The 57,671-nt window shown below is 34.9% G+C and carries 51 protein-coding genes and 1 tRNA gene (1 of these 52 only partly in view); 28 read left to right on the top strand and 24 right to left on the bottom strand.

What is annotated here, in order from left to right; genetic code table 11:
• Nucleotides 1-232: the 5' end (the start) of an excinuclease ABC subunit UvrA gene (gene uvrA, locus JQC67_RS14600; RefSeq protein WP_203253657.1), read on the bottom strand. 2,549 nt of this gene lie to the left of the window's left edge; only the first 232 of its 2,781 coding nucleotides appear in the window; the start codon lies at nucleotides 230-232; the stop codon falls past the left edge of the window.
• A gap of 256 nt (nucleotides 233-488) precedes the next feature.
• Between uvrA and JQC67_RS14595 the strand changes: the two genes are divergently transcribed.
• The 3 genes from JQC67_RS14595 to JQC67_RS14585 all read left to right on the top strand — a co-directional run bounded on the left by JQC67_RS14595 (nucleotide 489) and on the right by JQC67_RS14585 (nucleotide 2,290).
• On the top strand, nucleotides 489-1,073 hold the full coding sequence (locus tag JQC67_RS14595; RefSeq protein ID WP_203253656.1) for an RNA polymerase sigma factor: 585 nt from the start codon (nucleotides 489-491) through the stop codon (nucleotides 1,071-1,073).
• Nucleotides 1,074-1,147: 74 nt separating this feature from the next.
• Entirely contained in the window at nucleotides 1,148-1,291 is a 144-nt protein-coding gene (locus JQC67_RS14590) for a hypothetical protein (RefSeq protein ID WP_203253655.1), read from the top strand.
• 417 nt (nucleotides 1,292-1,708) lie between these two features.
• Complete coding sequence (locus JQC67_RS14585) at nucleotides 1,709-2,290, top strand: RNA polymerase sigma factor (protein ID WP_203253654.1); 582 nt, start codon at nucleotides 1,709-1,711, stop codon at nucleotides 2,288-2,290.
• Between the two features lie 269 nt (nucleotides 2,291-2,559).
• Here JQC67_RS14585 and JQC67_RS14580 read toward each other — a convergent pair whose 3' ends face one another.
• Nucleotides 2,560-3,219, bottom strand: coding sequence for an endonuclease III domain-containing protein (locus tag JQC67_RS14580; protein ID WP_203253653.1), 660 nt, complete (start codon nucleotides 3,217-3,219; stop codon nucleotides 2,560-2,562).
• Nucleotides 3,220-3,271: 52 nt separating this feature from the next.
• On the opposite strand from JQC67_RS14580, the gene bcp reads away from it, so the two are divergent.
• Complete coding sequence (gene bcp, locus JQC67_RS14575) at nucleotides 3,272-3,730, top strand: thioredoxin-dependent thiol peroxidase (protein WP_203253652.1); 459 nt, start codon at nucleotides 3,272-3,274, stop codon at nucleotides 3,728-3,730.
• A 10-nt stretch (nucleotides 3,731-3,740) separates the two neighbouring features.
• Here the strand turns inward: bcp and JQC67_RS14570 are convergent, their stop codons facing one another.
• Complete coding sequence (locus JQC67_RS14570) at nucleotides 3,741-5,198, bottom strand: TonB-dependent receptor (RefSeq protein WP_203253651.1); 1,458 nt, start codon at nucleotides 5,196-5,198, stop codon at nucleotides 3,741-3,743.
• A 76-nt stretch (nucleotides 5,199-5,274) separates the two neighbouring features.
• On the opposite strand from JQC67_RS14570, the gene JQC67_RS14565 reads away from it, so the two are divergent.
• Nucleotides 5,275-6,051 carry an MBL fold metallo-hydrolase gene (locus JQC67_RS14565; RefSeq protein ID WP_203253650.1) on the top strand — a complete coding sequence of 259 codons (777 nt, stop codon included), beginning with the start codon at nucleotides 5,275-5,277 and terminating at the stop codon, nucleotides 6,049-6,051.
• Between the two features lie 71 nt (nucleotides 6,052-6,122).
• Nucleotides 6,123-6,617, top strand: coding sequence for a hydrolase (locus JQC67_RS14560; RefSeq protein WP_203253649.1), 495 nt, complete (start codon nucleotides 6,123-6,125; stop codon nucleotides 6,615-6,617).
• On the opposite strand, the gene JQC67_RS14555 is transcribed toward JQC67_RS14560, so the two are convergent.
• The 7 genes from JQC67_RS14555 to JQC67_RS14525 all read right to left on the bottom strand — a co-directional run bounded on the left by JQC67_RS14555 (nucleotide 6,614) and on the right by JQC67_RS14525 (nucleotide 13,693).
• The gene (locus JQC67_RS14555; protein ID WP_203253648.1) at nucleotides 6,614-7,273 is read right to left on the bottom strand and encodes an alpha/beta hydrolase; all 660 of its coding nucleotides are present in this window, start codon (nucleotides 7,271-7,273) and stop codon (nucleotides 6,614-6,616) included. The two genes, JQC67_RS14560 and JQC67_RS14555, sit on opposite strands and share 4 nt — an antisense overlap.
• A 15-nt stretch (nucleotides 7,274-7,288) precedes the next feature.
• Entirely contained in the window at nucleotides 7,289-7,612 is a 324-nt protein-coding gene (locus tag JQC67_RS14550; protein ID WP_203253647.1) for a hypothetical protein, read from the bottom strand.
• Between the two features lie 27 nt (nucleotides 7,613-7,639).
• Entirely contained in the window at nucleotides 7,640-8,896 is a 1,257-nt protein-coding gene (locus JQC67_RS14545) for a dihydroorotase (RefSeq protein WP_203253646.1), read from the bottom strand.
• Nucleotides 8,893-10,815, bottom strand: coding sequence for a BatA domain-containing protein (locus JQC67_RS14540; RefSeq protein ID WP_203253645.1), 1,923 nt, complete (start codon nucleotides 10,813-10,815; stop codon nucleotides 8,893-8,895). Before JQC67_RS14540 ends, JQC67_RS14545 begins: the two co-directional genes overlap by 4 nt.
• Before the next feature lie 91 nt (nucleotides 10,816-10,906).
• Nucleotides 10,907-11,914, bottom strand: a complete 1,008-nt coding sequence (locus tag JQC67_RS14535) for a glycosyltransferase (RefSeq protein WP_203253644.1) — start codon at nucleotides 11,912-11,914, stop codon at nucleotides 10,907-10,909.
• A 36-nt stretch (nucleotides 11,915-11,950) separates the two neighbouring features.
• A complete protein-coding gene (locus JQC67_RS14530) occupies nucleotides 11,951-12,796 on the bottom strand; it encodes a universal stress protein (RefSeq protein WP_203253643.1) in 846 nt (281 codons plus the stop codon).
• A 207-nt stretch (nucleotides 12,797-13,003) separates the two neighbouring features.
• Entirely contained in the window at nucleotides 13,004-13,693 is a 690-nt protein-coding gene (locus JQC67_RS14525) for a Crp/Fnr family transcriptional regulator (RefSeq protein WP_203253642.1), read from the bottom strand.
• A 117-nt stretch (nucleotides 13,694-13,810) separates the two neighbouring features.
• Here JQC67_RS14525 and JQC67_RS14520 point away from each other — a divergent pair, with 117 nt between their 5' ends.
• The 10 genes from JQC67_RS14520 to JQC67_RS14475 all read left to right on the top strand — a co-directional run bounded on the left by JQC67_RS14520 (nucleotide 13,811) and on the right by JQC67_RS14475 (nucleotide 24,658).
• Complete coding sequence (locus JQC67_RS14520; RefSeq protein ID WP_203253641.1) at nucleotides 13,811-16,207, top strand: heavy metal translocating P-type ATPase; 2,397 nt, start codon at nucleotides 13,811-13,813, stop codon at nucleotides 16,205-16,207.
• Between the two features lie 90 nt (nucleotides 16,208-16,297).
• A complete protein-coding gene (gene ccoS, locus JQC67_RS14515; RefSeq protein WP_203254494.1) occupies nucleotides 16,298-16,489 on the top strand; it encodes a cbb3-type cytochrome oxidase assembly protein CcoS in 192 nt (63 codons plus the stop codon).
• A gap of 15 nt (nucleotides 16,490-16,504) precedes the next feature.
• Nucleotides 16,505-18,700, top strand: coding sequence for a cytochrome-c oxidase, cbb3-type subunit I (ccoN, locus tag JQC67_RS14510; RefSeq protein WP_203253640.1), 2,196 nt, complete (start codon nucleotides 16,505-16,507; stop codon nucleotides 18,698-18,700).
• Nucleotides 18,701-18,707: 7 nt separating this feature from the next.
• Nucleotides 18,708-18,875 carry a CcoQ/FixQ family Cbb3-type cytochrome c oxidase assembly chaperone gene (locus JQC67_RS14505; RefSeq protein WP_203253639.1) on the top strand — a complete coding sequence of 56 codons (168 nt, stop codon included), beginning with the start codon at nucleotides 18,708-18,710 and terminating at the stop codon, nucleotides 18,873-18,875.
• Between the two features lie 39 nt (nucleotides 18,876-18,914).
• Nucleotides 18,915-19,799, top strand: coding sequence for a cbb3-type cytochrome c oxidase N-terminal domain-containing protein (locus tag JQC67_RS14500; RefSeq protein WP_203253638.1), 885 nt, complete (start codon nucleotides 18,915-18,917; stop codon nucleotides 19,797-19,799).
• A gap of 89 nt (nucleotides 19,800-19,888) precedes the next feature.
• Entirely contained in the window at nucleotides 19,889-21,307 is a 1,419-nt protein-coding gene (gene ccoG, locus JQC67_RS14495) for a cytochrome c oxidase accessory protein CcoG (protein ID WP_203253637.1), read from the top strand.
• 5 nt (nucleotides 21,308-21,312) lie between these two features.
• Nucleotides 21,313-21,759, top strand: coding sequence for a FixH family protein (locus JQC67_RS14490; protein ID WP_203253636.1), 447 nt, complete (start codon nucleotides 21,313-21,315; stop codon nucleotides 21,757-21,759).
• Between the two features lies 1 nt (nucleotide 21,760).
• Nucleotides 21,761-22,486 (top strand): sulfite exporter TauE/SafE family protein, encoded by a 726-nt coding sequence (locus JQC67_RS14485; RefSeq protein ID WP_203253635.1) that lies wholly within the window; start codon nucleotides 21,761-21,763, stop codon nucleotides 22,484-22,486.
• The gene (locus tag JQC67_RS14480; protein WP_203253634.1) at nucleotides 22,483-22,980 is read left to right on the top strand and encodes a GTP-binding protein; all 498 of its coding nucleotides are present in this window, start codon (nucleotides 22,483-22,485) and stop codon (nucleotides 22,978-22,980) included. Before JQC67_RS14485 ends, JQC67_RS14480 begins: the two co-directional genes overlap by 4 nt.
• An 88-nt stretch (nucleotides 22,981-23,068) precedes the next feature.
• Nucleotides 23,069-24,658 (top strand): FMN-binding glutamate synthase family protein, encoded by a 1,590-nt coding sequence (locus tag JQC67_RS14475; RefSeq protein WP_203253633.1) that lies wholly within the window; start codon nucleotides 23,069-23,071, stop codon nucleotides 24,656-24,658.
• A gap of 26 nt (nucleotides 24,659-24,684) precedes the next feature.
• Here the strand turns inward: JQC67_RS14475 and JQC67_RS14470 are convergent, their stop codons facing one another.
• On the bottom strand, nucleotides 24,685-25,506 hold the full coding sequence (locus JQC67_RS14470; RefSeq protein WP_203253632.1) for a universal stress protein: 822 nt from the start codon (nucleotides 25,504-25,506) through the stop codon (nucleotides 24,685-24,687).
• Between the two features lie 110 nt (nucleotides 25,507-25,616).
• On the bottom strand, nucleotides 25,617-27,365 hold the full coding sequence (locus JQC67_RS14465) for a PQQ-dependent sugar dehydrogenase (RefSeq protein WP_203253631.1): 1,749 nt from the start codon (nucleotides 27,363-27,365) through the stop codon (nucleotides 25,617-25,619).
• A 413-nt stretch (nucleotides 27,366-27,778) separates the two neighbouring features.
• Between JQC67_RS14465 and JQC67_RS14460 the strand changes: the two genes are divergently transcribed.
• The 4 genes from JQC67_RS14460 to JQC67_RS14445 all read left to right on the top strand — a co-directional run bounded on the left by JQC67_RS14460 (nucleotide 27,779) and on the right by JQC67_RS14445 (nucleotide 31,195).
• Complete coding sequence (locus JQC67_RS14460) at nucleotides 27,779-28,642, top strand: UDP-2,3-diacylglucosamine diphosphatase (protein ID WP_203253630.1); 864 nt, start codon at nucleotides 27,779-27,781, stop codon at nucleotides 28,640-28,642.
• Between the two features lie 12 nt (nucleotides 28,643-28,654).
• Nucleotides 28,655-29,659 carry a glycosyltransferase family protein gene (locus JQC67_RS14455; protein WP_203253629.1) on the top strand — a complete coding sequence of 335 codons (1,005 nt, stop codon included), beginning with the start codon at nucleotides 28,655-28,657 and terminating at the stop codon, nucleotides 29,657-29,659.
• 4 nt (nucleotides 29,660-29,663) lie between these two features.
• Nucleotides 29,664-31,031, top strand: a complete 1,368-nt coding sequence (locus tag JQC67_RS14450; protein ID WP_203253628.1) for a GH1 family beta-glucosidase — start codon at nucleotides 29,664-29,666, stop codon at nucleotides 31,029-31,031.
• A 93-nt stretch (nucleotides 31,032-31,124) separates the two neighbouring features.
• Nucleotides 31,125-31,195: transfer RNA gene (locus tag JQC67_RS14445), tRNA-Cys, on the top strand.
• Nucleotides 31,196-31,240: 45 nt separating this feature from the next.
• Here the strand turns inward: JQC67_RS14445 and JQC67_RS14440 are convergent.
• Entirely contained in the window at nucleotides 31,241-32,713 is a 1,473-nt protein-coding gene (locus JQC67_RS14440) for a sulfatase (RefSeq protein WP_203253627.1), read from the bottom strand.
• A 294-nt stretch (nucleotides 32,714-33,007) separates the two neighbouring features.
• Here JQC67_RS14440 and JQC67_RS14435 point away from each other — a divergent pair, with 294 nt between their 5' ends.
• Nucleotides 33,008-35,338, top strand: coding sequence for a c-type cytochrome (locus JQC67_RS14435; protein ID WP_203253626.1), 2,331 nt, complete (start codon nucleotides 33,008-33,010; stop codon nucleotides 35,336-35,338).
• 39 nt (nucleotides 35,339-35,377) lie between these two features.
• Complete coding sequence (locus JQC67_RS14430) at nucleotides 35,378-36,769, top strand: mandelate racemase/muconate lactonizing enzyme family protein (protein ID WP_203253625.1); 1,392 nt, start codon at nucleotides 35,378-35,380, stop codon at nucleotides 36,767-36,769.
• 31 nt (nucleotides 36,770-36,800) lie between these two features.
• On the opposite strand, the gene JQC67_RS14425 is transcribed toward JQC67_RS14430, so the two are convergent.
• From JQC67_RS14425 to JQC67_RS14375, 11 genes are all read right to left on the bottom strand, one after another.
• Nucleotides 36,801-37,760: a fumarylacetoacetate hydrolase family protein gene (locus JQC67_RS14425; RefSeq protein WP_203253624.1), complete on the bottom strand. Its 960-nt coding sequence runs from the start codon at nucleotides 37,758-37,760 to the stop codon at nucleotides 36,801-36,803.
• Between the two features lie 10 nt (nucleotides 37,761-37,770).
• Nucleotides 37,771-38,910 carry an FAD-dependent monooxygenase gene (locus JQC67_RS14420; protein ID WP_203253623.1) on the bottom strand — a complete coding sequence of 380 codons (1,140 nt, stop codon included), beginning with the start codon at nucleotides 38,908-38,910 and terminating at the stop codon, nucleotides 37,771-37,773.
• A 34-nt stretch (nucleotides 38,911-38,944) separates the two neighbouring features.
• The gene (locus JQC67_RS14415; protein WP_203253622.1) at nucleotides 38,945-40,060 is read right to left on the bottom strand and encodes an alpha/beta hydrolase family protein; all 1,116 of its coding nucleotides are present in this window, start codon (nucleotides 40,058-40,060) and stop codon (nucleotides 38,945-38,947) included.
• A gap of 48 nt (nucleotides 40,061-40,108) precedes the next feature.
• Nucleotides 40,109-41,101, bottom strand: coding sequence for a VOC family protein (locus tag JQC67_RS14410; protein WP_203253621.1), 993 nt, complete (start codon nucleotides 41,099-41,101; stop codon nucleotides 40,109-40,111).
• A 284-nt stretch (nucleotides 41,102-41,385) separates the two neighbouring features.
• Nucleotides 41,386-42,018, bottom strand: coding sequence for an O-methyltransferase (locus JQC67_RS14405; protein WP_203253620.1), 633 nt, complete (start codon nucleotides 42,016-42,018; stop codon nucleotides 41,386-41,388).
• Between the two features lie 6 nt (nucleotides 42,019-42,024).
• On the bottom strand, nucleotides 42,025-42,321 hold the full coding sequence (locus tag JQC67_RS14400) for a DUF3861 domain-containing protein (RefSeq protein WP_203253619.1): 297 nt from the start codon (nucleotides 42,319-42,321) through the stop codon (nucleotides 42,025-42,027).
• Between the two features lie 98 nt (nucleotides 42,322-42,419).
• Nucleotides 42,420-43,631 carry an MFS transporter gene (locus tag JQC67_RS14395; RefSeq protein ID WP_203253618.1) on the bottom strand — a complete coding sequence of 404 codons (1,212 nt, stop codon included), beginning with the start codon at nucleotides 43,629-43,631 and terminating at the stop codon, nucleotides 42,420-42,422.
• Nucleotides 43,632-43,643: 12 nt separating this feature from the next.
• Nucleotides 43,644-45,269, bottom strand: a complete 1,626-nt coding sequence (locus JQC67_RS14390) for an arylsulfatase (protein WP_203253617.1) — start codon at nucleotides 45,267-45,269, stop codon at nucleotides 43,644-43,646.
• Between the two features lie 146 nt (nucleotides 45,270-45,415).
• Complete coding sequence (locus tag JQC67_RS14385) at nucleotides 45,416-48,289, bottom strand: TonB-dependent receptor (protein ID WP_203253616.1); 2,874 nt, start codon at nucleotides 48,287-48,289, stop codon at nucleotides 45,416-45,418.
• Between the two features lie 302 nt (nucleotides 48,290-48,591).
• Nucleotides 48,592-49,503, bottom strand: coding sequence for a helix-turn-helix domain-containing protein (locus JQC67_RS14380; RefSeq protein ID WP_203253615.1), 912 nt, complete (start codon nucleotides 49,501-49,503; stop codon nucleotides 48,592-48,594).
• Nucleotides 49,504-49,525: 22 nt separating this feature from the next.
• On the bottom strand, nucleotides 49,526-50,287 hold the full coding sequence (locus JQC67_RS14375) for a cyclase family protein (RefSeq protein WP_203253614.1): 762 nt from the start codon (nucleotides 50,285-50,287) through the stop codon (nucleotides 49,526-49,528).
• 182 nt (nucleotides 50,288-50,469) lie between these two features.
• Between JQC67_RS14375 and JQC67_RS14370 the strand changes: the two genes are divergently transcribed.
• The 6 genes from JQC67_RS14370 to JQC67_RS14345 all read left to right on the top strand — a co-directional run bounded on the left by JQC67_RS14370 (nucleotide 50,470) and on the right by JQC67_RS14345 (nucleotide 57,276).
• Nucleotides 50,470-51,540 (top strand): aromatic ring-hydroxylating dioxygenase subunit alpha, encoded by a 1,071-nt coding sequence (locus JQC67_RS14370; protein WP_203253613.1) that lies wholly within the window; start codon nucleotides 50,470-50,472, stop codon nucleotides 51,538-51,540.
• Entirely contained in the window at nucleotides 51,530-52,513 is a 984-nt protein-coding gene (locus JQC67_RS14365) for a PDR/VanB family oxidoreductase (RefSeq protein ID WP_203253612.1), read from the top strand. Before JQC67_RS14370 ends, JQC67_RS14365 begins: the two co-directional genes overlap by 11 nt.
• A 105-nt stretch (nucleotides 52,514-52,618) precedes the next feature.
• The gene (locus tag JQC67_RS14360; RefSeq protein WP_238934803.1) at nucleotides 52,619-53,836 is read left to right on the top strand and encodes an MFS transporter; all 1,218 of its coding nucleotides are present in this window, start codon (nucleotides 52,619-52,621) and stop codon (nucleotides 53,834-53,836) included.
• A gap of 41 nt (nucleotides 53,837-53,877) precedes the next feature.
• A complete protein-coding gene (locus JQC67_RS14355; protein WP_203253610.1) occupies nucleotides 53,878-54,471 on the top strand; it encodes a protein-methionine-sulfoxide reductase heme-binding subunit MsrQ in 594 nt (197 codons plus the stop codon).
• A gap of 375 nt (nucleotides 54,472-54,846) precedes the next feature.
• Nucleotides 54,847-55,941, top strand: coding sequence for a serine hydrolase domain-containing protein (locus tag JQC67_RS14350; protein ID WP_203253609.1), 1,095 nt, complete (start codon nucleotides 54,847-54,849; stop codon nucleotides 55,939-55,941).
• 48 nt (nucleotides 55,942-55,989) lie between these two features.
• Entirely contained in the window at nucleotides 55,990-57,276 is a 1,287-nt protein-coding gene (locus JQC67_RS14345; RefSeq protein WP_203253608.1) for a DUF3089 domain-containing protein, read from the top strand.
• Nucleotides 57,277-57,671 lie beyond the last annotated feature (395 nt).

Genomic DNA, 57,671 nt, shown 5'->3' with positions numbered 1-57,671 from the left:
CTAATTTACCAAGAAATTGTCTAGCATATGAAGAAAGGCTTTCTACATAGCGTCTTTGACCTTCTGCATAGAGGGTGTCAAAGGCCAAACTTGACTTACCTGAGCCAGAAAGGCCTGTAATTACCACCAATTTGTTTCTTGGTATGACAACATCAATATTTTTTAAATTATGCAGTTTTGCACCTTTAATAATGATGTTCTTTTTCGGGTCTACGTCTTTAATTTCGGCCATTGGAATGAATGTGAAAGCAAAGATACAATATGTGTATATCAATAGCGAACCTAGCTCTTTAGGAATCTAAATGTGATTTCATTTTTGTTAAATTTGTTTGTAGTACATTATTTTTTCTATCTTTGAACTTCACTTACATAATTTGTGCCTATAAAGAACAATTACTTTTTTAAAACGTAGAGATCAACCTAAACAACCATTGAACCATTCAATGGTAACAGATTATTCTAGTTTTAACCAAGAAAAAGTAATTGTTATGGATACACACCTTTTTAATGACTCAGAACTTATTAGACTTTATGCTGATGGCAATGAACGTGCACTTAACACGCTTATTAATCGTCACAACCAAAGACTAAGTAGCTTTATATATTCTAAAGTAGGTGACCGAGAGGTTACTGAAGACATTTTTCAAGATACCTTTATTAAAGTAATACGTACCTTAAAAAGAGGTGCCTATAATGAAGAAGGTAAATTTTTGCCTTGGGTAATGCGCATTGCACACAATCTTATTATAGATTACTATAGAAAAAGTAGCAGAATGCCTTACTTTGAAGGCACTAGCAGTTTTGATGTTTTTTCAATCATAAGTGACGAACGCCTCAATATTGAGGGGCAATTGATAAAAGAACAGATTGATGTTGATTTAACTACTTTAATTGATGAGCTGCCAACAGATCAACAAGAGGTTCTGAATATGCGCATATTTAAAGATATGAGTTTTAAAGAAATCTCAGAGAATACGGGGGTTAGTATTAACACAGCCTTAGGTAGAATGCGTTATGCATTAATCAACCTTAGAAAGATAATTGAAGAACATAATATTGTTTTGACGAATTAATCTACTTCAGGTCGAATAGAATTATTATATTGGCTCTTGCTTCGTTATCCTTATATAACAAAGACAATAGTGATATGAAAGATATTTACTCTAATAAAAAGAAAAGAACGAAACTAGTAGAGGCTAAACCTGAAACAATTCAATTTTTAATGAATTATTCAAAGTCTTTGAAAATTACAGAAGTTGACGGTCATAAGTTTGAAAGTAATTTGAACTAGTAGCACCAATCATAAATACATCAATATCCTCAAGCTTTACATTAAGTTTGGGGATTTTTTATTTTTTACCGTTTTCTACACAATAAACTGTTACTTACGATACTGTTATGGGTTATTATTATTTCTATTTGCTCGCAACCACTTATTTAGCTAGTTATTCAGCAGAAAAATCTTACAGTTTTTAGATTGAAAAGTGTTCTCAAATACTCGTGAAAATTGCAAAACTGGCGTTTCACATCATAAAATAGTCGTTTTACAACAATGTTTTTTTCAGACTACCCCTTTTCTCTAGTTTTAGGTCATAATTAAAAAACGAAACGATTTACAATAATAAAAATTGTTTCAATTAATTAACTAATTACTTAAGAAAAAAGCTTTCTCAGTCGAAAGTTAAACCTAACCAAAAAAACAATCTGTATGAACTTGCAAATTGAAGATTCAGTACTAGTAAGAGATTATATTTCAGGAGACGAAAAATCACTTGAAATCTTAATTAACAGACACAATCAACGTATCTCAAGCTTTATTTACTCAAAGGTTTTAGATAGAGATATTACCGAAGACATTTTTCAAGATACCTTTATTAAGGTTATTAAGACTTTAAAGAAAGGTACATATAGTGAAGAAGGTAAATTTTTACCTTGGGTTATGCGAATAGCGCACAACTTGATTATTGATCACTTCAGAAAAAACAAAAGAATGCCAATGTTTGAAGGCAGTGATGATTTCAACATTTTCTCAGTTATAGGAGATGATAAATTGAATGCTGAAAAGCAAATCATTAAAGATCAAATAAATACAGATCTTAGATATTTAGTTGATGAATTGCCAGATGATCAAAGAGAAGTACTTTTGATGCGTATCTATAAGGATATGAGTTTCAAAGAAATCTCTGAAAATACAGGTGTTAGCATTAATACAGCTCTTGGTAGAATGCGTTATGCACTAATAAACCTTCGCAAAATAATTGATAAGCACAATATAGTTTTAACGAACTAGAAATTTACAAAAGTACATATCGAGCAATATTTCCATATTGGTGGCGTTATTATAGCGTAACTAGATTTTAATGATATGGAAAAAATATACTCAGAATACCCAAAGAGGCGAGGGCTAACGAAAGCTTCTCCAGAAACTATTCAGTTTCTAATGAGCTTTTCTAATTCTTTGCATATTGTGAAACACGCTGAATTCACTTTTGAAGGAAGCTTAAATTAGGAAACTGTTCAAAAGTTTAGCTTTTGAACAATTTCTTTAAAAAGACCTTTTTAGGTCTTTTTTGTTTTATAATAGTTTTCTAATACAGATTTTCTGCCAATCGTTTTTGTGATAATATCTTTATCTAAATTCCAGCCTCTTGCAGGTGAATATTCTCTACCATACCATATTATTTGCAAGTGTAAGTCATTCCATAACTCTTTATCAAACAGTCTTTTAGCATCTTTTTCGGTTTGTACTACGTTTTTGCCATTGGTAAATCCCCAACGGTACATTAATCTGTGAATATGTGTATCTACGGGGAAAGCAGGAATACCAAATGCTTGTGACACAACCACACTAGCGGTTTTATGGCCAACAGCAGGAAATTCTTCTAAAAGTTCAATTTCTTTTGGTACAACTCCGTTATATTTTTCTATCAAAATTTTTGATAAACCATGTATACCTTTTGACTTCATTGGTGACAACCCAACGGGTTTTATAATTTCTCGAATTTCTTCTACTGATAATTTGACCATGTCATAAGGATTATCAGCCTTTTCAAATAGTAATGGAGTAATTTTATTTACGCGCACATCTGTACTTTGTGCAGACATTAAAACGGCAATTAATAAGGTGTATGGGTCTTTATGGTCTAAAGGCACTGGAATTTCAGGATATAACTCTTGCAGCGTTTTAATGGTAAAATTTACTTTTTCGGCTTTGGTCATTTTTGATTAGTTTCGTGTCGATTTAGAAAACGAATGTAATTAAAATTAGGCTATGAATACATTGAAAGTAGGGGATAAGGTTGCAGAATTTTCCAGTTTTGATCAGGCTGGTAATGTGGTTAAATTATCAGATTTTAAAGGAAAGAAGTTAGTTGTATTTTTCTATCCGAAAGCAAATACACCTACTTGTACTGTTGAAGCCTGTAATTTAAGAGATAATTATAAGCTGCTTCAAGAATCAGGATATGAGTTACTAGGGGTGAGCGCAGATACTCAAAAAAGACAATCTAATTTTAAAGAAAAATTTAAATTCCCATATCCATTATTGGCTGATGAAGACCATACTTTACTTAATGTATTTGGTGTTTGGGGTGAAAAAAAATTCATGGGGCGTACCTATGATGGCATCCACAGAAAAACCTTTGTAATTGATGAAAATGGAATAATTACTAAAGTAATAGATAAAGTAAAGGCCAAAGACCACGCCACTCAAATATTAGAAGATAATTAAAATAAGGTGCTTAAGCTTCTTTATTTTTTGATTCTAATTTCTTAGTAAAAAGCTTTTTCTCTTTAATTACTTCTGGTATACCTTCTGGTAACATTTCTTCCCATCCTTCTTCATTGTTGATGATTTTTTTAAGAACATCTCTTGAGAAAATATGCATGATTTCTGGATCGTAATCAATGATATCCATAACCTTACCGTTGTACTTGAAGAACTTGTATAGTTCTTTCATTCTCGGGTGTACTTTAACATTATTACTGGTCATTATTTGGCCAGTCTCAACATTTTTCATTGGGTATAAGTAAACTTGCAGGTCTTTAAAGAATAGTTTTCCGAAGGCTTCTAAAATACCACCACTTAAGTCACGATAATATTTTTCATCAAAAATATCAACTAAATTGTTGACACCCATGGTGAGACCGATATGCTTTTTAGTGTATCTATTGAAGTATTCAACGAGTTTATAATATTCTTGAAATTTAGAGATCATTACAGTATGACCCAATGAACATAGTAGTTCAGCTCGGTCAAAAAAGTCACGCTCATCAATTTCACCTGATGCTTTTAAGTTAGATAAGGTTATTTCAAAAATTACAATACTATTATCAATATCTACTGTTTGATCACGCACAAATATGTCATATGATTTATCAAACATATCCATATTAACCTTGGTCACTGGCCTAAAACTTCCACGTAAAGCAAGAATATTCTTTTTGTATAGTACTGAAGCTGGTAGAAGGTTGTTGCCATCGGGGCCAAACATAACTGCATCGGTCATGTCATTTCTAATCAATTGTAGACTAATTAATCTATTGTCTACATCTTTGAAATTCGGTCCTGAGAAATTAACCATATCAACTTCAACAGTATCCTTATCAATATGGTCGTATAAATACTTTATTAATTTTACTGGCTTATGATTCTTGTAAAACGCACCATAAATAAGATTTACACCAAGAATACCTAATGTTTCTTGTTGCAAGCGCGCTTCATTCTGTTTAAAACGCACGTGTATGATTATTTCATCTAATTCTTTTTGCTCTGGATCTAATTGAAATCGAATACCAACCCAACCATGACCTTTATATCTTTTCGAAAAATCGATAGTAGCCACTGTATTTGCATATGAAAAAAACAATCGTTCAGGATGTTTGTCCCTAGTAATTCGTTCTTCCATTAAATTCATTTCATGATCCAACATGCGTTTTAAACGCGGTTGTGATACATACCGACCATCTTTCTCAACACCATAAATAGCGTCGCTAAAGTCTTTGTCATAGGCGCTCATTGCTTTTGCAATTGTACCTGAGGCACCACCTGACCTAAAAAAATGCCTAGCCGTTTCTTGGCCTGCGCCTATTTCAGCAAATGTTCCGTAAATATCAGGGTTGAGATTTATACGAAGCGTTTTCGCTTTGATTGAAGGAATATTTTCAAATGCAGTATCTCTTTTGAAAACTGATGCCATTAGTTAGGGTTTGTGTTAAACAAAGTTAAGAACTTCAAGAAATCTTTTAGGTAAATATGTTATAAATTTGATAATAATGAACAATAGCCTACAAATTACTTTTCTGGGTACCGGAACCTCTCAAGGAATACCCGTGATTGGTAGTAACCATCCGGTATGTTTAAGTAACGATCCAAAAGATAAACGATTGCGTTCTTCTGTCTTAGTTTCTTGGGAAGGATTTAATTATGTAATTGATTGTGGGCCTGATTTTAGACAGCAAATGCTTATAAATAAAGTGGATAAGCTAGATGGACTACTTTTTACACATGAGCACTCAGACCATACTGCGGGCTTAGATGATATTAGACCATTTTTTTTTAGACAAGGTGATATTCCAATTTATGCAAATGAAGAGGTGATTAAATCTTTAAAAAGAAGGTTTGATTATATTTTTGCTGATGAAAATCGTTATCCTGGTGCTCCGGCTGTTAAAGTGAATTGTATTAATGCTGAAAGTATTTTAAGCTTAGGTGGAAAGAAAATTATTGTAATTGAAGCCTGGCACAATCGCCTTAGAGTAAATGGATTTCGCATTAATGGATTTACATATCTTACAGATTTAAAGCGTGTTGAAGATAATGAGCTTGAAAAAATTAAAGGTTCTAAAGTTTTGGTTATAAACGCATTACGAATAGAACCACACCATTCACATTTTAATTTAGAAGAAGCCTTAGCTTTTGTAGAAAAGGTAAAACCAGAGGTCGCTTATTTTACACATATTAGTCATATGTTAGGTTTTCATGAAGCAGTAGAAAATGAACTTCCTGAGAACGTTCATCTGGCTTATGATGGTCTTGTAATAAAAATTTAATAGTAAAAATATAAGGTTCATTCTGGCGTTTATAAGATATACAGAACACAGAAAAGAGGTTAATTATAGTTATGAAAAAAAGTCTATTTCTTTATTTATTTGTTTTTGCAGCATTGATTTGTTTGTATTTGGTAGTTAGTAATAAAAACATGCAAAAGGTTGGTGAAGCAAAAATTGTTCGCATGCAAGATGAAACGGTAACCCTGAAAGATTCTATTCAAAATTTACATCTTAAAGTTTTAGATATGCAGTATTTCTCATTAGAAAATAATGATGATGCTTTGGCGTATTATGATCATTTAAATATTGAAGACCCTTCTCGATATATTGCCGATAAATTATTGGAGACAAATGAGAAAAAAGGGGATAACCCGTTGATACCTTATGAGGGTATGGAAAGTGATTTTAAAATAAATAAAATCAAAATATTAAATCACAAATGGATTGTCTGTGACTTTTCAGATGGAAAATTTTGGGGCGAACTTGTTATCAAATATGAGTTAAAAGATGATTTAGGGGTTGACTTTACCCTAGTAGACCACTTATTGTATACCCGCAGCAATTAGATTTTATCGACTAACCACTTTTTAAACGAGTAGAAATTTTGTGGGGCTACGCCATGACCAACAGGAAACTCTTCATAAACATGTTCAATTTTTAAGTTCTTTAAAAAGTCGGGAATACGTTGTGCCCAATCAGGTGGAATCACTTGATCTACTTGCCCGTGAGAAGCGTAAATGTTTAATTGAGAATGGTCTTTTTCAGCATAACCATCGGCAAGAATATCAACATTAATATAGCCACTTAAACCAACTACATTTTTTACTTTTTCTGGATATGACAAAGCAACGGCATAACTTAAAATTGTGCCTTGACTGAAACCTAATAAGGTAACATTGTTAGAATTTAAGCCATACGCAGTGCAAGCTTCATCAATAAAAGAGGCTATTTTTTCTCGTGACTCAATAGCTTGATCATCATCACTCCATTTTCCATTTAAATTATCAAAATGTATAGCATACCAAGCATAACCATAAGGTTCAATTGGGTAGGGGGCACGTGCAGAAATAATAAAAATATCTTCTGGTAATTCAGCAGAAAATGAAAATAAATCTTCTTCATTGCTACCATAACCGTGAAGCATAATTAATAAAGGCGTAGCTGCATTTATTTCTTTTGAAGGCCTAATGAGGTGTTCAAGTGATAATTCTTTGGATTGCATTCGGGGATGTTTGAATTAGCTAATAAATGTAAACCATTTTTGAAAATATGGCCCTAGTACAGGCAAAGATTGTTTCTTATTATTTAGAGCACCTAAAAAGCCATAGAACCATAAAACCAAATAGAAAACATATAACCCGTACCAAGCATATTCATTAAACCATTGGCTTAAAAAAAGTGCAAAACCTAAAAACATTAGATGAAGTCCGAAGGCCTGTCTTGTGTGAAAACGAGCAAAATCGTTTTTTGCATCTGAATTCATTGAGATAGCTATTAAAGCCCCAACCATGGTGAAATATGCAACAACTGCTGTTGTTTTTCCTTCAATTTCTTCTGCCATTTTTCTTTTTTTATTGAACAGATACTTCTAAAGTAATTGTATTGATTTACCTGTAATAATACCTAAAACTTTTCCTTTTAATTCTTCTCCTAGAAACATACTATTTTTAGAAGTTGAATAAATGTGATTTTTATCAAATCGAATAGAATCAGTGGGCTCAAAAATAGTTATTCGAGCTTCGGCTCCTTCTTTAATTTCAGCTTCAGGTAAACCAAATCTACTTCTTCCTTTTGTTAAAAGTGCTATTGCGGTATCAGTATCAAATAGTTGATTTAAAATTCCAAAGGCACTCTCTAAACCTATAGCGCCATAAGCTGCATTGTCAAACTCCAATTCTTTGTGCTCAATATTTATGGGTCTATGGTCTGTTGTAACAAAATCAATAATGCCTGACTTTAAACCATTGATTAAAGCTTTTGTATCTGCTTTTTCTCGTAAAGGCGGCTGTACTTTGTATTTACTGTCAAAAGTATCTAGAAGTTGATCTGTGTGCCAAAGGTTATGAATCGCTACACTACATGTTACATCTAGATTTTTCTTTTTTGCTGCTGCAATTAGCTTCACTGAATTGGCTGTTGAGATTGTTGGGATATGCAATTTTCCGCCGGTGTATTCTAAAACGAATAGATCTCTAACAATTTGAAGTTCTTCAGCAAGTGATGGAATACCTTTTAAACCTAATTTGGTAGAAACGTGCCCTTCGTTTACTATTCCTTTTCCGGCTATAGCTTTATCTAAAGGATATGAAAAAACCAATCCACCGAAATTCTGAGCATATTGTAAAGCTATTTTTAAAAGGTTCGGATTATCAATCGGATTTTTATAATCATAGAACCCTACTGCACCTGCATTCTTCATATCAAAGAGTTCTGCAAGATCTATACTTTCTGATTTTACTGTTAAAGCCCCTAAAGGATGTAAAGCGGTACTACTTTTACTCGCTGCATTCTTTAAAAAAATAATGTCGGAGCTACTGTCGGGTACAGGGTGCGAATCCGGATTTAATACCACATCGGTGAATCCACTTTTGGCAGCAGTTAAAAGTCCGTTTTCAATGGTTTCCCGTTCTTCGTAACCAGGTTCACCAAAACTAACACCAGTATCAAACCAGCCAGCCGAAACATGTAAGTTTTTGTTTTCTATAATTTTAGTTTGGCCTTCAGTCTCAATATTGGTGGCAATTTTTTCAATTTTGCCATTTTTAATCCAAATATCCTTTTTCTTCAAATGCAGGTCTTTGTTGCCTGCTGCAATGATTTTGGCTGATTTTAAAAGTATATTCATCGAAAGAATTTTTGAATAAAAATTTCAAATGTTAAAAATATCAAAGCGAAAATAACAAACCATTTCCAAAGCTCAGTGATGCTACTATCTTTTTGTAAGGTGTCAAATAAACTGTTTATTGAGTTTGATCTGCTAGCTTCATTTAGAGTTGAAAGGTCAGAATACGTTAAGTCACTTTCATTACGGGCATAATTAAAACTTAAATTTTGATATACTTTTTGTTTATCTGAAATAGTATATATCCCATCTTCTTGGGGGTTTTCAATAAACTGAAGACTCACTTTTTTGCTAAAGGATTGTTGCTGCGGAATAAATTCAAATTCAGCTTTTTTCATCTTCAATATGTCATCTTTAGAAAGTTGAGCAGCAATATCAACTTGTGTTGTACTACCTATTACGGCATATAATTGAGGTGATTCTAGACTTTTTAAACCAACATTATAAAGTGTTGGGACGATTAATGGAGAATTCTTGAAATTGGAGTTTTCGCTAGAAAGGGATGCAGTAAATAGGTACAGACCTTTTGTGCCAATAAAAAATGGATTTTTATCTTGAAATGATAATAAGGATGGTAATGTCGTTTTAATGCCAACAAATTTCTTGACTATAGGATATTGAAAATTAGTTACCTGCTTTTCAAAAACATTTTGATATAAAGGATTAGTAAAATCAATTCCCGTAATTTTTCGTTCACTAGTTATTTGCTCTAAAAATTTAATATTTGTTAGCCCTGAAAATGTCTCATTATAAGAATTATTATCAATTTGGTTGCCTGGTATAAAAACAAGGCTACCTCCATTCGACTTAAATGATTTTAAATTTGCTTGTAAGGCACTATTTATTTGTTCTAATTCATTTAATATTATTAAATCTTTCGATTCAATGGCACTATAATTTAATGACTTTAATTCTGTTGAAGTGAGTTGAAATTCATCTTCAGTATAAATTCGTTTTAAGAATTCTGAATCGGTATCACCAATTACTAAAACCTTAATTTTTTCTTTTTTATTGATATTGAAATAGAGCTGATTGTCATAGTGTAAACCGTTGTCAGATACTTCAATTCGACCGTTGATTATTTCGTTACTCGGAATTGTAAATTGAACTACTCCTTTATTGTTTTCATCAATTACAACCGCAGTTTTGGCAATTAGTTTTTCATCGTTAAATAATGAGACCGGAGTGCTCATATTAATTGATGTACCTGAAATTAGTACGTTTAATTCAAGATTCTCAGTATTCTCTTGATGAATAAAAACGGAGTCAATCGCTATATTTTTCGATTCTTCAGGTCGTATTTGAACAAAATAATGTTCCGTTTTTTCTAACGAATCGTTTTGAATTGGCCCTAACCGCTTTTGAAAATCAGAAATCAAAATAAACTCTTTGCGCGAATCGTTTTCTTGACTAAACAGCGATTCACCTTTGAGTTTTATTTCATTTAGTGACAATTGTTCTGAAGTGTAATCTAAACTTAATAGTTCATTCTGAATATCTTTAATTGTACTATTTCTATACTCTTTGGTATTTGTAAATAGATTAAAACGTTCAGTTTCTGGTATGGCTTGAATTAATTCTTGAATAGCATTCTGCAATAAAGTTGTAGTGCCAGATTTGGCCTGCATACTAAAAGAATCATCAATATAGATGGTAGTTTCTTTCTTTTTAAGCGCGTTCTTTTCTGCAAAAAATGGTTGTGCAAAAGCAATTACTAATGCTGCTAACAGCAACATTCTAGTAAATAATAAAAGCCATTTTTTTATAGTACTGCTGCGTCGTGAATTAGAAACTACCTTTTGTAGCAATGCCACATTGGTAAAAGGTGTTTTTTTAAATCTACGGAGCTGAAAAAGATGAATAAAAATAGGTATGAGTAGTTGAAGTAGGGCCCAAAGTAATTCTGGATGTCTAAACTGCATGTCCTATTTTGAATTTACAAAGATAGCTAAATTGGTTGATTGCTACTGGTTCTTTAATAAGAAGTTATTCCTTTTTTTTTGATACCTGGTTCTAGCAAAAGAAATAATATTCAGACATATGTTTTTGCCCTAACCTTGAAAAATAACTTCGAATTCTTTCTTGTTCGTCGTCATTGGCAACAGTAATTATACTCTGTGGATGCACTAATTCACTCAACTTTGAAAAGTGTAGCATTGTTTTACCGTATATATCTTTTCCTATTTTCTTCGGATTGTCACAAAGCCAAAAGAAATCAATATTGCTTTCAATCAATTTTTTGGCAATTGTTTTGCCTTTATTACCAGCGCCCCAAATAATTAAAGGTCGATTTTTATCATATTCTAGTTTTATGAAATAATGAAGCTTTATGTCTAGAAAATAGTTTTGAGCATAATGCTCGCTCGTACGAGATGTTCGATAATCATAATCACGCCAATGATGAATTACTTGCTCACAGGGTATGCATTTAAATTTGTTTTCATAAAACCGAAATGCAAGGTCATAATCCTCTGGATAAACATTCGGATTAAAACCGTCACATAAATCAAAATCCTCTCTAAATACCATCCAACATGGGGAGGGAATAACACATTCTTTATAGATTTCAGAGTAGTTCTCACCTTTTGCGGTCAATCGGTTTAGCCATTTTTGATAGCGGTCATAACCATTACTAATGCCTTGGTCAGAAAAATATTTTACTTGACCTATGGCGAGATGTCCATTTCCTCTTTTTAAAAGTGAAGTTGCCATTACTTGTATTTTATCAGGAGTCATGATATCATCAGAATCCATTCGAGTAATCAATTGGCCATTACTCTCTTTATATGCTTTTTGTAAAGCGTCAATTATACCTTGCCCTTCGTTCTCAAATACTTTAATTCTTGAGTCTTCTGATGCATTTTTTTCAAGAATTAATTTGCTGTTATCAGTAGAGTGGTCATTTACCGCAATAAGTTGCCAATTACTATAAAATTGGTTCTTAACAGATTGTAGACATTCCTGAAGAAAATCTTCTGTATTTTTAAATGGCATTAAAATGCTAACCAGTGGTTCTTGCATTTGGCCAAATTACTGAATTTTGATTTTGAATTCTATCTATTCGCTTGGAAGTATTAAAAGCGGAATTTTACAATGATATGCCATATTAGTGACAACCGGTTCTCGCATCAATTGTTGTAGATAACTATGATTGTTATAAACTAATGCTAACATATTTATGTCAAGCTCTTCTAAAAAATTAGTAATAACATTAGTCTTACTAGAATACTGAGGTGCAAAATGAACAAGGTGTTTGATGGGTGCCATGTATTCTATTAAAGTATGTTTATTAGACTCTTTAAATTTATCTTTTTTCATGGTCTCATTTACATGAAAAATATGGATTTCAGAATTAAAATTTTTCGCCAAAGATATTAGTGGATCTAGAACGTCTGCACTAAAGTTGTGTTTAAAGTCAGTGGGAAATGCAATTTTAGTTGGCTTAATAAATGAGCATATTTGAGGTACGGCTATTATGGGCCTGTTTTTAACTGATTTTATCATTCGTACCGTGTTTGTGCCTAAGAAAACCTCTTTATAACCAGAGGCTCCTTTTGTACCTGATATTATTACGTCTATGTCTTTAACTTGCAAGGTCTCAATTACTTTTTGCGTTAAAAAGTCAAATGAAGAAATTGTCTCGAAGTAATGAATCGGATTTAAACTAAAGGTCTGAATTTGTGCTATCACTTTTTCTAATTCTTGCTTTGAAGTTTTACCCTCATTTTCAACAAGAACGGAATGAGTCATGGTTTCAGCAAAAAACCGACTATGCCCAATGGATGGTGTATACGCGTTTAATAAGTAAAATGTACACTCTTCATTTTGAAATAACTTTGTAGCGTATTTAACTGCATTTAGCGCATTTCTAGAAAAATCTGTAGGTATTAGTACATTCTTCATTTCGTCTTTTATCTAATCTTTTTTGTAAAATTAGTTTCTGACTCTATTTAAAAATATGATATAAGTCAGTTTACAAATTAGATTGTACTCAAATAGTTCTATATAAAATTAGTTCTATATAGAATGTTTTTTTCCTAAGAAATCGGATATAAAAAAACCTGAAACTTATAATTTCAAGCAACGTAAAAATTTTACTTTGTTTACTATTTAGAAGCCTTCTATTAAATTTAATAAACCTTTTTCATTTATAATTCCAATTTTTTTGCCAGATGATTTAATTAGACCTTTCTTCTTAAATTCTGAGATTATTCGAATGCAAGATTCAGTGGCAGTCCCCACTACATTAGCATATTCTTCTCGTGATAAGCTTAATGCTAAAAAACCATTATCGTCCTCACCATAATTATTTTTCAAATACATAAATGCTTCTGCAATACGTTGTTTTACGGTTTTCTGTGACATGTTCACAATTACATTATCGGCTTCTTTTAAATCATGTGCCATGTGGCGTAGCACTTCTAATGCGAAATTAGGATTAGAATCTAATGTGCTAACTATGGCATTTTTTGGAATATAACACACTTTCATATCGCTTACAGCTATTGCACTTAGATTAGTAGATTCTTCAGCTATAACAGAACGTTGTCCAATTACTTCTCCTTTACTTGCTAATTTTACTATTTGATTTTTACCGTTAGGACTGAGTTTTGAAAGTTTTGTAACACCATCACGAACACAAAAAACGCCATCTAACTTTTCACCTTCTTCAAAAAGAACTTCCCCTTTTTTTAATGTCTTCGTTATTTTTGTGTCAGATACTATTTTCAGTTCTTCTTTGCTCATAGCTCTTAAAGAATTGAATTGCCTAATAATACAATTCTCGCATCTCGTTTCCATCTGGTAGATTTTATTATCCAAATCAAAAGTAATATCCTAGAATTAAGCAAAAACTGATATATGTCATATTATATGGTTTAACTTTCATTGAAATTTGCTTCTTGTACGCGAATTAAGATGATTAAAAGTGAGTGCTTCCATTGTGGTGAAGAATGTGCAAGTAACAGCATAGAATTTGATGCAAAAGAATTCTGTTGTAACGGTTGTAAAACTGTTTATGAAATTTTTTCGAGTAATGATCTTTCGCACTATTATGAAATTCAAAAGGCTGCTGGGGCAACTCCAAAAGTAATTGCAGATAAATATAATTTCTTAGACAATGTAGATATCATCGATAAATTAGTCGAATTTAATGATGGTGAAACACAAATAGTTAATCTATATATACCACATATACATTGTAGTTCTTGTATTTGGGTACTTGAAAATTTAAGTAAACTGAATTCGTTTGTAAAGTTATCGCAAGTAGATTTTCCTAAAAAAACAGTGCGAGTTACTTATCAAAGTTCAGAAATCTCACTTAAAGGTCTAGTCGAATTGCTTACTAAAATTGGGTATGAACCCTATATTTCTTTAGACGACTATGATAATAAGAAAAAAACAATTGACCGAAGTTTAATTTATAAACTAGGAGTTGCTGGTTTTGCTTTTGGTAACGTGATGTTTTTATCTTTTCCGGATTATTTTGATTTGAGTTCTAGCGAAACAACTGGTGGTGAATTTTGGTTGAACCAGTATCAAAATGTTTTCCGCTGGTTGATGTTTGTATTTTCGTTACCAGTGGTTTTTTATGCTGCTAATGATTATTTTATTTCGGCTTATAAAGGGTTACGTAGTAAAATACTAAATATTGATGTACCCATCGCCCTCGGTGTATTAGTGCTTTTTCTACGTAGTACATTTGAGATTATTTTTGGTTGGGGAAATGGTTTTTTTGATTCATTAACTGGGTTGATTTTTTTTCTTTTATTAGGTAAATTTTTCCAACAGAAAACATATTCATTTTTATCTTTTGAACGCGATTATAAGTCATATTTTCCTATTGCCGTAACAAGAATTACGGCAGAAGGGCAGGAAGAGAACATTCAAGTTAATAATATAAAAAAGGGTGATCGATTGTTGATTCGAAATGAAGAACTTATTCCTGTTGATGCCATTTTATTAAAAGGGAAAGCTCAAATTGACTATAGTTTTGTGACAGGAGAATCCGAGCTGGTTCATAAAAGTTCTGGTGATAAAATTTATGCTGGAGGTAAACAACTGCGAGGTGTAATAGAAATAGAGACTTTAAAATCGGTATCTCAAAGTTATTTAACACAATTGTGGAGTAATTCTATTTTTCAAACGGATAAAACAAGTAGGCATCAAACAATTACCGATACAATAAGTAAAAAGTTTACAGTAACTGTATTATCTATTGCATTTTTGGCAACAGGATATTGGTTATATGTTGAGCCTAGTAAAGCACTAAACGTTTTTACAGCCGTATTAATTATCGCATGTCCATGTGCTATTGCCTTAGCAGCACCATTTACTCTGGGAAATTTATTGCGCATTTTTGGACGTAAAAAATGTTACTTAAAAAATACACAGACTATTGAGCAACTAGCTCAGATAGATACAGCAATTTTCGATAAAACGGGTACCATTACAACTTCAAAGAAAAGTACGGCTACGTATGAAGGTATGCCATTAAATATAGACGAAGTATCCCTTCTGCGAAATACGTTACGTGCCTCAAATCATCCATTGAGTAGGTCATTATATAGTTTATTAGCCGAACATGATATTGTTAGTTTAGATGAATATGATGAACATATAGGCCAGGGAGTTGAGGGTAGTAAAGGTGATGCTTTTATCAAGGCAGGTTCAGCAGAATATGTTGGCAAAAATAGCGCTAGTGATTCTTTAAATACTGCTGTTCATATCAGTAGTAATGATACTTATAAAGGTAAGTATGTGTTTCATAACGAATATAGAAAAGGTGTAACTGAAATTTTTCAAGAATTGTCAGAATCTTATAAAATAGCTATTCTTTCAGGTGATAATGAAGCTGAAAAAAGGCGATTAGAGCGATTATTGCCCAGATTAACTCCATTGTATTTTAATCAAAAACCTGTAGATAAATTAGAGTTTATAAAAGCACTTCAAGATAAAGGTAAAAAAGTGCTAATGGTTGGAGACGGGTTAAATGACGCTGGTGCATTAGCTCAAGCTGAAGTTGGTTTAACAATTTCAGAAAATGTGAATGTTTTTTTACCTGCATGTGATGGTATTCTTGATGCTTCAAAATTTCAGCAATTACCAAAATTTATACAGGCTGCAAAAAAAGCGATGACAATAGTTAGACTGAGTTTTATATTATCCTTAATGTATAATGTTGTTGGTCTTTATTTTGCGGTGACCGGTCAACTTCAACCCATAATCGCTGCTATTTTAATGCCGTTAAGCTCAATTAGCGTAGTTGCATTTACGACGATTATGACAAATTTATTAGGAAAACAATTGGAGTAATATTTTCCCTTAAAAAAAAGAGTAAACATGACATATGTCATATTTGTTAAACAGGGCACCATGTATTTTTACACTTTAATTCAGGTAGGTATGAGTGCTATTTATATTCTTTTAGCCATAAGTATTGTGGTTGCTCTGGTTTTTTTTGCCGCCTTTATTTATGCGGTTCGTAAAGGGCAATACGACGATTCTTATACACCTTCAGTTCGAATGCTTTTTGAAGATGAAGTCGTAAAAATACCTTCCCAAAAAATTAAGACCAAAATTAAAAAATCCAACTAAACACTAAGATTGATTATGGAAGTACAGCAGTTTTATTATGATAACAAAATCGTAAAAAATTTCCTCTATGCCACTATTTTTTGGGGTATTGTAGGTATGTCAGTAGGGCTTTTACTTGCTTTTATGTTTCTATTCCCCAATGTTACTGATGGAATCTCATGGTTGAGCTTTGGAAGACTTAGACCGTTACATACAAATGCGGTTATTTTTGCATTTGTTGGTAATGCAATTTTCGCAGGAGTCTATTATTCTACGCAACGATTATTAAAGGCTAGAATGTTCAACGATATTTTAAGTCAAATTAACTTCTGGGGCTGGCAACTTATTATTGTTGCAGCTGCTATTACACTACCACTAGGGTATACTTCATCAAAAGAATATGCAGAACTCGAATGGCCCATTGATATTGCTATAGCTGTTATTTGGGTTGTCTTTGGTTGGAACCTTATAGGCACAATTATTAAGCGAAGACAACGACATATGTATGTGGCAATTTGGTTTTATCTCGCAACATTTGTGACAATTGCTGTATTACATATTTTCAATAGTCTTGCGCTACCGGTTTCAGCATTAAAAAGCTATTCGGTTTATGCTGGGGTACAAGATGCATTGGTGCAATGGTGGTACGGACATAATGCCGTGGCATTTTTTTTAACAACACCTTTTCTAGGATTGATGTATTATTTTGTTCCTAAAGCAGCTAACAGACCTGTTTATTCTTATCGCCTTTCAATTGTACATTTCTGGTCTTTAATTTTTATTTATATCTGGGCCGGACCACACCACTTATTATATTCGTCACTTCCTGATTGGGCTCAAAATTTAGGTGTTGCATTTTCTGTTATGTTAATCGCACCTTCTTGGGGAGGTATGATAAATGGATTATTAACATTGCGCGGTGCATGGGATAAAGTACGTACAGATCCTACATTAAAGTTTATGGTTGTTGCAATTACGGGTTATGGTATGGCAACTTTTGAGGGGCCATTACTTTCACTTAAAAATGTTAATGCTATTGCGCATTTTAGTGATTGGATTATTGCTCATGTTCATGTGGGAGCTCTTGCTTGGAATGGATTTTTAACCTTTGGAATGATTTATTGGTTAATACCAAGAATGACAAAAACTAAATTATACTCTATTGGTTTAGCAAATACACATTTTTGGATAGGAACTTTGGGCATTATATTATATACATTACCAATGTATGTAGCTGGATTTACTCAAGCTTTAATGTGGAAAGATTTTAACCCAGACGGCACTTTGGTTTATGGTAACTTTTTAGAAACTGTTAACGAAATTATACCCATGTATTGGATGCGTGCCATTGGTGGTAGCATGTATATTTTAGGAGCATTTGTAATGTTATATAATGTGGTTCAAACAATACGTTCTGGCCAAGCAGTAGAAGACGAATTGGCAGAAGCGCCAGCTTTATCTAAAGTCTCAAAAAGTAGAACATCTGGTGAAACTTTTCATACATGGTTAGAACGCAAGCCAGTGCAGTTAACAATTTTGGCTACAGTTGCTATTTTAATTGGAGGTATTGTACAAATAGTTCCAACTATAATGGTAAAATCTAATATTCCGACAATTACAAGTGTTAAACCATATACACCATTGGAGTTAGAAGGAAGAGACCTTTACATAAGAGAAGGGTGTGTTGGTTGTCACTCTCAAATGGTTCGCCCTTTTAGAAGTGAAGTGGAACGTTATGGTGAATATGCCAAAGCGGGTGAATTCGTATATGATCATCCATTTCTTTGGGGTAGTAAAAGAACAGGACCAGATTTATTGAGAGTAGGAGGAAAATATTCTGATAACTGGCACTTTAACCACATGTATGATCCGCAAAGCACTTCGTCTGGATCAATAATGCCTGCATATCAATGGTTGATAAGAAACGAGCATGATCGTAGCAATATTCAAACTAAAATGAGAACAATGCAAACTTTAGGAGTACCCTATTCTGATGAAGATGTGGCCAATGCTAATAACTCTATGGTTGAACAAGCAACAAAGATTGAAAAAAATCTATATACCGATCCTGATTTTGCAAAAAGCTACGAAGCAGATAAGATGTATGCTCAGGAGAATAATGAAGAGTTTATTCAGATGAGAGATCGTGAGATAGTGGCCTTAATAGCATATTTACAGCGATTAGGTACGGATATTAAAATTAAAGATGGATCTGAAACAGCGGCTAAATAATTAAGTTATGTTAAAATTTGTAAAAGGACATTTAGAAAGTATAGATGGTGTAGCTACCTACCCAATGATTTCGTTATTAATTTTTTTCATCTTTTTTGCTATTCTTTTTTGGTGGGTAATTACTGCATCAAAAGCACATATCAAAGAGGTTAGTGAATTGCCTTTAGAAGATTAATAAATTATAAAACTATTAACCGACCGTAAATAAGTACACATGAAAAATAGTTCAGTTTGGTGGATTCGTGTCCCCGTTATTTTCTTTATTATCATAGGAATAACAGAATATTTTATTGATTCTGGAGATAAACCAGCATTTATTGAATACCCAATATTACTCTGGTTTTTTCTTTTAGTATTGCTCATATTGGTTGCAATTGAAATTATCATTCAGGCCATAGAGTCCGTAATGTTTAGAACTTTAGATGAAGCTGCCCAGAAAAGATACCTTGAAGCGAAATCAACGAATTGGGAATGGACCTGGGGAAAGAAAACTTATAATAAACTTCTTGGCTCAAAACCAATTGAAAAAGAGGGTGATATTATTCTCGATCATAATTACGATGGTATTCGAGAATTAGATAATACACTTCCACCATGGTGGGTATATATGTTTTATGCGACCATTATTTTTGCCGTAGTTTATTTAGTTCGCTTTCATATAGTAAACGATTATACACAAACTGAAGAATTTGAACGAGAAGTTGCCGAAGCTCGAGCTGAAGTTGAAGCCTATAAGCTTACTGCAAAAGATTTAGTTGATGCAAATACGGTTGAATTGTTAACTGATGCCAGTGATATTTCGGCAGGTGAAACAATTTATACTGCGAATTGTGTAGCCTGTCATATGCCCGATGGTGGTGGTGGTATTGGCCCAAATCTTACAGATGAAAATTGGATTTTAGGCGGTGGTATTAAAAACGTTTTTAATACCGTTTCTGAAGGTGGTCGTGACGGAAAAGGTATGGTTGCATGGAAACAAATTTTGAAGCCTATAGAAAGGGCTCAAGTATCTAGTTATATTCTTACCAAAATCTATGGTACAACGCCTGCCAACCCAAAGGCACCAGAGGGTGATATTTGGGAGGAAACTGCAGAATAATAAAACCTAACTGTGCTTCATATTTTAATGAGGTGAATTAAATGGTTGTAATTTGATAAGAGTTATTTGAATAGTGTAATTAAATATTAATGGCACAAGATCAAGAAAATTTTAGAGATTCAATTGGAACCATCAGTGAAGACGGTAAACGTGCATGGGTATTTCCAAAAAAACCAAGTGGTAAATTTTATCAATACCGTAAACTAGTTAGCTATATTTTACTAACGTTTTTGGTAGTAGCACCATTTATTAAAATTAATGGTAATCAATTTTTGATGTTCAATGTATTAGAACGTCGATTTAATATTTTTGGTTTTCCTTTTTGGCCACAAGATTTTCATCTGTTTGTTATTTCAATGATTATTGGCGTAGTATTTATTGCGCTTTTTACAGTTGCTTTTGGTCGTATTTTTTGTGGATGGATGTGTCCGCAAACTATATTTCTCGAAATGGTTTTTCGTAGAATAGAATTCTGGATTGATGGAGATCGTGGAGCTCAAATGAAATTAAATCGTCAACCATGGAATGCTGAAAAGATAAGAAAAAGGGTTTTGAAATGGGCAATCTTTTTCATTATCTCATTTTTAATTGCTAATGTTTTTTTAGCTTATTTGATTGGTAGTGATCGGTTATTGGAATACATTATTGATGGACCATTACAACATGTTAGCACATTAATTTCACTATTGATTTTCACCTTAGTTTTCTATTTTATATTCGCTTGGTTTCGTGAACAGGTTTGTATTATTGCTTGTCCGTATGGTAGAATGCAAGGGGTTTTACTTGACGATAAATCTATTATTGTTGCTTATGACCATAAACGTGGAGAAGGTGAGAATGGTAGAAAGAAATTTAGAAAAAATGAAGATAGAGATGCATTAGGTCATGGCGATTGTATTGATTGTTTTCAATGTGTAAATGTTTGTCCAACTAATATAGATATCAGAAATGGTACGCAATTAGAATGTGTAAACTGTACTGCATGTATTGATGAGTGCGATACCATAATGGAAAAAGTTAATCTTCCTAAAGGATTAATACGTTATGCTAGCGAAGATGAAATTGTTAAAAAAGAAAAATTCAAATTTACACCACGTTTAAAAGGCTACACTGCTGTGTTGGTTATATTAACAGGAATCTTAATAGGGATGTTGTTTTTGCGTAATGATCTTGAAGCAAATATTTTACGATTGCCTGGGCAATTGTATGAGCATAAAGAAGGCAATATTATTAGTAATGTATATACTTTTAAATTGGTAAACAAAACAACTAAAGATGTTGATGATGTAAGTTTTAAGTTGCTTTCGCACAAAGGTAGAATTGAACTTGTAAGGCATGAAAATTTTATAGTGCCAGCTCAAGAAATGTCAGAAGGCACACTTTTTATTGAAATAAATAGCGCCGCCTTAGATGGTGATAAAACGAATTTAAAAATTGGCGTTTTTAGCGGTGATGAAAAAATTGAAACCACAACGGCTAGGTTTTTGGGGCCTAGAAGCTATAGATAAATAAGATGAAAATAAATTGGGGTACTAGTATTGTAATAGCATTTGTAGCATTTATTTCATTTATTCTGTTCTTTGTTTTTAGAATGAGTACTGAAGTAAAAGCTGAACATGATTTAGTGACTGAAGATTACTATAAAGATGAATTGGGATATCAAAAAGATATTGATGCGGAACAAAATGCAAAAAATTTGAGTGATTCAATGAAAATTGTCGTTTCAAAAGAGGGGCTGAAAATTAGCTTCCCTCAAAATCAAACTGCAACTAAGATATCAGGAAATGTGTTTCTATACAGACCATCCAATAAACAATTAGATTTTGACTTACCTATAAGTCTATCTGATTCAAATTTGCTCATACCTGACGAACGTTTGTTGGATGGTCGATGGAACATTAAAGTGTTTTGGGAGTATGAGGGTAAGTCGTTTTTACATAAAAAAAATATAACGTACTAAAATGTTATTATCGGCAATTTTAATGGGTTTAGTCGGTAGTCTACATTGTGTAGGTATGTGTGGCCCCATTGCTTTTATGTTGCCCGTAAATAGAGAGAACGAGTTTAAAAAATTTCTACAAATATTCTTATATCATTTTGGCCGACTACTTGCTTACGGTATAATCGGATTGTTATTTGGCTTATTAGGTAAAGGACTATATGTTTTTGGAATGCAACAAAAGTTGTCAATTGCGATTGGTGTTTTAATGATTGCAATTGTTTTTATTCCTACCAAAACTCTAAATAAATTTAGTTTATCAAGACCATTTTATATGGCAATTTCAAAAGTTAAGAATCGTCTCGGGCACGAACTAAAAAAGAAATCTCCAGACACTTTTTTAACCATTGGTTTCCTAAATGGATTTCTTCCGTGTGGACTGGTCTATATGGCACTATTTGGATCTGTAGCAATGGGTAATGCAGTTGAAGGTAGTTTATATATGATGTTATTTGGTTTAGGTACTATTCCGTTAATGACAACTGCGATTTATTTTAGTAGTTTTTTAAAAGGAGCATCAAGATTAAAGGTGCAAAAACTTATTCCGGTTTTCGTAGTGCTTATTGGAGCATTATTTATTATTCGCGGTCTAGGTTTAGGTATTCCGTATGTATCACCCAAACCTGTTGTTGAAATTGTTTCTGAAAGTATGGCATGTCCTAGTGAAATAACCTTATCAGAAGAATGAAACCACTTTCCAATGATATTGTACTTAGACCAAGATTTCAAATTGAAGTTCCAGAAACAAAAGAATCTGTTTTAAATTCTTTTGAAAAAGATGAAAGTTCGTCGTTTATCATTAAAAGATTAGATGAACATGTCTTTATTAAATTCACACCAAAACAGAATAATTTTTGGTCTCCGCAATTGCATTTAGAAATTGATACCTTGAATGATAAAAACTGTAAAATTTATGGTGTTTTCGGTCCAAATCCAGCACTGTGGACATTCTTTATGTTTCTTCATTTTGGCATTGCTATTTTATTTATTATCATGAGCGTTTGGGCTTACTCAAATGCAGCACTACAAAAATCATATACACTTCAATTGTTTTTTATGGGATTAATGGTTGTTATTTGGTTCGCACTTTATTTATTTGGTAGAGCTGGTAAACATAAAGGAAAACCACAAATGCATGAATTATATAATTTTGTACTTCGTAAGTTATCAAATACGATATAAGCATGATTGGTGATACACTTTATCATCAACAGAATAATAACTCAAATCTTTTTAATTTTCATTAATTTCGATATCAAATTCATTTTGTATGAAAGTTCGTGAGAAGTTTATAATAATTGCTACAATAACAGTACTAACAATTATTGTTTTATCATTCTTCTGGCAACCTATTTTATGGTTGTTTATTATAGTCTTACCATTAGTAATAATGGGTCTTTTTGATATTTTTCAAAAGAGTCATACTATTCGTAGAAACTTCCCTGTACTAGGACGATTTCGATATTTGTTAGAATCGATTCGACCTGAAATTATGCAGTATTTCGTAGAAACAGATACTGAAGGTAGACCTTTGAATCGCATCCTTCGTTCATTGATTTATAGAAGAGCAAAAGGGGCTAATGATACTGAACCTTTTGGCACACAAAAAGATTTGTACCATTCTGGTTACGAGTGGATGGAACACTCTATGTATGCAAAACAAAATCCGAAGGAGATAGGTGATTTTCCACGTTTGATAATTGGGGGTAAAGATTGTAAACAACCGTATTCTTCAAGCCTCTTAAATATCTCAGCAATGAGTTTTGGTTCATTGAGTAATAATGCAATTATGTCACTTAATAAAGGTGCTAAAATGGGGAATTTTGCGCATAATACCGGCGAAGGTGGTATTAGTGATCACCATTTAAAATACGGTGGCGATTTAATCTGGCAGATTGGTACCGGTTATTTTGGTTGTAGAAATGAAGACGGTACTTTTAATGAAGCATCATTTCAGCAAAATGCACTACGACCGGAAGTGAAAATGATAGAAATAAAACTTTCACAAGGCGCCAAACCAGGTCATGGTGGTATATTGCCAGCCATTAAGAATACTGAAGAAATAGCTAAAATAAGACATATTAAGCCTGGTATTGCAGTGCATTCACCACCGTCACATTCTGCCTTTGCAGATCCTATTCAGTTCATGTATTTTATTAAAAAATTACGAGATCTTTCTGAAGGTAAGCCCATAGGTTTTAAACTTTGTTTAGGACGAAAACAAGAGTTTATGGATTTCTGTGAAGCCATGATTTTTACAGGTATTACCCCTGATTTTATAACAGTTGATGGGGGAGAAGGAGGCACTGGTGCGGCGCCAATTGAATTTTCAAATACGATGGGTATGCCACTTAGAGAGGGACTTATTTTTGTGATTGATACCCTGGTCGGCTTTGGCTTGAGAAATGATATTAAAGTTATTGTAGCGGGTAAAATAATTACTGGTTTTCATATGGCGAGAGCAATTGCGTTAGGCGCTGACGGTTGTAATAGTGCTAGAGCAATGATGCTAGCAATAGGTTGTATTCAGGCTTTACAATGCAATACCAATACGTGCCCAGTTGGGGTTGCTACTCAAAATAAATCACTCGTGAGAGGCTTGGTAGTAGATGATAAAGCCCCAAGAGCCAAAAATTTTCATGAAGCTACTATTCATAGTTTTTTAGAGTTAGTTGCAGCAGCTGGTCTTAATGGGCCAAGCGAACTTCGTCGTGAACATATTAGCAAACGTATTGGTATGTATGTGGTTAAAACGTATGATGAAATTTATCCCTATATGGAAGAAGGTTCATTATTGCATATTGAAAGAATTCCTGAAAGTTATCAGAAATTCTTTCATCTAACGCGTATCATGAAGTAGTTATATTAATAAACTGATTACTTCGACTATATTTTAAAAGTAACTACTGGTATTGGTGAGTGATTAGCTACATCTTCACCAATACTACCCATAAAGAAATGCGATAAACCAGTTCTTCCGTGAGTCGGAATTGCAATGATATCCGCAGCAATTGAACTACTATAGTTTAAAATTCCTTTTTCAACTGTGTAGTCATTATAAATCTTCACTTCATGTGATGAGTTTGCTGTCGCTAAAAAAGTGTTGATGCGCTTGTATATTTCTTCAGTGCTATTAAAATTATCACCAGGTGTATTCACATAAACCAATTTCATTTCAGCTGATAATAAGCTTGCAAATTTTTGTGCTTTCTTAAAAGCTGGAAGTTTTTCAACGTTAAAATTACTAGCAAATACCAAGCGATCTACTTTAAAATTGTCGAAAGTGTTTTTTATAACTAGAACGGGTATGTCGGCATTTCTAACAACACGTTCTGTATTTGAGCCAACAAAAACTTCTTCTATACCTTCAGAGCCGTTTGAACCCATAACTATTAAATCAGCGTCTGTTTCTTTAGCTACCTCATTAATTTCACTAAATACCTTATAATGCTTAATAATTGGGGTAATCGAAATACCCTTTAAATACTCCTTACTCAAGAATTCTGAAAATCGCTTTTCTGCAAGTTTTATTAAAAAAACAGTTTGCTCAGGATGCGCATTTTGAGAAGATGAAATCATATTATGATTCAGCTCTAACATGTGTAAAGCCAAAATTTCAGCATTATGATTTTTAGCTAAATCTGCAGCAACTTTAAGTGCATTTTCTGATTGTATAGAAAAATCAAGAGGTACGATTATTTTTTTCATAATTATGCTATAAAAGGTTAAACGAATTTAAATACTTAAAATAAAAATTACTATGATTTTTATCATAGTATATAACTTATTCGTTCAATTTTTATTGCAAAAATCAGCTGCTAATTGCTTTCATTACAGCCGATTACCTTGTAGACTTTTCCATCGCTTTTTGTGAAAATGTATAACTCACCTTGGCTATCTTGTCCCATACGCACCTCGACGCGTGTGTTTTTAGTGATTTCTTTTAATGTGGTAGTTTTTCCATTTAACTCAACGCCCATTCTAAGAACCTTTGATTGCTGCCCATCAACTATATCTGAAGCTTCAGAATAGAAAAATGTACCCTGCGGAATATCGCCGAAAATATATTTGCCTTTTAAAAGTGGTATGTTATCACCATTATAAAAATATCCTCCACATACGGCGTTTCCTTCGTCATGATCATATTGTATCACAGGATTTGTATATTTCGAGTCATCTTCTGGTAAGGGGTAAACCAATTCGGTATTGGCATCTACATCATAAAGAAAAGAACCTTCTCTATTTGGCCATCCATAGTCAGCACCTTTTTTTATCAAATTAACTTCTTCTACACTGTGTTGCCCAATATTTGAAACCAACATTTGACTTGGGTTCTTCTCATTCCACGCAAAACGATGTGGATTTCTAAAACCTCTAGCCCATATTTCATCTAATTTTTCTGAATCACCTACAAAAGGGTTGTCTTCTGGAATACCATAATTACCATTTCTACCATTGGTACCTAATGGGTCAATTCTTAGTATGCTACTCCAAATATGAGAAAAGCTATCTGTTAGTTCTGGATGGCCTGCCAAGGCTGCGGTGCCATCGCCAATGCCTAAATATAATAATCCGTAATCAGGCTCACCTTTTTTCGCGAAAGGATTAAATACTATTTCTTGCAAACCATGGGCTCTATTGTACATATCCATACGTACAACTTCACGTTTAGTTCCGTTATATTTTTTTGCACTAGGGTTTTCTGTTTTCCATTCTGTAATTACCCATTGTAGTTTAGCTTCAATGCCTTCAGGTATTGCAAAATCAGCGGTGGCTGTTTCCCCTGGCACAGTATGGGTGGTATATAATAATCCGTTTTTCTCAAATTCTGGATGAAATGCAAAACTACCCAGCCCGTTACCCCAACCCGGACTGTGAAAGAAATCAGGTTCTTTTGAAAGGTCTAAATAAACTTGTACGGTATCATCTACTATTTCATAAAGCTCACCTCGCAGATCTGAAATAAATAAGCGCTCGCCTGTATCAGTTTTTAATGGTAAAAAAGTATTAATTCTAGCTAAAGGAGCTTTATCTGCACTAGCAGGAATTGTTAACCATTCTTCCAGTACTAAATTTAAATTTGACGAAGCAAGCTTTTCAGGGATAGGATTAATTAATCCACCAGGGCGCGCGTTTTTATTCTTTTTTTCTGCCTCTGAAAATCGATGTATAAAGCCCAATAAGTTTTCTAATTCATCACCTTGTATTTCAGGGAACGGAGGCATATATAATTTAAATGTTTCAAACTTCGCCACTGCACGCTCATCTCCACTTTCAATAACTTTTTGCGGATTATGAATAAAAGCTTTCAACCAATCTTTGTCTACTTCTGACGTAATACCGCTTAAGTTTGGCCCAATTTCATTCATCTCAAAATTGTGACAGCTAGCACATTTTTCATTGAAAATTTCCATTCCCTGTTGCCATTCCATTTCACCATATGCATATTTGTCTTTTTGGTCTTTTGCGGTCTCTTTGTTTTCTTTCGGACTGTCTTTACAACCCGTTAAAAAGATAAAAACTATTACAAGTAATGTGTTGATGAAGGGAAATTTTCTTGAATTCATTTAGTTTTTTTAAGCTACCAAGTGGTACATCTAATTTTTATAATGTATTTGAAGGGCTATAAATTTCAGCAAATTAATTGAATAAGACTAGTAGTAGTTGAACTTATTTAAGGTTGACCTCGTTTTTAATTTAATACAAAGAATGAGATTATGCGGAAATTTCTATTTAAGACGAACAGCATATTTTATCAAATAGGTTTACGAAACTATTTTATAACCTAAGGTTAAATTTTCCTTTACAACTGTATCCGTTTTTAATTACAAACTTTGATAAAACTGATTTCTAGAAAAATGAAAAAAGTCATAGTATCTATTTCAGAATTTATTGAAAACGCTTTCATATCACAATTAGCAAGTTATTTCTCTCCATTTAAATATAGAAAAATTAGAAAGTTCAAACATTCTGAATTTGTATGAAGAAAAGAGCGGTTGATATTGTTGTTATTTCAGATGTGCATTTAGGCACCTATGGTTGCCATGCAAAAGAACTACTAAAATATATGAAATCGATTAAGCCAAAACAAGTAATATTAAATGGCGACATAATTGATATTTGGCAGTTTAGTAAAAGATATTGGCCAAAATCACATATGAAAGTTATTAAGCTTTTAATGGAATGGATTTCAAAAGGAGTTCGTGTACATTATATTACAGGTAATCACGATGAAATGCTGAGAAAATTTGCTGATTTTAAAATGGGCTCGTTTAGTATTTCTAATAAGTTATTGCTAAATATTCATGGTCAAAAAGCATGGTTTTTTCATGGTGATGTTTTTGATGTAACCATGCAACATTCTAAATGGATTGCTAAGCTCGGAGCCATTGGTTATGATTCACTTATACTTTTAAATAGAGCAATTAATTACGGGTATAAAAAGCTAGGTAAAGGCCCAGTTTCAATGTCCAAAAAAATTAAAAATGGTGTAAAATCGGCAATAAAGTTTATTAATGATTTTGAGCAAGTTGCAGCGGACATTGCAATAGATAATGCGTTTGACTTTGTTATTTGTGGCCATATTCATCAACCGGAAATCAAACAAATAAAGACAACAAGAGGTAGTGTTACATATTTAAATTCTGGTGATTGGGTTGAGAATTTAACTGCCCTAGAATACCATAATAAGAAATGGACACTTTATCAATATGAAGATGATATTGCTACAAAAGCTTTTGATATTGAAATAAATGATCCTGTTGAAGTTTTAGAACAGAATCAACTATTTCAAAGTTTGATGGATGAATTCAATAAAATGTCAGTTTCAAAAGCACCCAAATAATAAACCATATTTATGAAAGTTCTTTATGCAATTCAAGGTACAGGTAATGGGCATTTAAGTAGAGCTCGTGATATAATTCCTATTTTACAATCCAAGCAAATAGAACTAGATCTTTTGGTGAGTGGCACACAAGCAGATGTAGGGTTACCACATCCAATAAAGTACAACTTAAAAGGCTGGAGTTTTATCTTCGGAAAAAAAGGAGGTGTTGATATGTGGCGTACCTATTTGAAAACAAATTCCGTGCGCTTGCAAAAAGAAATTAAAGAAGTACCAGTAGAAAATTATGATTTAGTTATTAATGATTTTGAGCCAGTTTCTGCATGGGCATGTAAGCTGAAAAACATTAAATGTATTAGCTTAAGTCATCAAGCAGCTGTTCTAGCACGTAACGCACCCAAACCAAAAAAAAGTGATCTAATTGGTAGAACCATTCTAAAAAATTATGCTCCTACTAGTGTGCAATATGGTTTACATTTTAAAAAATATGACGACAAAATGTATACTCCAATAATCCGCCAAGAGATTCGAAATATTACATTAAATACTGGTAACCATTACACTGTTTATTTGCCATCATACAGTGATGCTAAAATTCTAAATATGCTTTTAAATATTGAAAATGTAAACTGGCAGGTCTTTTCAAAACATACAGCTTCTAAATATATATGGCATAATATCTCAGTTCACCCAATTGACAATGAAGCCTTTATTCATAGCATGGCAAACAGTACGGGAGTATTATGTGGTGCCGGATTTGAAAGCCCTGCAGAGGCTCTACACATGCGAAAAAAACTCATGGTTATTCCTATGAAAGGTCAATATGAACAACAGTGTAATGCTGCGGCTTTAAAAGAAATGGGTGTGCCCGTGATTAAAAGTTTAAAGTTAAAACACTTAGATAAATTACAAAGTTGGGTTGATAGTGATACCAGAATTGAGGTTGATTACCCTGATGAAACCGAACAAATAATTAATCGGGTTTTAGAAGAATCTTTGGTGGGCATTATCATTTAGAACCATGTCAGAAAATTTCAATCTAAACAAGCAAGATTTCGGTGAAAATTTTGTTTGGGGAGTTTCAACTGCTGCATATCAAATTGAAGGTGCTCATAATATAGATGGAAAAGGCGAATCTATTTGGGATCGATTCGCTTCTAAAAAAGGGGCGATTTATAACGGTCAACATGGTCAAATAGCCTGCGATTTTTATAAAGATTTTGAAAAGGATATTCTTCTGATGAAAGAGATGAATATTTCAAACTTTAGATTTTCAATTTCTTGGACACGGATATTACCAGACGGTATTGGTCAATCTAACAAAAAAGGAATTGCATTTTATAACAAGGTAATTGATTTTTGTATTTCTTGTGGAATTACCCCGTGGGTAACCTTGTATCACTGGGATTTACCGCAAAATTTAGAAGATAAAGGGGGATGGACGAATAGAGAAATATTAGAATGGTTTAAAGAATTTGTAACACTTTGCGCCTCTAGTTTTGGCGATCGAGTAAAACATTGGATGGTGCTTAATGAGCCTATGGTTTTTACTGGGGCGGGTTATTTTTTAGGAGTTCATGCGCCGGGTAGAAAAGGTCTTAAAAATTTCTTACCAGCAATTCATCACGCTACAATGTGTCAAGCGATAGGTGGTAATATTCTACGCGAGTCAGTGGCTAATGCCGTAATTGGAACAACATTTTCTTGTTCTCAAATAACTCCGTTTTCACAAAAAAGAAAGGATATAATTGCAGCCAAAAAAGCAGATGCTTTGCTAAATAGACTTTTTATAGAACCTGTGTTAGGTTTAGGGTACCCAATTGAAAATATTAAAGTATTAAAGCGAATAGAGAAGTATATTCACACAGATGATTTAAAAAACATAGAATTCGATTTTGATTTTATTGGGATACAAAATTATACGCGTGAAGTAGTCAAACATAGTTATACTGTACCCTATTTACAGGCGAAAATTGTAAAGGCAACAAAAAGAAAAGTTGCAACTACATTAATGGAATGGGAAGTATATCCACCAAGTATCAATGCCATGATTAAAAAGTATAATAATTATAAGGGCATTAAAAAATTAGTAATAACAGAGAATGGTGCTGCATTTAAAGATATTGTTTCGAACGAAAAAGTAAATGATCCAAAACGACTTTCATATTTGCAGAATTATCTTAAAGAAGTGCAACGGGCCAAAAAGGATGGACTCGAAGTTTCAGGTTATTTTGTCTGGACCTTCACTGATAATTTTGAATGGGCTGAAGGCTTTTACCCTAGATTTGGTTTGGTCTATGTTGATTTTGAAACACAAAAAAGAACTATTAAATCTTCAGGTAAGTGGTTTCAAAATTTTTTAGGGGTGAATAATAACAACTCAGATTAAATCTATTTTTACTTAATTGAAATGATACCTTTTAAATATCAAAATTTTCATCGTTGCTCTCTCACAATTAATATATTTGTATTCAATACTAATGGCATTGTGGCTGAATGGCTAGGCAAGACTCCGCAAGAGTCTTTATAATGGTTCGAATCCATTCGATGCCTCTTTTTATTTATATAGGAATTTAGGGTTCAAAGACCGATTAAAATTTACTTTATATTATAATCGATTCCTAAATCATTTTCTCTAACAGCCGCTAATTTCGCTTTTAAATTTTGCTGCATTTCTTTTAATACGATTTCATATTTCGGATTATGTGCTAAATTATTATACTGTTTGGGGTCTAAATCCATGTCAAATAACTCCATACCTGCATCGGCATCCTCATCATATTGAATGTAGGCCCATTTGTCTGTTCGTACTAAAAATGACTTACCACCTTGGCTTACACTGAAGGCCATATCTCGCACAGCATTTATAGGATTATCTAAAGTAGTTTTTAGACTTTTACCTTGTAGCTGTTTGTTGGTTTTTAATCCAGCAAGTTCGGTCAGCGTAGGGTAGAGGTCTAACAATTCTGTAAATGAATGGCACACTGCAGGAGATTTACCAGGCACTTTAATTATCATGGGTACTCGAACTGATTCTTCATGCAAACTAACTTTCATCCAAAAACGGTGTTCGCCTAAATGAAAACCATGATCTGAAGTGAAAACTACAATGGTATTTTCATCAAGACCTTCATCCTTTAGAGTTTTTAAAATTTTACCCACTTGAGCATCCATATAAGAAACGGATGCATAATATGCAGCCACGGCCTTTTTTTCTTGTTCTTCTGACATTTCACCGTTTACACTAGTTACATAATTGATACCGCGTGCGGGAATATCATCCCAGTCATTTTCAACTTTTGGTGGCAAAACCATTTGGTGGTGTGGGTATGGTTCAAAATACTTTTTCGGAGCCACAAAAGGTACATGTGGCCGCACCAAACCAACAGCTAAAAAGAAAGGTTCATTTTTGTGCTCACGAATTAGCTCTGATGCTTTTTGCGCTGTCTTACCATCAGAATGTGCTAAATCATCACCATCTGCTTTTACAACGGTCATTACATTTCCGCCTTTACGTGGCAAATTTCCGTAGGGGTTATTTTGAACCAATTCCGCTTCGCCAGCTGCTTGCCATTCGGCCCCTTGGCTATTGAATCGTTCTGTCCATGACGCTTCATCATCAGTACCGTTTGAACCTTTTTCAATATCAATGGGTACACCCATGTGATATATCTTACTTACTCGTGCAGTATAGTATCCATTGTCTTTGAAAAATTCTGGCATTGATTTTCGAGTGGGACCAACATTTTCTCTTCCACTTACATAACCATAGGTTTGCGTAGCATTCGGATAATAACCAAACAAGAGTGAAGCCCGTGACGGACCGCAAACCGGATATTGTGAATAGGTTCTGGTATATCGTGTGCCCTGAGCAGCCAGTGCATCAATGTTGGGCGTATGAATAGCTTGATTTTCGTAGGATGAAATTGCCGTAGCGGTTAAATCATCAGCAATTATAAAGAGCACATTTGGTTTTTTACTACTATTTTTTTTGGTTGATTTAGATTGACCAATACTAAACTGTGCCGTCATTGTACAGAGAAAGAAGAAAAAAAGAATTTTACGAATCATACTTTTTAATAATTTCGATTAAGATACCAATCCTGATAATAATTTCATGTCTGCCACGACTAGTTTTGCTATAATTTTCTGTTTTTTGAGATTATTCAATATGTATTTTTTCAAATAGCCTACAAAACGAACATTAAATTAAATCTTTGGATTTTAATTTAATAGTTTTTATACGGTTTCGGTATCTTTAGAATTCGAACCTCAATTTGAAGAACCATATGGTTTGCTAATTCATGATAATGAAATATTCAATCCTATTATTTGGAGACAATTCTTAAGTATATATTGCTATTAATGAATTTAAGAATCAGATTCTTTGTCGTAAGTATTTTGGCTTTCTCTATTATTTCGGCATGTACAAATACCGAAAAGCCAAATATTAAAAGGCCTTTAGATGTCTGGGCGTTTCGTTCAGTATTGGATAAAAAACCTAGAATGCTGACCGTTGCATTAGACTCACAAATGCATGTTGCTTATGACCTTGCACAGTGTACACTTTATAAAGTGTGGAAAGGTGGTGTTCGAATGGAAGGTGCACCATACACTTCAAAAAAGAATATACAACCTACTTCATGGGGCACGGCTTATATTTCTGCTGACCATCAACAAAACTGGATAGTACAACGCGATGGACAAAAAGAAACTTCAAAAGTAATAAGCAAAGGATATGCTTTTTATGACAATCAGTTATATCTAGAAAACGCACTCATTCTGACAACTGGCGATACTATTTTAATAAAAGAGCGTCCTGAATTTATAAAAGATTCAGTAGGTAGGCCAGGGCTTGAGCGTTGGTTTAAAACATTTTCGGTGCCAAATGGAGTTTCTGTTTCTCTCGAAAATAATGAAACTTCCTTTAAACTGGTTTCGAATGATGTAAGCATCAAAACTGAATTTTTTGATGCACTTCCGGAACAGTTTCCGCCTGATCAAAAATCATCCTATGATCACATTGGTAAGTTTTGGATGGAAAAAAGTGACTGTTTTACATGCCATCAGGTTGATAAAAAAGATATAGGACCATCTTTGTCCCAAATTGCTCAACGATATCCTACTAACAAGAAGTCACTTTTACAATTAAGCCAAAAAGTACGAGAAGGCGGTTCGGGTGTTTGGGGACAAAATGTGATGAATCCGCATCCGCAATTAGAAGAAAACGAATTGAAAACTATGCTAACCTATATATTGGGTTTAAAGGGGGAGAACGAGTCAAAAGAAGAAGAACCTTTTGTGCGTGATTTTTCTGTTCCCTCAGATAATAATAAGGTTACACCTGGCAATGGGGCGCCGCTTGAAGGGGTGCACCCTAGTTTTGACTTGACCACTTTACATGAGGGTGATTTTAATCCAAAAGTTGGTGGATTAGCATTTCTACCCGATGGTAGATTAATTTTTACAACTTGGGATACTGAAGGTGGAGTTTATATTCTTGACGGTTTTCAAAACGGGGATACTTCTAAGATTATAACGAAAAGAATTGCTGCTGGTCTGCATGAACCCTTAGGTATTGAAGTTGTTGATGGAAATATATTTGTGCTACAAAAACAGGAGTTAACTCAGTTGATAGATCATGATGGTGATGATATAATTGATGAATATAAAGCCATTTGTAATACGTGGCAGGTTACTGATGATTTTCACGAATTTGCATTCGGCTTAGTTTACGATAATGGGTATTTCTATGTTACCTTATCAATGGCGATGCGTTTATTAGCCACTGAAAAGCAGAAAATCGATAGGGGTAAAACCTTAAAGATTGGACTTGACGGAAGTTATGAATCACTTAATTATGGTCTTCGAACGCCAAATGGAATAGGTAAAGGTATTGATGGAGAACTTTTTGTAACAGATAATCAGGGTCAATGGCTACCAGCAAATAAACTAATTCATGTAAAAAAGGATGAATACCACGGTATGGCATGGGGTATCTTAGATTCTTTACAAGAATTTCCAAAGATGGTTTCGCCTACACTTTGGTTACCGCAAAATGAAATAAGTAATTCTCCTTCAGAGCCTATTCTTATTAACGAAGGTCCATATAAAGGGCAAATGCTGCATGGTGATGTGAGCCATGGTGGTATAAAACGTGATTTTCTTGAAAAAGTTAATGGCAGGTATCAAGGTGCGGTCTTTCGTTTTTCTCAAGGTTTGGCGGCTGGTGTTAATCGTTTATGTTGGGGTCCTGATGGAGCGCTTTATATTGGGGAAATAGGAATGGTTGGCGGCTGGACTTGGAAGGAAACAAAATACGGATTGCAACGTATTAAATTTAATGGGAAACCTACTTTTGAAATGTTAGCTATACGTTCAAAACCAAAAGTATTCGAAATAGAATTTACGCAACCTATAGCAAATATTGATGATATTGAACTGAGTGACTTTTTTATTACACAATGGTGGTATAAAGCGACAGCAGATTATGGTGGCCCAAAAATGGATTTAGAGCGGTTGCTGATAAATGAAATGAAACTTTCAGAAGACCGAACTAAATTGTCTGTAGAGTTATCGGGTTTAAAAAAAGAACATATTGTATATTTCAGAATTCCAAGTCAATTACGTAATGCTAACGGTCAGCAACTTTGGTCTACAGAAGCTTGGTATACATTGAACAATATTGCTAATTAAAACTAATAATGATTGAAGCACACAAACAATAAGGAAGTTATGAAACGTAGAGATTTTGTCAATAAGACCGTTGCCGCCACCGCGATAAGTACCTTAGGAATGCCATTACATATCGATTTATCCGCAAAAGAGAAAACAATGCAAAGAAAGATTAAGATTAATAAAGTAAACTCAAATTTTGAGCGTGAGGCGCTGCATCCATATCGTTTTGGAGGTGGTGCTGTAACCCAACTGTGGCAATCTGCAGCTTGGCTTCAAAGTGATTCTGGTGTTTCTAAAATCGGATTGGGTACACAAAGTCCGCTATGGTCAGATGGTAGCGTTGCACGTGCGCATTCAGAAAATGGCGCCAATGCGCTAATGTTTGCTATGAGTGAAAGAGCATTGCAAATAATAAAAGGAAGTTCTTTTACCAACCCTGTGGAATTGCTAGATGAAATTTTAACTGAAGTTCATGCCTACGGCAAAAAAATAACGGGTGAGGCTGATTTGCGAAAAACATTTGCATTGAACTCATTAGTTTGTGTTGATAATGCCGCATGGTTGCTGTATGCTAGCGAGAATAATATCAAAACTTTTGATGAAATGATTCCCGAGGAATATCGACCCGGGTTATCTCATCGGCATGAAAAAGTTGCCAGTATACCTTCATTCTCTGTGGGAACCGACGTTAAAAAAATAAAATTAGCAGCTGATGAAGGCTATTTTATTATGAAATTGAAGACGGGATCTAAAGGTACTCAAACCGATATGTTGGCACAGGATATCGAATTTTTATCTAACGTACATAAAGCAATTGGACATTATGAAACGCCGCATACCAAAGATGGCAAGATTCCATATTATATAGATCCTAATGGAAGGTATGAATCAAAAGAAACGCTTTTACGCTTCTTAGACCATGCTAAAAAAATTGGTGCTTTTGATCAGATTGCTGTCATTGAAGAGCCATTGACCGAGAACAATGAGTCGTATGTTGGTGATGTAGGTGTAACTATTGCTGCTGATGAAAGTGCACATACTGTTCAAGATGCTATTAACCGTATGGATCAAGGTTACGGCACTATTGTAGTGAAAGCAATAGCCAAGACATTGAGTATGACAATGAAAATTGTTCAGGCTTGTCATGAGCGAAAAGTACCGTGCTTTAGTGCTGATCTTACTGTGAATCCTATTTTAGTTGATTGGAACAAATCTGTTGCAGCTCGTTTAGCACCGCTTCCGATGATGGATATTGGTTTATTAGAAACTAACGGGCATCAATATTATAAAAACTGGGCGAAGCAAGAAGCGTATCACCCGAGAGCAGGAGCAGAATGGACTAAAACAGAAAATGGCGTGTTTAAAGTTGGCAAATCATTTTATGAAGAAAGCGCGGGTATATTACTTCCTTCACCACATTACGAAGAATTGTTTAAAGTAAAGACCTGAGAAGGATCAAGAGTAGTTTAAATAAAATTCTTTAAACCACCGTATTCCTCAATTTACCAATCCCCTCAATCTCTAGTTCAACCTCATCACCAGGTTCTAAAGGTCTATGAACCGAAAAGTTATTTTCAATAAGGCTTCCCCAACCAACGGTACCACTACCTAAAATGTCACCGGGCATAAGATTGACATTATTTTCTGAAGCACGCTCTATCATTTGTGGAAAAGTCCAATGCACGGTTTTATAATTACCCTCACACATAGTTTCTCCATTAATGCGCGCAGTCATTTTTAAGTCAAATCGCCCATTTGTGGTTAAAGGCATTGCTAAATGTTCTGGATGGGTATCCCTGGAAATGGTGCAACGATATTTTTCGAACTCGTCTTTGGTTACAATATAAGGGCCAATTGCATTGGCAAAATCCTTTCCTTTATGCGGCCCTAAGGGCACGGTCATCTCTTGTCTTTGTATTGCCCTAGCGGTCCAATCATTAAATACGGTATAACCAAAAATATAGTCATCGGCATTTTCGGCTTTAATATCCGCGCCTTTTTTGCCCATAACGACGGCCATTTCAAGTTCAATGTCAAATTTAGTTTCTTTCTCAGGCCTTTTTATCTCATCTTCTGGGCCATAAATGGCTTGGTGATTGGTGAAATAGAAAATAGGAATGTTATACCATTCTGGACTAACGGTATGTCCGAAAGAATTGGATGCATTCAACATATGCTGTTCAAAGGCAACATAGTCTCTAAAGCTTCTCGGGTTGGGTAGTGGCGCTAATAATCTTATTTCCTCTAAATTAAAGTGTGGGCCAATTTCCTCTAGATTATGATCCTTTATTATTTTGAAATAGCTTTCATGGTCATCTATAAAACTAAGCATATCATTAGGAAGGCGGTCATCTGCCTTTTGCATGCCAACAACGCCATCCGCTTTTAACCATCCGGTATGTATAGACCCTTCTTTATTTTGGAATGTTACTAATTTCATTTGTGTTTTATTAAAATGGAGCCATTAAAGTACCTACTGCTTGCCCTATTACTTTTCCTAAATTAGCTCCTTCTGGTAACGGTTTTCCTTCAAACTCCATTAACTCCCATTCGGCCAACGTTTCAGAAGCATTTACAATGGCCATACAACGATCATAACGTCTTTTCATAAAGGCTTTAAAAGCTTCATCAACGGTAGATGCTTTTTCTAATTCTTCTGCTAAAACAACCCCATCTTCAAGAGCCAAAGCGGCACCAGATCCTAACTGTGGTACAGTAGCATGGGCCCCATCTCCTATTACAATTGCTCTGTTTTTAAACCAAGGATCTGGTAAGTGGCTTGCTTCAATTGGGCGATAATTTACCAGATTCGGGTCTGTAAGCTGTTCTCTTGCATCTTGAGCAATTTTTGCAGGAAATTCAGCTAAGTAATCTTTTAACATAGGTACATAGGCCGATTTTTCAATCCAAGGATTGTCAGCACCTTCTGCCGAAACCAAGAACATGTACATCGTTTTTTCACACATAGGGACAAACCCAATTTTACTGCGCTTTCCATAATACATGTACGATGTGTCCAAGTCCGCGTGTTTAGTAAAAGGATACCTCCATACCGATACACCCATATACCGTGGTTTAAATTCGCCAAAAATCAAAGCACGCATATCAGAATTTATACCATCTGATGCAATTAAAATGTCATACGTACTTTTTGTATTATTGGTAAAAGTTACCGTTACCTCATTTTCATTATTTTCAATTTCAGTAACGGTTGTACCCATTTTATAGATTACACCCACTTTAATGGCTTCAGAATACATGATTTCATGAAGTGTTCTTCGTGAAATACCATTGTGGCTAGGGTATTTTTCAACAGGAGGTGCGCCAGCAAGTCCTATAAAATGCCCACCTGCAGTGTACATTTTTAATTGTCCGTATGGATAGCCTTCTTCCATAGTCTTGTCTGCAAGACCAATTCTATCTAAAGCTCTAAGGGCATTAGATTGTTGGATAATGCCCACACCGTAAACGTTGTAAGCATCTAAACGTTCTGCAATTTCAACTTCTACTCCGTTTTTTGCCAAGGCAATAGCCACTGACTGGCCGCCAATACCACCCCCAACGACAAGTACTTTTTTTACTGCTGACATATTGTGAATTTTATTAATTAAACAAAAATGAACGTTAGGCGTGAATTTTCTCTGCAATCCAATCGAACATGTCTAATGCAGGCATAAAATTATCTACTTGACAATGCTGTGAACCACTTTCGCCTTCAGGTACGATTTTCATTTTATGGTCGCATGTTAAATGTTTTTCTAATGTTATTGCGTGTTCAACAAAATTCTGTTTATCACCACCACCATGCATTATAAATGTTGGCATAGAGATTTTTTCCGCAACACCGTTCTCTAAGGTAAAGCCTTCTAATTTTTTAAGAACAGCTTCATAGCTATCAACACCCATAATATGCTGTACAATTTCAGCTAAAGGATGTTTGCCACTTCTACCTGCCCAAACGGAATAGTAAGACCAAACAGCCCCAAATACCATACATACTTTAAAACGAGGCTCAAAGGCTGCACAACGTGCTGCCATGTAACCTCCCATAGATACCCCTGCAATACCAACACTAGTAGTATCAACTTCATCTTTCAAGTTTTCTAAAACCCAATCCAAAACTGCGGTACCAGCAACATTATAATCATGTCTAGAGTGAATATGGTTTAAACGTAAAGCAGCTCCTTGGCCTGGGCCGTCCATAGCTAACAAGGCAACACCCCTTTCCATTAAGTGGTCACCAATTCCAAAATAAAGTTCTTCGGCCAAACTATCCAATCCGCCAAACATGACCATTACTGGTGGATTTTTCACGCCTTTTGGCTTAAAAAGATATCCTGGTAAAAAAGAACCTTCAAAAGGAACTTCTACCTGAATTGGTTTTTCTTCAAAATATTTGGTCGCCTTTATAAAAGCTTCTCTTGCTTTAAGGTAGGTCGGTATTTTTCGGTCATCTTGTAGATTCATAAAAAATTCCGCCGTGCGTAAATAATTAAATGCTCTTAAATAGGTTCGCCTAGCAGATACAAAAGCATTGTTCTTTTCATAATCTTCTGCCCAACCATAAACCTCATTTCCTTTATTTAGCCAAGCTATATTAAAGGTTTCTCTATTATCTGGGTCAATATTGCCCGCTGCTTCTAATATTTCTGCAAACTCGCCACCACCATAATGTGCTTGGGTCAATGCTCTATTAACTTGATAAGAAGGCATGTATTTGCCTGGAAAAAAATGCCACATAATACGTGTGTGTTTTAAAAATTGTTATTGCTACTTAAATCAAGTAGTCTAAATATCTACAGGTTTCACTGTACCATCATCAGACAGTCCAAGTTTTTTACCTTTCGCCATTTCTGCAAACGGATTTACAGAACCCCATGCATCATTTGGATTGTCTTTTAAATAATGAACGTCTAAGTGATCTGGTGCAAACACTAATCTAGCACAAGCATAGAATTCAAATAAAATTCCACTTCCTGGATCAACAATGTAGATAAAGAAACCTTCATCTGCCTTGTGCCTTGTTGGTGCGCCCATAACACTCTTATACCCCTTTTCTATAAAATAGTCTAAAGCTAAAAGTACCTCTTCACGACTATCTACATTCCAACAAATATGATTTAAAACTGCTTGATTTGGTTCTATATTCGGGTCTGTAAAGATGGCTATGTCGTGTGATAAGTTTGCAAGGGTATGTAAACCTCCAATTGGTGGAATTTCATCCGAAATACGGATTTCATCTGGATTTTTAAACCCTAAAGCTTTCCAAAATGCTTTTTCAGCAGGGTAAGCGCCTTTTGATACCATATATGTTACGTGGTCAAATCTTCTTGGATTTGCCCCTTGTAGTCGGTTGCTGGAATAACGGTCTGCATACACACTACCACGTTCACCTTCTTCACGAAGCCATTCTACATCCCAAAAAACTTCGTGCATATGTCCTTCAGGAGATTGAAATTTAAAAGCTTTACCATGGCCTTGGTCACCATCATACCAACCTCTACCTGCACCTATACTTTCTAAATATGCTACAGCTTCTTCTAAAGCTTCTGGGCTATCTGCTCTCCATCCAATATGTCCAAGTCCAGACTTGTCGCTTTGCGTCAATTTTAAGGTATGATGAAAATAATCTCCCCATGCTCTTAAATAAACCGAACCATCTTCTCTTCCTGTAATATCCATTCCAACAATATCACTAAAAAAATGTACCGATTTTTCAAGGTCTTTGGTTAAGACCTCAACATGGGCCATTTGCGAAAAATAATGTGGGTTTTTTGCCATTTTATAAATTTTTTTATTCTTTCTTTAGTATTACAAATTTACTTTATACTCACTCAAATTCTGAATCATTAAGAGGGAGGTACTATTCTAAATCAATTATTTTTATATTTATTGCAAGGTTTATTAGGTTTAAATCATTCATTTTAAGCTATAATCTGCTTAAGATTAAAAGGTGACTGATTTAGTGTTTAAGACCAATTTTGAGTATTAGGTCTCGCTTACGCTGAACTGTATTACCCATTACATTATATATGCTTATCATTAAGTAAACCTCTTCATAAAACCTATTTTATATGTTCGTATTGACTCAATTCCATTCCGCTTCCAATCGGCAGTAATACGAAAGAGAAATCTCCTGTATTACGTATTCGGTTTTGATAGCGTTTTGTTTCTTCAATTGATTGCGGCGGGAATATCATATTATCTGCAACTACCCAAGCCTTATTTTTTAATTTAGGATAAAACAACTCAAAGCAAGGCAGGTATAATTCTTTCCAAACATCTACTAAAACAAAATCAAAAGACTCTTTTGCTTCTTTCATAAGCGCTAAAGCATCACCCACTCTAAAATCAACATATTCAGAAAGACCCGCTTCATTCAATTTATGTTTAGCGTATGTTACTTTGCTTTCATCAGCCTCTAACGTAATTACAAGGCCGTCATTTTCTCTTGCTGCCTCTGCCAACCATAGGGTAGAATAGCCGTAAGATGTTCCTATTTCTAATATTGTTTTTGATTTAGCTGATTTTAATAAGGTATTCATAAAAACGGCAGCATCTTCACCTACCGATAACAAAAACTCATCTCGCCGTTTCATACCTTCAACAACAGGCAAAGACTTCATAATCTCATCCTCTGACTGCATGCGCTCATCATAAGCCGCTAAAACTTGAAGAAATTTCGAATCCTTTCTCATGTATACTTATTCCGCTGATTTTAATTTTTTCATCATAGCACCAAAGGCTGGTCTAAAATCTTCAAATAGTGGATTGTCTTTGTTCTTCAACATAACCTCACTAAAAAGTTTAAGACCAATTGCAAATTCTACCGAATCTTGTTCCGTTTTAAAACGGTTTCGTTTTTTCATACGTTCGATAATATTGAATATATTATCATGGTTGCCAAATTCTAATTCAATAGGTTCATAGACTTTGTCATCTGGTCTTAGTAATTCTAAAAGCTCTAGTTTTAATTTATATTTGTTTGCCTTCTTTTCCATAATCTATGTGTTTAAGAACTCATTGATTTTCTGCATTTACGAACAGTTTCTCTCTTAACTAAAATGCCTAGGCACCTAATTTCTCATAAACTATTTATCTACTTGCTTACGCTCTCAACAAACACTTTTCCCTTAGTTTCCTCTAATTTGGATAAGAAAAATAAGGCTAATACTGCCAATGCAGCAGCAACCCATAAAAATGCTGATTCATCAAAAATATCTGAAAGTGCTCCAGATACGGCAGGAATAATTACACCACCAACTATTTCTGCAACCGCAGTAACAAAACCAATTGCCTTTGCTTTTAAATGATTAGGAACGGCTTCAGAAGGAACTATAGCAGCAACTAGAGGTATTGCACCTACCATAGCGTAACTTAAAAACATTGCTGGTAAATGAATACCGGACCCATTTAGAAAATAGACTGCAAAAGGATAGAATATACCCAGACCAACAGCTATATAAAGTGCTTTTTTTCTTCCAATCTTATCAGAGATACCTGGAAAAAATAAAGATGAAATAAGCATCGCAACACCTAATAGTCCCATGGTTTTTTGCATATCACCAGCAGACATTCCTTGTACATCAGTAAAGTATTTGGTAATGAATGGTATAGTAGCAAACCACCAACCAAAGACGCAGCAAGCCAAAGCAGTTCCCCATTTTATATTCTTGTAAGCCCAAATTTCTTTTAGTGCAAAACCAGTATCGTTTTCAGCGCCCCTGCTTTCTGTAGTTGATTTTTTAAGATAGAAGGCCGCAATTAGCCCTAATACCAAACCAGGAACACCAGCAATGTAAAAGGCTGTACGCCAACCCATATTTTCTGCTATTTGAATCAAAATTACGGGTGCTAAAATAGAACCAAATAATGCTCCACCTACCGCTTGTAATATGCCTACATTTAGACCAAGTCTACTAGGTGTAGATTCTCGTTCCACAAAGACTTGCGCCAATGGAATTACCGGTCCTTCTGCCAAACCCATAATTAAACGAGCCACCAATAAGGTACCAAAACCAATAGCCATACCTGAACCAAATGAACAGACAGAAAAAATAACGATGGCAATTAGAAACGTGATTTTGTTTTTGTTTTTAGACTCTGACCATGCTGTAGTATAATAACTTGAAAAAGCCCAAGCCAAAGACAATACTGCTGCTAAGAGTCCTATTTGAGTATTATTTAAATTAAGGTCTTTGGCTACGAAGGGTACTAAATAATTTAGCGCTAACCTGTCAAAAAATAGTACTCCAAAGGTCAAGGCCATTAAGCTAACTATTCCATTTTCGTATGAGAAGAATTTTTTCATTGCTACAATTATTTAATGTGGTGATTTTCTAAACTGTGTTTTTTTACCCATCTCATCTGACCATTCGATAACTCCATTTGCATTTGCCCAAACATTATAAATCGAATCCATTTTAGCAATGATTTCTGGCTTAGAAGCAGCGATATCATTAGATTCTGTTCTATCTGCAGAAAGGTCATAAAGTTCCCACTCTTTTTGGTACTGATGAACACCCTTTAAATCGCCCAACCAAACCGCACGGTCTCCAAACCATTCAAAACAAATGGGTTGTTCCCTGTTCCAATCTTCACCTTGTAATAAGGGCAGAAAACTTTCACCGGCTAGGGCGTTAGCTTTAATGTTATTATAGGTTTCAGGATATTCAATACCGGCGATATCTAATAAAGTGGGCATTATATCTACCACGTGGCTACCGCCTTTCATTACCTTTCCCGTTTCTTTTTGATTTGGATAACGAATGATGAATGGTGTTGCTAGGCCCCCTTCATAAGGAGATGATTTATAACTTCTTAATGGACTGTTAGACACCTGTGCCCATTTTTTCGAATACGATTCCATTGAACCCTCAGTACCCACAGGGCCTTCATTTCGTTTAACCGTAAAAGGCATTTTGCCAACATCCATATTTTCAGCGCCATTATCAGATAGAAAAATAACTACGGTATTATCCAATTGACCAGTTGTACCTAAATAATTCAGTAGTTTTCCGATATTTTGGTCTAAATTGTCTACCATAGCGGCATAAACTTCCATTTTAAGTGTCCATTCGTTTTTTTCTTCTTCAGTTAAACTATCCCAAGGTGGTAATAATTTATCTTTAAAGAGATTCCAGTCTTCATCAGCAAGTCCTAGTTTTTTGATGTTCTTAAAACGGAGTTTACGTAGTTCATCCCAACCAGCGTCATATTTTCCTTTATACTTGGCAATATCTTCTGGTTTTGCATGTAATGGCCAGTGGGGAGAATTATAGGCCATATACAGTAGAAATGGTTTTTCTGCTGGATTTTTCTTTACAAAATCTATAGCTCTTGTAGTTAGTTCATCCGTAAGGTAAAAATCCTCCTTTTCTATATTATAAACCTCATTGCCTTCATACAAAAATGCTGTTGAAGGTGGACCTTTTAGCAAAGGTTTAGTATCAAAATAACTAGCACCACCATCTAAAAAGCCAAAGAAATTATCAAAACCACGTTGTAATGGCCAATGAGGTCTTTCATTACCTACGTGCCATTTACCGGCCATATATGTTGAATAACCACCTTCTTTAAATACTTCGCCCAGGGTAAGGGATTCTTTATTAATGTAACCTTCATAACCTTTTACCCCAAAATCTTCATTGAAAAAACCCATACCTGCTTTGTGCGGATATTGCCCAGTAAGTAAACTAGTGCGTGAAGGCGCGCAGATGGTATTGGTGTAAAAGCGCGTTAACCGTGTTCCTTCATTCGCAAGACGGTCTAAGCTGGGTGTGTTTATTTCCGATCCGTAGTTTCCTAAATCTGAAAAGCCCATATCGTCTGCCAAGATTAAAACAATGTTCGGTTTTTTTTCTGGCTGGGTAGCCTCTTTTTTGTTTGTAGCGGCGTCTTTACAACTAAGACAGAAAAGGGTAAAAACTCCTAAAATCAGTATTCTCATAAAACAATTTTTAAAATTATAAAACGCTCATTTTCAGTAAGTAAAACATCAAACTGGAGTTTGTCTTTTGAAAGAAACTAAGGATATAGAATTTGAAATTCAATATCCTTAGCGTAAAACACTTATTCAATAAACAAAAACAATAATTAGAATCTATAAGTGGCCGTTAAGAAATAAGCTCTTGGCATGCTTCCTTGGGTCGAAAAAATAGCATTAGGATTGTTGGCGATAAAATCTGGTGGAAAACCATCTCTGTTTAGTGCTGCAGGGAAACCTCCAGGTCCTTGCCATCCTAAAATTCCGTACTTATCCAAGACGTTGTTAATGTTCAATTGTAAACCGAATTTTTTGGAAAAATCGTAACCGAAGGCTAAATCTACACTACCGAATGCTGGTAATAGAAATGAATTGGGCACGTTAGCCTGTCTTGCTCCCATATAACTATAGTTTAAAGAGCTATAGAATTTTTCACCGTTGTAAATTGGGTTAATATTGAATATTACGTTTGCACTGTTATCTGCTTCATTGCCCGAGTATTCAATAATGGTATCGTCTGCCGGCCCATCTCTTCCTTCATTCCAAGTCGTGTATTTGTCGGCTTTAGCATATTGAATTACCGCATTACTTCTTACCATCCATTTATCGGTTAAATTAATGGTTGTTTCTAACTCAAAACCAAGAGTTGTATACTCGGCAAATTGAAAAGGAGGTGAATACCTGGTACCATCTTCATTTGAAAATGTTTGAATATTAGGTACATTATTCAGGTTGCTGTAAAAAGGTGTTGCTACCAATTGTAGTTTCTCGGTATTTACTTTATAGCCTATTTCAAATTGAGTTATTTCTTCCAGTAATGCTGGTGTATTTTCTACCAATGCATCATCATTTAAATCAAGGTAGAAGAAAGTTGATGGTGCTTTATTACCGCGAGCAAATCTGGCATAAATTGCTTGCTGTTCACTGAATTTATAGTTAAGACCTGCGGTATAAGAAAAACTATTTAATTTATAATCGTAATTAACAGGGGCACCTGCGGTACCACCACCGTTATCCCAAAGAGTTAGCGGGTTTCCATCAAGCCCACCAAAAGATGGGTCATTTTGTCGTGGATTTGGAACACCAATAGAATTAAAACCTTTAGAGGTTACATCTTCATATCGCATCCCATAATCCAATGTAAGTTTTGGTGTAATCTTCCAATTATGACCAAAGAAAAGCGCAAAAATACCCTGTGTGGTTTCACCATCATCGGATCCAGTCCATCCAACATTCATAAAGCCTTCTGGACTAGTAACTTCATAGGTTTGACCATTGTTTGCATCTAACGTAATTTGGGCAGGAACTGGTTGGTTTTGAATTAAACCACCACTTAGACCCATACCTTTGCTCCAGTTTGTAATATCTAATTTAGAACGGCTATAAAAACTACCTAAATTAAAACTACTTTTCTCTGTTTTTTTAGTAAACACCAATTGATTGGCAATTTCATTTCTGTCAATATCTTGATAAAACAATGGCATGAACAACAGCGAATTTGGTTGAATGTTAGATCCAGGAAAATTATTGTTAGGCCCTGGTGTAAGAATTGCTGGAGGTCCAGGGACGGCATTTGGACCTACATTTGGCGCTAAATTAACAGTACCGAATTCCTGTCCTGTTCTCGGATCTGCAAAACGATATGTTCCTGTTCTGGCAGGGTTTGGACCAGCAAACAAACCAGGTATCGCATAAAAAAGAAAACTGGTAGTGCTTATTGGCGTAACTACTGCTGTAGCGTTTCTTTCATCATCTTTTCTTGAATATTTAAAATCGTTCTTTAAAGAAAAACCATTGCCCAGATCCTGTTTCCAATTAAAACCAATTGACCGGTCTATGTTGTGTAATAAATCTGTAGAATTGATGGTTCTTGTACCCGTTTCATTAAAAGGTACTTCCATTGAAAAGTCATATAAAGCATAAGAATCGTATTTGGAAAAGCCATCTGCAATTTGTGGGTCTTGCCAATTGGTAGATGGTATAAATGCCATTCTATCATTCTTATCGTTTAGATATTTTAAGTTCAATTGAAAGAATCCTGTTTTATATTTTTTTACCAAGTTAGCTCTTATCTGACCACCTTTGTTTACAGGATATCCGCGATCTCTTGCGCCGTCCGATTGGCGGAAGAAACCTCCAACATTATAAGTCCAACCATTACTCATTGGTCCGCCAACATTAAAGTCAGCCCTGTAATATGGGTTTTTTCCATTACCTTCTAGACCATACTTGGCACGTACTTCGCCAGCAAATTCATCACCTCCGGTTTTAGAAACGTAATTAAAAATACCTCCTGGGGCGTTTGCACCAAGAATAGATGCGGTACCACCTCTAACGGCTTCTACTCTTGCTGTCATGGCATCAGCTCTCAAAAATAAATCTGGAAATAATTCCACATTTGTAATAGGTAGACCATCTTCTTGTAAGGATACATATCTATAACCATTAATATTATCAATTGAGTTTGCCGAAAGTCCTCTAGAATAAACCGAGTTCCAAATTTCACCACGTGCTTGATTTACAAACACACCTGGTATATTCTTTAAAAGATCTGCAGAACTGGTGGGTGCGACTCTCGCCAGTTGTTTAGCACCGATAGTTGTAATCGCCACAGATGCATCCATACGACTACGTGAATCAAAAACACCAGTAACAACAACATCATCTAATTGCGTAGCATCTTCTGCTAGCGAAACAGATAAAGGTTGTGATTGCGGAACGGACACAGAAATTTTCTTTCTTGTGAAACCTACATAGGATATAATGATTTTATAATCTCCAGAATCAAGACCGCTAAGTCTAAAATTTCCATCAAAATCTGTCATGGTTCCATTCTTTGTCCCTTCTATTAAAATGGATGCACCGGGTAGTACAGCACCAGACTCATCTTTTACTTGACCAGTAATTTCGCCTGTTTGAGCTTGGGCAAAACTAATCAATAAGAATCCAAAACAAGATAAAAGTAGTCGAACGTGATTTTTCATTTGAGTTAGTTTAAGTTAATTAAAAAATGATAATTATCATTATATTTATCCAATATTATCATTATGGTAAAAAATACATTGTCAAATTTCATATTTAATAACACGTTCTGTGAATCATAAAAAGAACAATACTATTCAAAATCAATACATAGTAAGTGTTAAATGTTTATTTAACAGGTTAAGCAAATAGGTATAGGCTTTTTAATTACAATAAGAATACCTTAATAACATTGATTATAGTAGGTGATGAGTCAAAACTAAATAAGCGATTTATATACAATCTAGAAGAAAACTAAATCCGTCTAATTTTTTTCCGCGTATTCTTTAGGTGAGAGTCCTGTTTGCTTTTTAAAGAAACGGGCAAAATTACTTGGTGTTTGATCACATAACTTTACGGCAATTTCAGAAATATTAAGCTCAGAATGTTGAATAAGGGTTTTGGCCTCTAGAATCAACATTTCTTTTAAAAGATCCTGTGCGGTTTTATCTATAGCAGTTTTTACACATTTATTAAGATAATTTGGAGTGACATTTAAAAGATTCGCGTAGTCAGAAATATTCTGGAATTCATAAATATGCTTAGTCAAAGCATGTTTATAGCGCTTGGTAATTTCATAATTCGACTTTCTGTTTTTTGCAACAGTATGCACAGAAACGGCTTTTAACTCTTCAAACATTGCCATTAAGTATAATGAAAATAGGTTTTTATTGTATTCTTCTTTTCTATACAACAAAAACAAACGTTCCAAAATATTTTCAACAACCTGCTTAGTATTTGGTTGTAGTTGCAGCACAGGATTTGATTGGTATTGAAAGAAACCATATTGTTCACTCAATAGAATCTTTGGAAAAATATCAAATATCTTCTCATGAAAATGACAGTAAAAACCTTCTGCATCTTCACTAATCATTTTATGTTCTGTAATTTGATAGGCTGGCAGAAAAAAAATAGCTGGAGCATTAATAACATAGCTGTTTAGACCTTTACTTCTTTTAGAGGTTCCTTTTGTTAAAAAAAAGAAATCATGGTATGTTTTTCGGTGAGGCAGTACATGAAAGCTTTTTTTGTCTGAAATATCATCTACTCTGTTGATATGGAAGTCTGGGTGCTTTGTATTGGAAATTATTGGTAACCATTCAATGGAATGCATATGAAAATTAGAAATTTCATAAGAACTTAAAATGGGTATACTATTCTCTTTTCCAATTTTCATAATTGCATCAAAAAAATTAAAGTTATGATTTTAAAATAGCAACAGCTCTAGTCCAGCCAGCACTTCCTCTTTCAATCTTTGCCGGAAAACAGGCAACTTTAAAGCCAAATGGGGGAAGTTTATCTAAGTTAGCCAATTTTTCAATTTGACAGTATTCTTTTTCAATACCTACGTAATGTGCTTGCCATATAACCCCAGCTCTTGGGTTCGCTTTAAAATCGGCAGCTTGCAAATGGAGTGGAATATCCCAACCCCAACCATCGGTGCCCATAACTTTTACACCCTGGTCAATAAGCCAATGGGTTGCTTTTGCAGAAGCTCCTACATGAATTTTTACATAATCAGGATCATGCAACCGTTTATCTGCGTCGCAACGTATTAGTACAATGTCATAAGGTTTCAAGGTGTAGTTTATGTCTTGTAACTTTTCAATTAAATCTTCAGGTTCAAACATATATCCATCAGGTTTGTCGGTGAAATTTAAAACAACTCCATCTCTAAAAAACCATTCTAATGGCATCTCGTCAATAGTTCTCGAAGGTTTTCCTGCACAAGTTGGAAAGTAATGATATGGCGCATCTACATGTGTGCCAGAATGAGTATTTACCGTAAGAAATTCTCCAGCAGGACCGTTTCCATCAGGAAAAACAGAGCTGTCCACGCCTCCAAAAAGCATTCCTCCCATTTTTTTTGCTCCTTCCTTATGATCTTCATAAATGATGGTTGTTGGAAAAGGTTCTGTTATTTTTTCTGAAATAGTTACTGAAAGGTCTATAATTTTCATTATTTGTAATTTTTTAGACTATAAAATGTAAATTTCATAAAAATTATTTGCATTATGTAGTCATTTTTATGCCGGTACCATTCATTATCAATACTTTTTATTGAATTTACGAAATATTTAAAGAAATTGTATTCTAATTTAAACCTTTTTTGTTTAAAATATTCCCGTTAAAAATTTAATTTATGCAAAGTTTTACCATGAACGAATCTTTTCCCTTGAATGCTTGGTACGCCGTAGCATGGGATGTGGAACTGAAAAATGAATTATTGCCAAGAACCATTTGCAACAAGGCTTTGGTTTTATATCAAAAAAAAGATGGTACACCTGTAGCCTTAGAAGATGCCTGTTGGCACAGACTCTTACCCTTGTCAAAAGGAAGTTTAAGAGGCGATACGGTTGTATGTGGTTATCACGGATTAGAATATAAAAGTGATGGAAGATGTTCTTATATGCCATCTCAAGAAACCATCAATCCCTCGGCATGTGTACGCTCATATCCGGTAATTCAGAAATATCGGTTTATCTGGGTATGGATGGGAAATCCTGCTTTGGCAGACGAAAAATTGATTCCTGATATGCATTGGAATGATGACCCGGAATGGGCGGGTGACGGACAAATGATCAAGGTGCATTGTAATTACAGATTGGTAGTGGATAATTTGATGGACCTAACCCATGAAACCTTTGTGCATTCAGAAAGCATTGGTGACCGCAATGTAGCAGAAGCACCTTTTGATGTGCACTACGATGAAAAAACGGCTACTGTTACTCGATGGATGAAGGGCATACAGCCTCCACCTTTTTGGAAAGGACAATTAAACAGAGTTCATAAGCATGAGGGTGATGTAGATCGTTGGCAGATTATCAAATTTGAAGCTCCTTGTACGGTCAATATTGATGTTGGAGTTGCCATTGCTGGAACTGGTGCGCCAGAGGGTGACCGTTCTCAAGGTGTAAATGGTTATGTTTTAAACACCATTACACCTTCTACTAATCAAACCTGTCTTTATTTTTGGGCCTTCAGCCGAAATTACAATCTAAAAGACCAAAGCAATACCACAGAACTTAAAAATGGGGTTGCCCATATTTTTTCTCAGGATGAGGATATTTTAGAGGCCCAACAAAAGGCAATCAACGAAAACCCGGACCGTGAATTTTATAATTTGAATATAGATGCCGGAGCCATGTGGGCCAGAAGGATTACCAATAAAATGGTTGAAGAGGAACAAGAAACTAAAATCGATGCGCTATAGAAATTCGTGGATTGACGCTACCGTAGTCGCTATTGAACAAGTAGCAAAGTCGGTAATGCAAATACAAATACTCCCCTTGAACGGTGCTACAGAATGCTATACAGTTGGTTCGCACATAGATGTTTCGGTTTTGATAGATGGTAAGACCGAAATTAGAAGCTACTCCTTGGTTGGTGAATATGAGTCTAATACACCATATATCATTGCTGTAAAACTACTACCGTCAAGCAAGGGCGGCTCTAAGTACATGTGGTCATTAGCAGCAGGAAACAAAATTAGAATATCGCAACCTACCAATAATTTTGAGTTAAGCCATAATACCAATGACTATCTTTTGATTGCCGCTGGAATTGGGATTACCCCAATTATTGGGATGGCAAAAACCTTAAAGAGAAAAACAGGGCTTACAGTGAAAATGCTGTATGCGGGTAATAACAAGAAGGAAATGCCTTTTCTTGAGGAACTCCAATCTCTTTTAGGAGTAGACCTCATGTTGCATTATAGCGATGCGCAAGGGTTTTATAACACCACAAAATTAATAGATTTGGCTAGTGCCAAAACACAAATTTACCTCTGCGGACCATTACCGTTTATGAACGCTGTTCGAAAAACATGGGAAGACGGGCCTTTTGAAAATTCCAATTTACGTTTTGAAACATTTGGTGCATCGGGTCTATTTGCCCCACAAGATTTCTTGGTAAAGATTCCAAGATTTGATTTGCAAATCAAGGTAAAAAAGAACAAAACGATATTACAAGCCTTAGAAGACGCCCATATAGATGTAATGTACGACTGTAAAAAGGGAGAATGCGGATTATGTCAAGTGGATATTCTTGAATATTCTGGCGATATTGACCACCGTGATTTCTTTTTTAGCGAATCTGAAAAAGGAGAAAACGATAAATTGTGTGCTTGTGTAAGTAGAGTGGCCAATGGGAGTATTACGATCGATACTTCATATAGGGGCGTATAAATCATATTTCGAGTTAGATCAACAATGACACGACCAACTAAACAACTTTTAGACCAATGTACAATTTCTAAGCTCCAGTACGCTACAATATTCATCTGTTTTGTAATGAACATTTTGGATGGCATGGACGTACTTGTTATCTCTTATTGTGCACCTACCATTGCCCAGTCTTGGAATGTGAGCCCTGAAGCATTGGGCGCGGTTTTTAGTTCTGGTCTAGCAGGTATGGCCTTAGGAGCATTACTGTTGGCTCCCTATGCCGATTTTATAGGACGTAAAAAAATGATTCTGCTTAGCGCTTTTTTAATGGGCATAAGTATGTTTTTGACGGGCTATACTGAGAGTGTTTTACAATTGATCATTCTGCGTTTTATAAGTGGATTGGGTATTGGGAGTATGTTGGCTAGCACAGCAGCCCTAACAGCTGAGTATACCCCAAACAAAAGTAAAGACTTTTGGGTAAGTTTTGTCATCGGTGGTTACCCAGTAGGTGCCGTTATGGCCGGTTATGTTGCCGCCTATGTCATACCAACTTTCGGGTGGCAACTTATGTTTAAATTGGCAGGTTTCGCATCCCTCATAACCCTCCCTTTAATTTACTTTTTCCTATCAGAATCAATTGAATTCTATCTTAGAAAACAACCTAAACATGCATTGGAAAAGGTGAATTTAATTTTTGGAAAAATGCAGTTGCAGCCTTTGGTTGAATTACCGCAGAAATTACCTAAAAATATAGGAATACCTGTAAAACAATTACTTACAAAAAAATATCAAATTCCTACCATACAATTATGGACGGCGCTTTTCTTTGCCTTTGGATGCCTTTATTTTCTGGTAAGTTGGATTCCAAAATTGGCTACGAATGCGGGCTTGTCCATGGAACTGGCCATTTACTCGGGTACGGTTTTTAATGTAGGTGCATTTTTCGGTATTGTCATACAAGGGTATATTTCATCTAAAATGGGACTTAAAAAAACCATTGCTATATTCTTGGTTTCAACAGCTGTTTTAATGGCCATTTTTCAGATTTTTATTGATTCGAATGCGTTATTGTTCATTTTTGGCCTTTTAGGTTTTACCCTACAAGGTGGTTTTGTTGGGCTGTATGCCGTGGCTGCCCGTATGTATCCCACAGAATTTAGAACTACAGGTGTGGGTTGGGCCATTGGTGCAGGGAGACTGGGAGGTGTATTAGGTCCTGCACTTGGTGGTGTACTTGTAGGTATGGGGCTTTCGATGACCGCCAATTTTATGATTTTTGCCGTTCCTGCGCTTTTGGCAGGGGTAGTTACTTATTTTATTTCATCAATGGAAATTTCTTAGAAAAACACAGTATAAACAAGTATTACTCAAAGCGATCAACAATGAACAATTTGAAATCACTTCTCACAGGAAAATATATGCTTTGGCTTCTATTGGCCATACCGGGCGTTATGATGACTTTGGATTACGCAAAAGGACAATTTAAGTATGAAGATATCATGCATATTACCGGAGAATTTGCTGCTCGTATGTTGATTATAAGTCTTATTGCAACGCCAATACGTTTAATATTCCCTAAAACGAAAGTAGCGCAATGGTTATTAAGAAATAGACGCTTTTTTGGTGTTGCGGCATTTGCCTATACCTTACTCCATACCATTTTTTATGTGCTGGAATTTCCAATTTCTAAAATAGTAAATGAATCAATAGAGCTATCAATACTTACGGGGTGGATTGCCTTTTTCGTGTTTATTCCTTTAGCCATGACGAGTACCAATGCAGCAGTCAAAAGAATGGGGCGCAATTGGAAAAAGTTACAACAATGGGTGTATCTGGCTGCTATTATGGCTTTCGCTCATTGGGCACTTCTTGGGCTACAAGGAGAAGAAGGTAGTATGGCCGGAGCTTTGGCTCATTTTGTACCTGTAATGCTTTTACAGCTGTACCGGGTTTATAAGCAGAAGTTTTCAAAGTAATCAGCAAGATTATTAGATTTCTGTCTCCGTTGAATTATGCTTTAATTTTCATGCTAAAAACTGTAAAATAGAACTTCCCAATTTTGCTAGCCAAGGGGATTACTCTTATCCTTGAATTAAAACTCCAGTGAATGGTAAACCCAATGACTGAATACGCTCTTTGCTGTATTGCATTTACACTGCCCTAAATACCAATTCCGGAACAATAGTTTTAACAATAAATCGTTGTAATACGGTTATAAAAGGCTATTTGCAGTAATTAAACGGAACGTTTTGTAAGATGTGGTGGTTTACATTGGCCATTTTTTAAAAACTACACTTGGCTTTTATTTAATTAAACCTTTAGCGCATAAAGTAGTCAGAAAAATAAAATTAATGATGAATAGATACTTTATACTAGTGGTCTTATTTATTTTGGCAAGTTGTCAATCTGATGATACCATAGACCCCATTATAGAAGATGATACGGATACACCTAATACACCAGATGTTTCCTTGTATTTTCCGTCAACTTCTACCAACGAATGGGAAACGATAGCTCCTAATGAAATAAACTGGGATACGGACAAATTGGAAGAGCTCAGGAATTTTCTGATCGGTGAGAACACAAAATCATTTATGGTATTGCTCAATGGAAGAATTGTAGTTGAGGATTATTACAATGGCCATACGGCTAGCGATACTTGGCAGTGGAACAGCGCCGGCAAAACACTTGTTACCGCTACCGTTGGTATTGCGCAACAAAATAGTTTAATCAATATTGATAATAAGGTTTCTGATTATTTAGGTACCGATTGGACAAGTACAACACCACAGCAAGAAGATTTGATTACCGTTAAGAACCTGTTGTCTATGACTTCTGGTTTGGACGACGAGCCACAAGTAGTAATCAAAAGAAATTTAACCTATCTGGCCGATGCAGGTACAAGATGGGCCTATGGCAATGTTTTTCAGCGTTTAATGAATGTTGTAGAAGATGCCAGCGGAACGGAATTTGAAACGTATTTCAACAATGAGTTAGGCGATAGAATAGGAATGAACGGCTTTTGGAACAATGGTCTAATCTACCGCATTTATAATAGTGATACAAGGAGCATGGCTAAATTTGGGCTATTGGCTTCACAAAATGGAAATTGGGACGGAACGCAAATCGTTGATGAGAACTTCTTTATTGAAAGCAAAACAACTTCGCAAAATATCAATCCCTCGTACGGCTATCTCTGGTGGCTAAACGGAAAAAATAAGTACATGCTACCTTCCAGTCAAACGGAATATGACGGAACCCTTGTACCCAATGCTCCCAATGACATGGTTGCCGCTATGGGAAAAGATGAACAGCGCATCTATATTGTACCTAGTAGCAATCTGGTAATTCTAAGAATGGGTGAGGCTACGGTATCGGGTGATAATTTTGCCCTATCGTCTTTTGACAATATGTTTTGGGAAAAATTCAATGAAGTTATTAAATAATAAATACAGCTATTAACTGCTGTTCCTAAGTTTAGAATGCAAATACCAATGAAAAGCGAACTTAAAGTTTCAAAAGGGATTTCATTCTTAGAAAATCTTTTATTCAACCCTAGTATGAAGTTTAAAATGTTCTTTTGGCTTTGTTGCGCAATACTACTAATCAGTTGCTCAAAAGAAGGGGATGCTGTCGTTTCTGAAAATGAACAGCAATTGGAAATTCCGCTATCAAGTGTGGACTACGGTTCTATGGATAATTGGTATTTTCATCCTGATCAACCATTAAATTTTCTGAAAACCTATGATTTGGATATTGCTGTCATTGATGAAAATTTAAGCATTAGTGCTACCGTTGAGGTCAGCAATAATTCCGCTATAAATACAGGGATTGATGTATTTTGGGTACATCCTACCCATCTTATAAATCCACCGATATCCCCAGGTACGGTAGCAATTGAAAATCAGGATACCAATTTTATCGGGCTATCCATTTTGGCCCAGGGAGCATTATTGGCAAAGTATGGCCGATTTTATGCACCAAAATATAGGCAAGCCACACCTGCATCCTTCTTAAGCGCTTTTTATACGGAAGAAGAAAGGGCTGCAGCTTTATTGGAAACCTATTCCGACATTAAGGCATCTTTTCAAAATTATTTGGACAACCATAATAATGGGAATAAAATTATTCTTGCCGGGCACTCTCAAGGGTCATTTCTTTTGGCAATGTTAGTGAGAGACTTCTTTGATACGAATGCAGAGTTACGGGAAAAACTAGTAACGGCTGCCTTAGGAGGAATGGGCTATGTTTATGCGCTCGATAATTCCACCTTAGGGGGTTGGTGGCAAAACATAGGTCTTTGTAAGACTACGAGTGAGTGTGGGTGCGTTCATTACTGGAGAAGTTATGAAAATGATGAGACCATACCGGAGCCTGAAACAACCTTCCCGTCATACAGCGAGACTTTGGTAAATAGTGGATTGGTATATCGCACAACGGATGAAAACAAGGACACGTTTTATCAGGACAATTTAATTTTTGACTCCCAAAGTAGTCCATTGCGCTATATAACACCAGGTATTCCGTATAGTTTTAGTAATGGGGCAAATTTTGTAGCCTTTGACAATATGTACACAGCTCGTTTTAAAAGAACATCTAGTCAAAGAACGGGTTTGGCCGTTAATTACATTGCAAACGAATCTGACCAACGACCAAACGAATTAGAAAATTTAGAAAGTCCTATAATATTTTCGGACGGAGATTATCACGTTAAAGATTACCATATTTATATCTGGGCATTAATGCAACAAATAGATGCAAAGATTACGAATTGTCAATAACAGCTAAGCCCTATAATTAAAAATTTAGGACTAAAATAATTCGGTATAGTTTACAAATACGGTTGGCTTTAGTAAACCCACCACAATAGCAATCATATTTTCTACATAATTACAGTACCTTTTTTATGCGCTGGGTTTCAATGCAGAAAACAACATTATATAAAGCGTATCGTTACTTTTTAGTAGCAGTAGGTAACCAAAGGTGCTCCTAGATTTGTGTTTGAGGTAAACCAACAACCAACAACGAACAATCAACAACCAACAACAAACAACAAACAACCCACAACCAACTTTTACGGAAAACCGTACTACTCTTCTTGTAAGAATTTTTATCTTTCGAGGGAATACGAAAGCATACTTCCCTCTACTGCTTTAGAGATTAGAGCCGCTTGTAA

Origin of the sequence: Aurantibacter crassamenti (genome assembly GCF_016811105.1) — a bacterium.
Lineage (GTDB): Bacteria > Bacteroidota > Bacteroidia > Flavobacteriales > Flavobacteriaceae > Aurantibacter_A > Aurantibacter_A crassamenti.
This window is presented reverse-complemented; position numbering and strand designations above follow the sequence as displayed.

Bases quoted from the DNA above. Each gene is read 5' to 3' on its own strand.
- JQC67_RS14400 (WP_203253619.1), bottom strand. From the start codon at position 42,321: ATGGAAAAGAAGGCAAACAAATATAAATTAAAACTAGAGCTTTTAGAA.
- JQC67_RS14470 (WP_203253632.1), bottom strand. From the start codon at position 25,506: ATGAAAAAAATAATCGTACCTCTTGATTTTTCTATACAATCAGAAAAT.
- JQC67_RS14520 (WP_203253641.1), top strand. From the start codon at position 13,811: ATGATTAAAAGTGAGTGCTTCCATTGTGGTGAAGAATGTGCAAGTAAC.
- JQC67_RS14435 (WP_203253626.1), top strand. From the start codon at position 33,008: ATGAATTTAAGAATCAGATTCTTTGTCGTAAGTATTTTGGCTTTCTCT.
- JQC67_RS14500 (WP_203253638.1), top strand. From the start codon at position 18,915: ATGAAAAATAGTTCAGTTTGGTGGATTCGTGTCCCCGTTATTTTCTTT.
- JQC67_RS14560 (WP_203253649.1), top strand. From the start codon at position 6,123: ATGAAAAAAAGTCTATTTCTTTATTTATTTGTTTTTGCAGCATTGATT.
- JQC67_RS14390 (WP_203253617.1), bottom strand. From the start codon at position 45,269: ATGAGAATACTGATTTTAGGAGTTTTTACCCTTTTCTGTCTTAGTTGT.
- JQC67_RS14465 (WP_203253631.1), bottom strand. From the start codon at position 27,365: ATGAATTCAAGAAAATTTCCCTTCATCAACACATTACTTGTAATAGTT.
- JQC67_RS14545 (WP_203253646.1), bottom strand. From the start codon at position 8,896: ATGAATATACTTTTAAAATCAGCCAAAATCATTGCAGCAGGCAACAAA.
- JQC67_RS14455 (WP_203253629.1), top strand. From the start codon at position 28,655: ATGAAAGTTCTTTATGCAATTCAAGGTACAGGTAATGGGCATTTAAGT.
- JQC67_RS14425 (WP_203253624.1), bottom strand. From the start codon at position 37,760: ATGAAATTAGTAACATTCCAAAATAAAGAAGGGTCTATACATACCGGA.
- JQC67_RS14525 (WP_203253642.1), bottom strand. From the start codon at position 13,693: ATGGAAACGAGATGCGAGAATTGTATTATTAGGCAATTCAATTCTTTA.
- JQC67_RS14585 (WP_203253654.1), top strand. From the start codon at position 1,709: ATGAACTTGCAAATTGAAGATTCAGTACTAGTAAGAGATTATATTTCA.
- JQC67_RS14385 (WP_203253616.1), bottom strand. From the start codon at position 48,289: ATGAAAAATCACGTTCGACTACTTTTATCTTGTTTTGGATTCTTATTG.
- JQC67_RS14375 (WP_203253614.1), bottom strand. From the start codon at position 50,287: ATGAAAATTATAGACCTTTCAGTAACTATTTCAGAAAAAATAACAGAA.
- JQC67_RS14590 (WP_203253655.1), top strand. From the start codon at position 1,148: ATGAAAGATATTTACTCTAATAAAAAGAAAAGAACGAAACTAGTAGAG.
- JQC67_RS14540 (WP_203253645.1), bottom strand. From the start codon at position 10,815: ATGCAGTTTAGACATCCAGAATTACTTTGGGCCCTACTTCAACTACTC.
- JQC67_RS14460 (WP_203253630.1), top strand. From the start codon at position 27,779: ATGAAGAAAAGAGCGGTTGATATTGTTGTTATTTCAGATGTGCATTTA.
- JQC67_RS14475 (WP_203253633.1), top strand. From the start codon at position 23,069: ATGAAAGTTCGTGAGAAGTTTATAATAATTGCTACAATAACAGTACTA.
- JQC67_RS14505 (WP_203253639.1), top strand. From the start codon at position 18,708: ATGTTAAAATTTGTAAAAGGACATTTAGAAAGTATAGATGGTGTAGCT.
- JQC67_RS14420 (WP_203253623.1), bottom strand. From the start codon at position 38,910: ATGTCAGCAGTAAAAAAAGTACTTGTCGTTGGGGGTGGTATTGGCGGC.
- JQC67_RS14380 (WP_203253615.1), bottom strand. From the start codon at position 49,503: ATGAAAATTGGAAAAGAGAATAGTATACCCATTTTAAGTTCTTATGAA.
- JQC67_RS14405 (WP_203253620.1), bottom strand. From the start codon at position 42,018: ATGAGAAAGGATTCGAAATTTCTTCAAGTTTTAGCGGCTTATGATGAG.
- JQC67_RS14430 (WP_203253625.1), top strand. From the start codon at position 35,378: ATGAAACGTAGAGATTTTGTCAATAAGACCGTTGCCGCCACCGCGATA.
- JQC67_RS14395 (WP_203253618.1), bottom strand. From the start codon at position 43,631: ATGAAAAAATTCTTCTCATACGAAAATGGAATAGTTAGCTTAATGGCC.
- JQC67_RS14485 (WP_203253635.1), top strand. From the start codon at position 21,761: ATGTTATTATCGGCAATTTTAATGGGTTTAGTCGGTAGTCTACATTGT.
- ccoN (WP_203253640.1), top strand. From the start codon at position 16,505: ATGGAAGTACAGCAGTTTTATTATGATAACAAAATCGTAAAAAATTTC.
- ccoG (WP_203253637.1), top strand. From the start codon at position 19,889: ATGGCACAAGATCAAGAAAATTTTAGAGATTCAATTGGAACCATCAGT.
- bcp (WP_203253652.1), top strand. From the start codon at position 3,272: ATGAATACATTGAAAGTAGGGGATAAGGTTGCAGAATTTTCCAGTTTT.
- JQC67_RS14565 (WP_203253650.1), top strand. From the start codon at position 5,275: ATGAACAATAGCCTACAAATTACTTTTCTGGGTACCGGAACCTCTCAA.
- JQC67_RS14535 (WP_203253644.1), bottom strand. From the start codon at position 11,914: ATGCAAGAACCACTGGTTAGCATTTTAATGCCATTTAAAAATACAGAA.
- JQC67_RS14345 (WP_203253608.1), top strand. From the start codon at position 55,990: ATGAAAAGCGAACTTAAAGTTTCAAAAGGGATTTCATTCTTAGAAAAT.
- JQC67_RS14415 (WP_203253622.1), bottom strand. From the start codon at position 40,060: ATGTGGCATTTTTTTCCAGGCAAATACATGCCTTCTTATCAAGTTAAT.
- JQC67_RS14490 (WP_203253636.1), top strand. From the start codon at position 21,313: ATGAAAATAAATTGGGGTACTAGTATTGTAATAGCATTTGTAGCATTT.
- JQC67_RS14355 (WP_203253610.1), top strand. From the start codon at position 53,878: ATGAACAATTTGAAATCACTTCTCACAGGAAAATATATGCTTTGGCTT.
- ccoS (WP_203254494.1), top strand. From the start codon at position 16,298: ATGAGTGCTATTTATATTCTTTTAGCCATAAGTATTGTGGTTGCTCTG.
- JQC67_RS14440 (WP_203253627.1), bottom strand. From the start codon at position 32,713: ATGATTCGTAAAATTCTTTTTTTCTTCTTTCTCTGTACAATGACGGCA.
- JQC67_RS14595 (WP_203253656.1), top strand. From the start codon at position 489: ATGGATACACACCTTTTTAATGACTCAGAACTTATTAGACTTTATGCT.
- JQC67_RS14370 (WP_203253613.1), top strand. From the start codon at position 50,470: ATGCAAAGTTTTACCATGAACGAATCTTTTCCCTTGAATGCTTGGTAC.
- JQC67_RS14580 (WP_203253653.1), bottom strand. From the start codon at position 3,219: ATGACCAAAGCCGAAAAAGTAAATTTTACCATTAAAACGCTGCAAGAG.
- JQC67_RS14570 (WP_203253651.1), bottom strand. From the start codon at position 5,198: ATGGCATCAGTTTTCAAAAGAGATACTGCATTTGAAAATATTCCTTCA.
- JQC67_RS14350 (WP_203253609.1), top strand. From the start codon at position 54,847: ATGATGAATAGATACTTTATACTAGTGGTCTTATTTATTTTGGCAAGT.
- JQC67_RS14555 (WP_203253648.1), bottom strand. From the start codon at position 7,273: ATGCAATCCAAAGAATTATCACTTGAACACCTCATTAGGCCTTCAAAA.
- JQC67_RS14480 (WP_203253634.1), top strand. From the start codon at position 22,483: ATGAAACCACTTTCCAATGATATTGTACTTAGACCAAGATTTCAAATT.
- JQC67_RS14530 (WP_203253643.1), bottom strand. From the start codon at position 12,796: ATGAAGAATGTACTAATACCTACAGATTTTTCTAGAAATGCGCTAAAT.
- JQC67_RS14410 (WP_203253621.1), bottom strand. From the start codon at position 41,101: ATGGCAAAAAACCCACATTATTTTTCGCAAATGGCCCATGTTGAGGTC.
- JQC67_RS14550 (WP_203253647.1), bottom strand. From the start codon at position 7,612: ATGGCAGAAGAAATTGAAGGAAAAACAACAGCAGTTGTTGCATATTTC.
- JQC67_RS14360 (WP_238934803.1), top strand. From the start codon at position 52,619: ATGAACATTTTGGATGGCATGGACGTACTTGTTATCTCTTATTGTGCA.
- JQC67_RS14450 (WP_203253628.1), top strand. From the start codon at position 29,664: ATGTCAGAAAATTTCAATCTAAACAAGCAAGATTTCGGTGAAAATTTT.
- JQC67_RS14365 (WP_203253612.1), top strand. From the start codon at position 51,530: ATGCGCTATAGAAATTCGTGGATTGACGCTACCGTAGTCGCTATTGAA.